Source organism: Bifidobacterium apis (assembly GCF_036986835.1).
Lineage (GTDB): Bacteria > Actinomycetota > Actinomycetes > Actinomycetales > Bifidobacteriaceae > Bombiscardovia > Bombiscardovia apis_A.
Map to the genome: position 1 here is coordinate 1 of NZ_BTXD01000001.1, position 57,671 is coordinate 57,671.

The 57,671-nt window shown below is 58.7% G+C and carries 40 protein-coding genes, 1 tRNA gene and 1 pseudogene (1 of these 42 running past the window's edge); 16 read left to right on the top strand and 26 right to left on the bottom strand.

Translation table 11 applies throughout. The features are described from left to right. Window positions 1–448: 448 nt before the first annotated feature. Together AACP62_RS00005 and AACP62_RS00010 are read right to left on the bottom strand one after the other, a co-directional pair. Window positions 449–1,351, bottom strand: a complete 903-nt coding sequence (locus tag AACP62_RS00005; protein WP_339345514.1) for an alpha/beta fold hydrolase — start codon at window positions 1,349–1,351, stop codon at window positions 449–451. 219 nt (window positions 1,352–1,570) lie between these two features. Then, complete coding sequence (locus tag AACP62_RS00010; protein ID WP_339345515.1) at window positions 1,571–4,648, bottom strand: glycoside hydrolase family 3 N-terminal domain-containing protein; 3,078 nt, start codon at window positions 4,646–4,648, stop codon at window positions 1,571–1,573. A 422-nt stretch (window positions 4,649–5,070) separates the two neighbouring features. Between AACP62_RS00010 and AACP62_RS00015 the strand changes: the two genes are divergently transcribed. The 3 genes from AACP62_RS00015 to AACP62_RS00025 all read left to right on the top strand — a co-directional run bounded on the left by AACP62_RS00015 (window position 5,071) and on the right by AACP62_RS00025 (window position 9,385). Then, window positions 5,071–7,500, top strand: a complete 2,430-nt coding sequence (locus tag AACP62_RS00015; protein ID WP_339345516.1) for a glycoside hydrolase family 3 C-terminal domain-containing protein — start codon at window positions 5,071–5,073, stop codon at window positions 7,498–7,500. Beyond that, window positions 7,493–8,164: a hypothetical protein gene (locus tag AACP62_RS00020; RefSeq protein WP_339345517.1), complete on the top strand. Its 672-nt coding sequence runs from the start codon at window positions 7,493–7,495 to the stop codon at window positions 8,162–8,164. Before AACP62_RS00015 ends, AACP62_RS00020 begins: the two co-directional genes overlap by 8 nt. A 171-nt stretch (window positions 8,165–8,335) precedes the next feature. Further along, window positions 8,336–9,385, top strand: a complete 1,050-nt coding sequence (locus AACP62_RS00025) for a glycosyltransferase family 2 protein (protein WP_339345518.1) — start codon at window positions 8,336–8,338, stop codon at window positions 9,383–9,385. On the opposite strand, the gene AACP62_RS00030 is transcribed toward AACP62_RS00025, so the two are convergent. From AACP62_RS00030 to AACP62_RS00040, 3 genes are all read right to left on the bottom strand, one after another. Further along, window positions 9,349–10,716 carry a GHKL domain-containing protein gene (locus tag AACP62_RS00030; protein WP_339345519.1) on the bottom strand — a complete coding sequence of 456 codons (1,368 nt, stop codon included), beginning with the start codon at window positions 10,714–10,716 and terminating at the stop codon, window positions 9,349–9,351. The genes AACP62_RS00025 and AACP62_RS00030 overlap by 37 nt on opposite strands. Next, window positions 10,713–11,423 carry a LytR/AlgR family response regulator transcription factor gene (locus tag AACP62_RS00035; protein WP_029678392.1) on the bottom strand — a complete coding sequence of 237 codons (711 nt, stop codon included), beginning with the start codon at window positions 11,421–11,423 and terminating at the stop codon, window positions 10,713–10,715. The genes AACP62_RS00030 and AACP62_RS00035 overlap by 4 nt, the downstream gene beginning before the upstream one ends. Before the next feature lie 119 nt (window positions 11,424–11,542). Further along, window positions 11,543–12,811, bottom strand: coding sequence for an MFS transporter (locus AACP62_RS00040; RefSeq protein WP_339345520.1), 1,269 nt, complete (start codon window positions 12,809–12,811; stop codon window positions 11,543–11,545). A gap of 299 nt (window positions 12,812–13,110) precedes the next feature. Here AACP62_RS00040 and AACP62_RS00045 point away from each other — a divergent pair, with 299 nt between their 5' ends. Then, on the top strand, window positions 13,111–14,064 hold the full coding sequence (locus tag AACP62_RS00045) for a DMT family transporter (protein ID WP_339345521.1): 954 nt from the start codon (window positions 13,111–13,113) through the stop codon (window positions 14,062–14,064). Here AACP62_RS00045 and AACP62_RS00050 read toward each other — a convergent pair. From AACP62_RS00050 to dnaA, 8 genes are all read right to left on the bottom strand, one after another. After that, the gene (locus tag AACP62_RS00050) at window positions 14,010–15,125 is read right to left on the bottom strand and encodes a VanZ family protein (RefSeq protein ID WP_339345522.1); all 1,116 of its coding nucleotides are present in this window, start codon (window positions 15,123–15,125) and stop codon (window positions 14,010–14,012) included. The two genes, AACP62_RS00045 and AACP62_RS00050, sit on opposite strands and share 55 nt — an antisense overlap. 58 nt (window positions 15,126–15,183) lie before the next feature. Then, window positions 15,184–15,804 carry a DUF3566 domain-containing protein gene (locus tag AACP62_RS00055; protein ID WP_339345523.1) on the bottom strand — a complete coding sequence of 207 codons (621 nt, stop codon included), beginning with the start codon at window positions 15,802–15,804 and terminating at the stop codon, window positions 15,184–15,186. A gap of 104 nt (window positions 15,805–15,908) precedes the next feature. Further along, on the bottom strand, window positions 15,909–18,536 hold the full coding sequence (gene gyrA / locus AACP62_RS00060) for a DNA gyrase subunit A (protein ID WP_425332900.1): 2,628 nt from the start codon (window positions 18,534–18,536) through the stop codon (window positions 15,909–15,911). 134 nt (window positions 18,537–18,670) lie between these two features. After that, complete coding sequence (gene gyrB / locus AACP62_RS00065; RefSeq protein ID WP_339346482.1) at window positions 18,671–20,719, bottom strand: DNA topoisomerase (ATP-hydrolyzing) subunit B; 2,049 nt, start codon at window positions 20,717–20,719, stop codon at window positions 18,671–18,673. A gap of 292 nt (window positions 20,720–21,011) precedes the next feature. Beyond that, a complete protein-coding gene (locus AACP62_RS00070; RefSeq protein WP_425332889.1) occupies window positions 21,012–21,497 on the bottom strand; it encodes a DciA family protein in 486 nt (161 codons plus the stop codon). An 8-nt stretch (window positions 21,498–21,505) separates the two neighbouring features. Continuing rightward, window positions 21,506–22,747 carry a DNA replication/repair protein RecF gene (recF, locus tag AACP62_RS00075; RefSeq protein WP_339345525.1) on the bottom strand — a complete coding sequence of 414 codons (1,242 nt, stop codon included), beginning with the start codon at window positions 22,745–22,747 and terminating at the stop codon, window positions 21,506–21,508. A gap of 29 nt (window positions 22,748–22,776) precedes the next feature. After that, window positions 22,777–23,901: a DNA polymerase III subunit beta gene (dnaN, locus tag AACP62_RS00080; protein WP_045934804.1), complete on the bottom strand. Its 1,125-nt coding sequence runs from the start codon at window positions 23,899–23,901 to the stop codon at window positions 22,777–22,779. A gap of 414 nt (window positions 23,902–24,315) precedes the next feature. Beyond that, on the bottom strand, window positions 24,316–26,058 hold the full coding sequence (gene dnaA / locus AACP62_RS00085) for a chromosomal replication initiator protein DnaA (protein ID WP_339345526.1): 1,743 nt from the start codon (window positions 26,056–26,058) through the stop codon (window positions 24,316–24,318). Between the two features lie 331 nt (window positions 26,059–26,389). Here dnaA and rpmH point away from each other — a divergent pair, with 331 nt between their 5' ends. The 8 genes and pseudogenes from rpmH to AACP62_RS00125 all read left to right on the top strand — a co-directional run bounded on the left by rpmH (window position 26,390) and on the right by AACP62_RS00125 (window position 35,144). After that, window positions 26,390–26,524, top strand: a complete 135-nt coding sequence (rpmH, locus tag AACP62_RS00090) for a 50S ribosomal protein L34 (protein ID WP_015022700.1) — start codon at window positions 26,390–26,392, stop codon at window positions 26,522–26,524. Window positions 26,525–26,550: 26 nt separating this feature from the next. Then, a pseudogene (rnpA, locus tag AACP62_RS00095) lies at window positions 26,551–26,943 on the top strand (ribonuclease P protein component); the annotation flags it as partial. 110 nt (window positions 26,944–27,053) lie between these two features. Continuing rightward, entirely contained in the window at window positions 27,054–27,365 is a 312-nt protein-coding gene (gene yidD / locus AACP62_RS00100; RefSeq protein WP_198177083.1) for a membrane protein insertion efficiency factor YidD, read from the top strand. 2 nt (window positions 27,366–27,367) lie between these two features. After that, window positions 27,368–28,390 carry a membrane protein insertase YidC gene (gene yidC, locus AACP62_RS00105; protein WP_029678379.1) on the top strand — a complete coding sequence of 341 codons (1,023 nt, stop codon included), beginning with the start codon at window positions 27,368–27,370 and terminating at the stop codon, window positions 28,388–28,390. Window positions 28,391–28,567: 177 nt separating this feature from the next. Continuing rightward, window positions 28,568–29,170 carry a Jag family protein gene (locus tag AACP62_RS00110; RefSeq protein WP_029678378.1) on the top strand — a complete coding sequence of 201 codons (603 nt, stop codon included), beginning with the start codon at window positions 28,568–28,570 and terminating at the stop codon, window positions 29,168–29,170. A gap of 498 nt (window positions 29,171–29,668) precedes the next feature. After that, window positions 29,669–30,553: a 16S rRNA (guanine(527)-N(7))-methyltransferase RsmG gene (locus tag AACP62_RS00115; RefSeq protein ID WP_339345535.1), complete on the top strand. Its 885-nt coding sequence runs from the start codon at window positions 29,669–29,671 to the stop codon at window positions 30,551–30,553. Between the two features lie 2,046 nt (window positions 30,554–32,599). Then, window positions 32,600–33,547, top strand: coding sequence for a ParA family protein (locus tag AACP62_RS00120; protein ID WP_029678374.1), 948 nt, complete (start codon window positions 32,600–32,602; stop codon window positions 33,545–33,547). A 4-nt stretch (window positions 33,548–33,551) separates the two neighbouring features. Next, window positions 33,552–35,144, top strand: coding sequence for a ParB/RepB/Spo0J family partition protein (locus tag AACP62_RS00125; protein ID WP_339345536.1), 1,593 nt, complete (start codon window positions 33,552–33,554; stop codon window positions 35,142–35,144). Between the two features lie 161 nt (window positions 35,145–35,305). Here AACP62_RS00125 and trxB read toward each other — a convergent pair whose 3' ends face one another. Further along, window positions 35,306–36,250 (bottom strand): thioredoxin-disulfide reductase, encoded by a 945-nt coding sequence (trxB, locus tag AACP62_RS00130; RefSeq protein ID WP_339345537.1) that lies wholly within the window; start codon window positions 36,248–36,250, stop codon window positions 35,306–35,308. A gap of 109 nt (window positions 36,251–36,359) precedes the next feature. Between trxB and AACP62_RS00135 the strand changes: the two genes are divergently transcribed. Next, complete coding sequence (locus AACP62_RS00135) at window positions 36,360–36,671, top strand: hypothetical protein (protein ID WP_339345538.1); 312 nt, start codon at window positions 36,360–36,362, stop codon at window positions 36,669–36,671. A gap of 1,314 nt (window positions 36,672–37,985) precedes the next feature. Here AACP62_RS00135 and AACP62_RS00140 read toward each other — a convergent pair. From AACP62_RS00140 to AACP62_RS00160, 5 genes are all read right to left on the bottom strand, one after another. Beyond that, on the bottom strand, window positions 37,986–39,188 hold the full coding sequence (locus tag AACP62_RS00140) for a D-alanine--D-alanine ligase family protein (RefSeq protein ID WP_339345540.1): 1,203 nt from the start codon (window positions 39,186–39,188) through the stop codon (window positions 37,986–37,988). A gap of 3 nt (window positions 39,189–39,191) precedes the next feature. Next, a complete protein-coding gene (locus tag AACP62_RS00145; RefSeq protein ID WP_339345542.1) occupies window positions 39,192–40,475 on the bottom strand; it encodes an aminotransferase-like domain-containing protein in 1,284 nt (427 codons plus the stop codon). Window positions 40,476–40,718: 243 nt separating this feature from the next. Beyond that, a complete protein-coding gene (locus tag AACP62_RS00150; RefSeq protein ID WP_339345543.1) occupies window positions 40,719–44,924 on the bottom strand; it encodes a lipid II flippase MurJ in 4,206 nt (1,401 codons plus the stop codon). Next, window positions 44,921–47,125: a DUF6049 family protein gene (locus AACP62_RS00155; RefSeq protein ID WP_339345546.1), complete on the bottom strand. Its 2,205-nt coding sequence runs from the start codon at window positions 47,123–47,125 to the stop codon at window positions 44,921–44,923. The genes AACP62_RS00150 and AACP62_RS00155 overlap by 4 nt, the downstream gene beginning before the upstream one ends. After that, window positions 47,122–47,790, bottom strand: a complete 669-nt coding sequence (locus tag AACP62_RS00160; protein ID WP_339345547.1) for an NUDIX hydrolase — start codon at window positions 47,788–47,790, stop codon at window positions 47,122–47,124. Before AACP62_RS00160 ends, AACP62_RS00155 begins: the two co-directional genes overlap by 4 nt. 81 nt (window positions 47,791–47,871) lie before the next feature. Here AACP62_RS00160 and AACP62_RS00165 point away from each other — a divergent pair, with 81 nt between their 5' ends. Further along, complete coding sequence (locus AACP62_RS00165) at window positions 47,872–49,296, top strand: CCA tRNA nucleotidyltransferase (RefSeq protein ID WP_339345550.1); 1,425 nt, start codon at window positions 47,872–47,874, stop codon at window positions 49,294–49,296. Between the two features lie 95 nt (window positions 49,297–49,391). Here AACP62_RS00165 and AACP62_RS00170 read toward each other — a convergent pair whose 3' ends face one another. The 7 genes from AACP62_RS00170 to AACP62_RS00200 form a co-directional block, all read right to left on the bottom strand. Next, entirely contained in the window at window positions 49,392–50,003 is a 612-nt protein-coding gene (locus AACP62_RS00170; RefSeq protein ID WP_339345553.1) for a LytR C-terminal domain-containing protein, read from the bottom strand. A 10-nt stretch (window positions 50,004–50,013) separates the two neighbouring features. Then, window positions 50,014–50,934 (bottom strand): 4-(cytidine 5'-diphospho)-2-C-methyl-D-erythritol kinase, encoded by a 921-nt coding sequence (locus tag AACP62_RS00175; RefSeq protein ID WP_339345554.1) that lies wholly within the window; start codon window positions 50,932–50,934, stop codon window positions 50,014–50,016. Next, entirely contained in the window at window positions 50,931–51,812 is an 882-nt protein-coding gene (gene rsmA, locus AACP62_RS00180; RefSeq protein WP_339345555.1) for a 16S rRNA (adenine(1518)-N(6)/adenine(1519)-N(6))-dimethyltransferase RsmA, read from the bottom strand. Before rsmA ends, AACP62_RS00175 begins: the two co-directional genes overlap by 4 nt. Before the next feature lie 33 nt (window positions 51,813–51,845). Continuing rightward, entirely contained in the window at window positions 51,846–53,264 is a 1,419-nt protein-coding gene (locus tag AACP62_RS00185; RefSeq protein WP_339345556.1) for an aggregation-promoting factor C-terminal-like domain-containing protein, read from the bottom strand. Window positions 53,265–53,667: 403 nt separating this feature from the next. Next, window positions 53,668–53,741 (bottom strand) — tRNA-Thr (locus AACP62_RS00190). A gap of 109 nt (window positions 53,742–53,850) precedes the next feature. Next, window positions 53,851–54,774, bottom strand: coding sequence for a DsbA family protein (locus AACP62_RS00195; RefSeq protein ID WP_339345558.1), 924 nt, complete (start codon window positions 54,772–54,774; stop codon window positions 53,851–53,853). A gap of 61 nt (window positions 54,775–54,835) precedes the next feature. Continuing rightward, window positions 54,836–56,824: a serine/threonine-protein kinase gene (locus tag AACP62_RS00200; protein WP_339345561.1), complete on the bottom strand. Its 1,989-nt coding sequence runs from the start codon at window positions 56,822–56,824 to the stop codon at window positions 54,836–54,838. Window positions 56,825–56,996: 172 nt separating this feature from the next. Here AACP62_RS00200 and AACP62_RS00205 point away from each other — a divergent pair, with 172 nt between their 5' ends. Next, on the top strand, window positions 56,997–57,395 hold the full coding sequence (locus tag AACP62_RS00205; protein WP_339345562.1) for a carboxymuconolactone decarboxylase family protein: 399 nt from the start codon (window positions 56,997–56,999) through the stop codon (window positions 57,393–57,395). Window positions 57,396–57,597: 202 nt separating this feature from the next. Next, a protein-coding gene (locus AACP62_RS00210; RefSeq protein ID WP_339345563.1) for an ABC transporter ATP-binding protein crosses the window boundary here: on the top strand, window positions 57,598–57,671 show its beginning. It continues 1,054 nt past the right edge of the window; only the first 74 of its 1,128 coding nucleotides appear in the window; the start codon lies at window positions 57,598–57,600; the stop codon falls past the right edge of the window.

A 57,671-nucleotide genomic window follows, 5' to 3' on the forward strand; every position in this document is an offset into this window, starting at 1 on the left:
AACCCCGACACCCCTCACAACGCTCCCACGTACCCGACAACAGCCGGGCGGGCATCGGACTGGCAATCAAAAAGCTATAAGTAGCACAAACACGCTCTTGAGTTCTCAAACCACCACCACACCAACAGCTCCAAGCCCTCCGAAGAGTTCTCATCACTGCCGGGCAGCAAGATGTAAACCTACACGAAGTTGGGTTGTCCCGCAAATTGGCATAGAAGAATATCGAAGGAACCCAATGATTCCGGGGATTCTACGGCGTGTCGATTTTCATCGACATAGTCCCCGTTTCATCGACCTTCGTTAATCCAGGAACCCCGCACACTCTTCAGCGAGGCTCAAACCAATATCTTCAATGACTCATATTAGTAGATTTCGTCGTGTGCAGCATGTATTTACACCATGCGAATGGGTACGATCGGCAAAGCAGCCTTGGCTTATCAATAGAGCGCTACAGGCAGAGGGCTTTAACCGTCGCCGCGAACCGTTCTGGCTCATCCCACTGTGGGCAGTGTCCAGAACGATCAAAGCGGATGAACCGATGTGGGCTCTTCATCTTCAGCCCATCTGCAAACCGCTCAACCAGGATACCTGGCAGATGACGGTCGTACCTGCCGCTGATGAAATATACCGGCGCCCCGAAAGAAGTCTGCCCGCTGAAATCGACCTGCTCCAGCTCTGCATTCAAGCGAGCGCGGGATTGAGCCACCCCCTTGGCATGGTTGAGCAGACGCGACCAGTTGTAGTAGGGCGAGCGTAGATAGGTCATGATCCGTTTCCAGGATCTGAACAGCATGGCAACCCCGCCACGAGACAGCAGCTCATTGATCAGCAGCACCATATCAGCAGCGCCACTCTCCCTGCTGACGATCGAAGCAAGCCGAGGACCCAGATTCTGTTGCCCCCAATGCCGTCTTAGCTGAAGGGCGGCGCGCATGCTGACAACCTGTCCAAGGCCGATGTAGCAGCGGACAAGCGACGGATAGCGCTTCACCATCTCCAGCCCTAGGACGCTGCCCCAGGAATGACCGATAAGAATCAGGGAATCCTGTCCGTAGGCTCGAAGCAGCTTCAGCACGAACTGGTGAACATCTTCGACCATCGAATCGATGGTCACCACCTCGCCAGGGGCAAAGGGATGGTAGGACAGCCCGCTGCCCCGCTGGTCCAGGTTGATGAAGCGGAAATCGCGCTCCAAGGCCGCGTTGTAGCGCATGGTCAGGGGAATGCAAGCGTCGCCCGGGCCCCCATGCAGATAGAGCACTATGGGGGCACCCGGCGATGCTGGGTTCATGGAGAAGACCATGCGGGCACCGTTGATATGCACGGCGTAGAGCCGAGAAAGTGTGGACACCTTTGATGACCCTTCTGAACGGGATGACATCTGATTATTCTCATCCCCACTGCTCATAGCCTACCGACGCCATGGCCGCTTGTCATGCACAGCGCATGAAATTCGATGCGAGGGCAGATAACCGGGGAACAGAGCGGCGATGACACTCCGCGCGATATAGCCGTTTAAGGAAACGGCTAGGCATTAGCGCCGAGACTCTGAATGCCCAGCCGTACCCGGTCAGATGGCTTTGTCTGACTTCTGTGCCTGGCGCTTCTGCATCCTGGCAGCCCGTTTGGCCTCTTTGCGGGCAATCACTGTTTTGCTGTGCCTGCGGAAAGTGAACCAGGCCAACAGCAGGATAATGACAGCGACAGCTACATTAAGGCTGTACCGGACCACATTCATGACGTTGAAGTAGCGGAATCGGCTGCCTGGCATAGCCCCATTCATGGCTTTGGAGTTGGCCACGGCATAGAGCATGTGGTGAGCTGCCTGGCGCGCGTACTGGTAGGTGGCAGGATCCTTGAAGTCCAACTTCTCACCAGTCGGATCCTTATCCACATTCAGTAGCTTTGCATCCGCACCAGCCTCAATCATCTGATAGGGACTCATAAACACACCGGTGTTGGCATTGTCAGTGATAACTAATCCGTTGAAGCCCCACTCTTGCCTCAGGAGCTTCGTCATCAACTGGTAGGATCCACCGGTCCAGGTTGCTCCGATGCGGTTAAAGGAACTCATGACCCCCATAGCTGCGGGAACTTTGGCAATAGCCTGTTTATATGAACCATCGGGCAGCTTTTTCACGTACTTCATGGGGAGTTCCGGTGCCTTGATGCAGGCCTCGAAGGGCGACAGGTAAATCTGCCGGATGGCTTGCTCGTTGGCCCAAGTGGCCACACTGAAGTTGCCCGGTCGATCCCCGCGATGATCCTCCTGATCATTGAGCGCAAAGTGCTTGATATAGGAGTAGACACCCTTGGATGCGGCTCCGCTAACTTCCGCTGAAGCGGTACTACCTGACAGGAATGGATCCTCTGAATAGTACTCGCCGTTACGGCCGCTGAAAGGTGTACGGTGGATGTCCATTGATGGGGCATACCATCCACTGGCACCACCCAGCAGGGCCTCGTTGCCGATCATTTTGCCGAACTGCTCAGCCAAATCATGATTGAAGGACTGGGCAAGCATCATTACGTTGGGGAATGTCTTGCCGGTCCCGCCATAGACTAGACCAGTTGCTGCATCGGCATCCATGTTGTAAGGCTTTCCGACTGACTTGATGAAGTCCAAACCGTAGCCAGCGTCAATAGTGACTTTCCAGTAGTCATCCTCGGTCATCTGATCAAGCAAGGCATCCCACTCCTTGCTCTCATATGGAAGGCCGCGCATCTCAATCAGACTGCGTTTGTTGTCCTTGCCGAAAACCGGACGGGTATGTATGGACCGTCGTGCAACCGGTGTGCCTGAGTCATGACCATCTAGCTTGGCGATCAAACTATCATCAGCGGTCTTCTTCCACGTGTAAGCCTTGGGATGACCGTCTTTCTCGCCATTAATCTCACCGCCCCAAGTGCTGATCTGGTCGGATGGAACGCCATCATGCTTGGGGAAAGTTCCTGTCCAATCGGCACGGCTCAGATAAGTGGTGTCAGCCCGGGCAAAATCGAATAGATTCGTGATTTTTTTACCCGTCTTTGCATCTTTGGAGAAGGTCGCGACATCCACCTGAGCGTTGGTCGGAGTATACGAGGCAACTAGCGAAGGATTGCCGGGATCTGTCATGCCATTATTAATGGTGCGGCCTTTCTGGGCCAGGATGTTGTTAACTGCATCATGAGCATCATGGGCCGCAGTGAAGCGGTATTCGCCTGCGTCAAATATAAAAGTCTTCGCCGTTTTAGCATCATAGGCCTTAAGCTGGCTTCGGTCGAAAGTGATCTTAACGCTTGTATGGGCTCCAGGCTGCAGCTGCGGGGTCTTTGCGTATCCGACAAGGTCGACTGCAGACTTTTCCACGCCGTTGGCTTTGTCATATTCGGTATAGGGACTCTGTGCGTAAAGTTCAACCACGTCACGACCGGGGCGATTACCGGTGTTCTCGACCACCAGAGAAGCCACGAACCGATCACCCTCCTGGTTGATGTGAAAGTCTCGCCAGTCAAAGGTGGTATAGCTCAGACCGTAACCAAAGGGATAGATGACTTCGCGAGCATGGTCGAAGTCACCTGCATTCCCTTGACCGAGGACCTTGTCCTCATAACGTGTTTCATAGTAGCGGTAGCCAACGTAAATGCCTTCCGCATAGGTCAAATAGTTGTACTTCGTAGGTTTGCCCTGCTTGTTGTAATACTGGTAATCTCCGAAATTGTGCGCAGCAGGGGAGTCGAGCGCATGCCGTGCGAAAGTGTCGACCGTTCTGCCTGATGGATTCAGTCGGCCAGAAAGAACGCCTGCCAGTTGGCGGGTGATGTTCTCTGAGTAGACTACCGATCTGATGTGAGGGAACTGATCCAGCCAGCCCAGGTCTAGGGCTGCATTGGACTTGATGACTAGGACGACATTGTCAAAATTCTGGTTCAGATAGTTTAGAACAGAAAGCTCGTTGGAATCTGGCTCTAGATACGTCTTTCGCTTGTCCTGGTCCGAGCTTGCATGGTTATACATTGAGCGAGGCATATCACGGCCTTCGCCGGCTACACGGCTCAGTAAATAGACCGGAACTGTGCCCTTAACCGAATCCAACAATCCAGGCTCACGCTTGAGGACATCAATAGAAGCCTCGTTGATGCGGAAGTCTTCACCATCGCCAAAGTTGACGGATCCCGCAGCCAATCCGTATTTCTTGCCTGCACCTTTGCTATAGAACTGCCAGAGTTTGTCATTGACCTTGAACCCTTCCTGCTCAAGTACATCTTTGGCAGTAACACCCTTAGACTTAGTCAGCATGTTGGCACCGTCTGCCTTCACGCTATTGGCGCTGAAAAGGCTCAAATGGGCACCTGACTTGAGGGGCAGGGCCTCGTCCTGATTTTTCAGCAGAACTGTACCTTGTTCAGCGATATTCGAAGCCAGCCTGTTTTCGGCAGCTTTGATGGTATCGACATTGTAATCGGCTTTGTAATAATTCAGGTCGAGATTTTTATCCTTGATTTGGGAATTATCGATACTCTGCCTGTTGTAGTTCATAATGTTTGACAGAATCTTGTTGGTTTTTAGCTGGGGGTTTGCAAGCATTAAACCAACAATGAGTGCCACAGCGAATATAATGGAGACAATCGTTTTGATTATCCTCACTATTCTTGCCTTCTTCATTGAATTCCTTTCTCTGGCATTGACGCGGTAATCCCTGCATCACCTCCGAGAACCGGGTATTCCGATCGCCAATTCAAATGAATGATAAAAAACTACAGAATCCGCTGGTCCATAAAATGACTGAATTGTTCTTTCTTCCACTTAAATTGTCGGAATTGCTTTGTCTACGCCGCAAAAAGCACAGCGAATATTCATGATTGCCGCTCAGCTTTTCAACCATTTATGCCAGGAAAATGACAATTTATGGAGTTCTTCCTTGGCGCCACTGGTTTTCGCTGAATAATGAACAGCGAAATGTGGCAAAACAATTGATGCGAAATCATCGTTGCCGCAACCGGAATACGTCTGACGATATTCATATCCAAACAGAGCAAGATTGAAATTGCGGCGTACCGGCGGAAGTTGTTTGGAGAAGGAACACTATGGAAGTCAAGGATCTGACAGTTCTGGAACGGGCATCGCTGCTCTCCGGAAAATCCACCTGGGCAACCCGTGCCTTGAAGAGGGCGGGCATCCCGAGCATGGTCCTAAGCGACGGCCCACACGGCCTGCGCCGCCAGACCGGATCAGGGGACAACCTGGGCATGGGCAAGTCCAAGCCCGCCACCTGCTTCCCCACAGCGGGCACCGTGGCCTGCTCATGGGACCCGGGGTTGGCCAAGACCATGGGCCAAGCGCTGGGCAGCGAGGCCAGAAGCCTGGGCGTCAACATGGTTCTGGGTCCAGGCATGAACATCAAGCGCAACCCCCTGTGCGGCAGAAACTTTGAATACTATTCCGAAGACCCCCAGGTGGCCGGTCATATGGCTGCAGGCCTGATCGAAGGCATCCAGTCCCAGGGCGTGGCCGCCACCCCCAAGCACTTCGCCATGAACAGCCAGGAACTGCGCCGCCAGGCATCCGATTCCGTGGTGGACGAGCGCACCATGCGTGAGCTCTATCTGACCGGATTTGAAATCGCAGTGCGTCAGGCCCACCCCTGGGCCATCATGACCTCATACAACATGGTCAACGGCACCTATGCCAACGAGAATGCCCACCTGCTCAAGGACATCTTGCGCAAGGAGTGGGGCTTCGACGGAATGGTGGTCTCGGATTGGGGTGGCTCCAACAGTGCAGTCGCCGCAGCCGCCAATGGCTCCTCCCTGGAGATGCCCCAGGCCGGATATGACTCCGTGCGCCAGGTTGCCAAGGCAGTGCAGGAGGGCCGCTTGGACGAAGCCGACCTGAATGCCCGGGCCGAAGAGGTGGCGCGGCTGGCCAAGCTGACCTACCACTCTGAGATGGATCCTGATGGGAACCTGACCGCAGAACAGATACGGGATCACCATCAGGTTGCACAAAGCATTGCCGAGGGATCCGCTGTCCTCCTGGTCAATCGGGAGGGACGTCTGCCACTGGCCGCCGGCACCCGGGTCGCCCTGGTCGGGGATATGGCCGAAACCCCACGGTTCCAGGGGTCCGGGTCCTCAAAGGTCAACGCAGCCAAGCAGGAGAGCATGCTGGGCCTGCTCAGGCAGGGCAACGGCGACGGCCTGGAGCTGGCCTCCTACAGCCAGGGTTACGAACGCCATGGCGAGAAGAACCAGTCTTTAATCGACCAGGCCGTGGCTGCGGCTGGGCAGGCTGACGTGATTGTCGCCTGCGTGGGCCTGGATGAACGCAGCGAATCCGAGGGCTTGGACCGCTCCCACATGGACATTCCCAGCAACCAGGTCGACCTGATCAAGGCTCTTGGCGCGACAGACAAGCCCCTGGTGGTCGTCCTGGTGGCGGGCTCCCCCGTCACCACCGATTGGATCGACCAGTGCGATGCCGTCCTCTATATAGGGCTGTCCGGGCAGGCTGGAGCCTCAGCCACCTTGAACATCCTGACCGGCCGGGTCAACCCCTCCGGCCACTTGGCGGAAACCTGGCCCAAGTCCTATGCCGACTGCCCCAGCGCCGATTGGTACCCCGACCCAGCGCACGAATCCATCTACCGGGAGGGCCCCTTCGTCGGCTACCGCTACTACCTGACTGCCGACGTGGAGGAACGCTTCCCCTTCGGCTACGGCCTGTCTTATGCACACTTCACCTACGCCAATCTGTCCGTGGACGACAAGGGAGCCACCTTCACCCTGACCAACGATTCGGACAGGCAGGGGGCCACTGTTCCCCAGCTCTACGTCCAGGCGCCCACGGGTGGCGTGCTCAGGCCGCTCCGCGAACTGAAGGGCTTCAAGAAGGTCAGCCTGGAGGCCGGCCAGTCAACTCAGGTCCGTATCGACTTCGACCAGATGACCTTCCGACACTTCGATACGGCCAGCAATTCCTGGCAGGTTGAATCCGGTGACTGGACCATCATGATCGGGTCCGACGCCCGCAAGATGGAGCTGAGTGGACGTCTGTCCGTCCAGGGAACCGTCGACCCGCAGAGTCCCGACCCTGCCCTGGGTGCCTACCTGACCGGCCGGGTAAAGGAGGTCGACGATTCCGCTGTGACAGCGCTCTTCGGCCACCCGGTGGTCCGACAGGGCGCCCTCAGCACCTTCGGTGTCAACGATCCGCTCTCATCCTGGAAGGACTCCAGAAGCGCCCTGGCCAGGTTCGTGGCTAACTTCCTGGCCAAGAGCGAGAGCCGCCACGAGGCCAAGAACGGCAACCCCGACCTGAACACCCTCTTCCTGCTCAACATGCCTCCCAGGGCCATGGCCAAGATGACCAATGGGCTGATTGACACGGCCATGGTCGAGGCTATCGTGCGCATCCCCAACGGCCACCTATGGCGGGGACTGGGCGGATTCATCGCCGGATTCTTCAGAAACATGTCCGCCAACCGCAGGACCGGAAAGGAGCTCAATCATGAGTGATCAGCACAGCCAGCAGGCTGGACAGCCGACCCAGGGGAAGGCGACGACGGCCTCACAGTGGGCGATTGTCCGCTGGTGGCAGCGGTTCAGCGACCGGCACACCACCCTGGCCCAGTTCATCGTCTTCTTCATACTGTCCAACGGGGTCACCGTCCTGCAGCTGGTGCTCATGCCCGTGCTCAAGGCCATCTTCAACGGCACCTCCCTGGTGGGCACCAACTTCCAGATCTGGCGCATGGGAACCGTCGGCGGCAAGCCCTACTACCTGTTCGACTACGCAGCCGGATCCATCGGCCACGGCGGCGGGGGCGGCCTGGCCTACTTCCTCGCTGTGGAGATCACCCTGCTGATCGCCCAGGTCATCAACTTCTTCCTCCAGCGCAACATCACCTTCAAATCCAACTCCTCGGTCTGGAAGGCAGCCTTCTGGTATCTGGTGGCCTATGTAATCATCACCATCATCGCCGCGGCGCTGCAGGGCTGGTACAAGGACCCCATCTACGGCTTCTTCCAGCACACCCTGAACTGGGGTGGCCTGGGGACCACCGTTGCTGATCTGGTCACCATGATCATCAACTCGGCCATCTCCTTCTGGGTCTTCTTCCCCATCTTCAAGGTCATCTTCCGTCAGGAGCCCACCGAGTCCGAGGCGAGCGCCCAGTAAAATTCCGGCCCCACTTCCCCGGCTGTCAATGAACCGGCATGCATCGGCGGCCAGAGGGGTGGGGCCTTTCCCTCAAACCCATCATGTACAGTGGTCGCAACGGCCGCCGGCGGGATTACGGCAACCCCACCGACATACCCGCCGACCCATTCTTTTGCGAAGTGATCGTTCATGACAGCTGACCGCCCGGCCTCCACGAGCCCGCCCGTTCTCACCTTCATCGTCCCCGCCTATAACATGGCCCAGCACCTGCCGACCTGCCTGGATTCGCTCCTGAGCCGGGAAGGGGACGATCTGGAGGTCATCGTGGTCGATGACGGGTCCTCTGATGCCACGGCACAGGTAGTGCGATCATACCGGGAACGCCACCCGCACACTGTCCGTCTGATCAGGCAGACCAACAAGGGCCACGGCGGTGCGGTCAACACCGGTCTGGCAGCCGCCCGGGGTCGCTACGTCAAGGTGGTCGACGCCGACGACTGGGTGGATCCGACCTCCCTGAGTCTGGTCCTGAACCAGCTGCGTGACCAGTCACGACGTATGAATCCAGTGGACATGGTGGTCACCAACTACGTCTACGAGAAGGAAGGCCGCAAACATAAGCGGGTCATCAATTTCCGCAGCGTCATGGATCCGGGGCGGGTGCTGGATTGGAACCACCTACGGCGGTTCGGGCTGGCACAGTACATGATCATGCACGCCCTGATCCTGCGCACCGAGGTGCTTCGCCAGGCCCACACCCGCCTGCCCGAGCACACCTACTATGTGGACTTCATCTACTCTTATCAACCCCTGCCCTGGGTGCATACCCTGCTCTACCTGGATACGAATTTCTACCGCTATCACACCGGTCGCCAAGGCCAGTCGGTACAGACCTCGATCATGATCGCCCGGGTTTCACAACTGCTGTTGGTCAATGGGCTCATGGCGGATTCGACGCCTGACCCGGGGACGGTTCCCCGTGGACTCTATCGTTATATGATCCACTATCTGTCCATCAATTGCGTGGTGACCTCGGTTTTCCTGATACTCTCTCGCAAGCCCAGCAACTACAGGAACAAAGACATGCTCTGGAGCAGGCTGGAGCACCGCTCCCCCGCCATCGCCTCCGACGTTCGCTCCACCCTGCTATGCCGGATGATCAACATGCCGGGCAGGCCGGGCCGCCTGGCCATCCGCCTGGGTTACAAGGCCGCCGAAGCCGCCATGGGCTTCAACTGATCGCCTTCCCTCGGCAGAAGCACACAGAGGCTGAACCAATGATGCTCGGTGCGCAGGGTTATCTCCCCCTGGTAGCGGTGGGCTATGTGCCGGATGGACTTGACACCGTACCCATGCAGGCCATCGTCGGTCCTGGTCTTGGTAGTGGCCAGCTCGCCGTTGCCCTTCCAATTCAGAGGAGAGGTGAAGTAGTTTTCAATGCGAATCACCACGAATTGTCCTCGAGCGTACAGGGCCACCTTGATTAGGCGGTGGTCGGGTTCCTTGACTTTTCTCAAGGCCTCAATGGCGTTGTCCAAGGCGTTGCCGAAGAGGGTGGAGACATCCATGGGCGCCATCCCCTCCAAGAGCGAGCCGTCGGCCACCATGGTCAGGGTGATCCCTTCTTCAGAACAAATGCGCTCCTTGGTCGACATGACCACGTCAAGGATGGGGTTGCCGGTGTGCTGCTGCGACCCGTACCGCCCGACCGCAGCCTCCAGCTCCTCGAAGTCCTGGGACTTACGCTCAGGGTCCATCTGCGAGCGCAGGGCCGCAATCTGATGCTTGAGGTCGTGGGCAAGCCTACCCATGGCCTCCAGATTTTCCTTGGATCGTATATACTCCCGGTGCTGGCTGTATTCCCGGGCGTTGATGGAGGCCAGCTCGGCGCTGGTATGGCTCTCCCGCAGCTGTTCCTGCTGGGCGTAGAGCATGGCGAACCCGCACAGGTCCACCAGGGTGCGGATGTAGAAGACCTCCAGGCCGACCCGACCCGAGAAGGGGGTGTTGGTGGAGACGAAGCTCAGGTTGGACATGGCGAAGGTAACCACCGCGATGACCGCGGCTATGAAGACGCTGCGTCCAGGCACAGAAGACTGGGCATCGGCGAAGTTGCGCCGCTCCGCCACCCAGGCCAGCAGCCCAACACCGCCATAAATCAGGACCAGCAGAATCAGGGAGGCCGGGTCATACAGGCTGTGGCTGGATGGCCGCATGAAGGAGTCCAGCTGCCAGTGCAGGGAAGCAATCAGCTCAGCCAGCACAAAGGCACGGGCCAGCAGATAGGCCCCGTCCAGCGCCCCCAACCCTGAAGCCAGCATGATGATGGCATACATGCAGGCCACGGCCAGGCACATGCTGATGATCCAGAAGGCTATAGGCAGGGTACCAGCCCAGTACTGGACCACAATCAGCACAGCCAGGCCAGGCAGGAGGACCGCCGCCATCCGCAGGCGAGAGATTCTCGGACCGATGGCCAACAGGTAGACCAGGCAACCCAGCCATTCGCTGATGGCCGTATAGAGCCTAGGGATATCGGGCAGGGCGTTGAGAATGTGGGTGGCGGTCATGACCGACCTGCCACGTAAGCGGTAAGAGCCGTCATAAAGGACTTCTTGCGGGGTCGGCTGACCCGCAACCGCTGGCCGGTGGACATGATGCAGTCCTGGTCCTCCATGCCCGTCACGTGGGCCAGGTTGACCAGGTAGCAGGAGTTGGAGCGGAAGAATCCCCGCTGGTCCAGCTGGCCCTCCAGACTCTTCAAGGTGCTGTTCGTGGTCAGCGAGGAGTCCAAGGTGTGGATGACGCTGCTGTGGCGGACGGATTCGATGAAAACAATGTCCTTGAGGGGAATCCGGGTGGATCGGGCACCCTCGGTGATCAGGATGGACAGATCCACGCGGCCGCGCACCTGGGCGATGGACCGGTCCAGCTCCTGGGAGAAGGCAAACCAGGGCAGCGGCTTGAGCAGGTAGGAGAGAGCGCCCACCTCATAGCCGTTGATGGCGTACTGGGGGGCGGAAGTGATGAAGACGATGACCACAGATTCGTCACGAGCGCGTACTCTGCGGGCCACCTCGATCCCGTCCATGGGCGTCATCTGAATGTCCAGGAGAAGGATGTCATACACGGGTCGATAACCGTCTGCAAAGGCCTTGCCGTCGGTGAAGACGCTGACCGTCAGCTCTTCATGGCGTTCCTTGCGGTAGCGGCTCAGGTAATTGACCATAGTTCGGCAGCTGATGGAATCGTCATCCACCACCGCGATTCTGATCATCCTGGCGCACACTCCTTATCCCGTCGACCAAGGACCCATGGCCGCCGTTATCACCGTTCTTCCATGATATCGGAGATGTCCGCATGGCAGACCTCGCTTGCCCGAAGCCGAACTCGGGCTCAGTGAGTCTCAACCACTCGTGCGGTCTTGTAGCGCTCGGCCCGGGTCAGAATCAGGAAGCAGATGATTCCCAGTAGGGCAGATACGGCAATAATGCCAAAGCCCACGTTCCAACCCGATTTGCCTACGAGCGCACCGATCCCGTAGGAGGCAGTGGCTTCGCCGAATATGTAGCCAAACAGGCCTACAAACCCGGTAGTACTGCCAATGGCAAAACGTGGCGCCAGATCGATGGTCAGAGCGGCAATCAACATCTGCGGTCCGTAGACGAAGATGCCCATCAGGGCTATCTCCAGGTCAATAGCCCAAAGGTCGCTGGAAGCCCAGTAGCCCAGGAAGACAACCCCCAGCAGGGCCATCAGACCCGCAGCCATGCCGGCGCGCTTGCCATGGAAAAAGTGGTCGCTCATCCAGCCGATCAGGATGGTCCCCGGGATGGCCGCATACTCGAAGAGCGCGAAGCTGGAGCGCGCCTGAGCAAGGGAGAACCCTTTGGCTTCGTTCAGGTAGATGGGGATCCAGTTGAGCACGCCGTAGCGCAGAATGTAGACGAAGGCATTGGACAAGGCCAGGACCCAAATGTAGGGATTGGAGGCCACATACCGTAGGAAAATCTGCACAATGGACAGGTCGGAATGGGTCTGGAGCTTGGCGGCATCAATGTTCTCGTCCTCATATTCCTCGGCCTTGTACTCCTGGATGGGCGGCAGGCCTACAGACTCGGGGGTATCGGCTCCCAGCAGCACAACCAGCAGGGCCATAATCAGCGAGATGATCGAGGGGACGAAGAAGATGCTCTTCCACATGTGAGGTCCGAAGGCGGCCAGGGCTACGCCCACAATAGGCGCCACAGTGCCCGAGCCCAGATTGTGGGAAGTGTTCCACATGGACACGAAGGAACCGCGCTCTTTCTCAGCCCACCAGTTGGACAGCGACTTGTGCGCGGCAGGTGCCCCCATGCCCTGGAAAATACCCAGCAGGACCATGAGCACCATCATGACCCCCTTGCTGGCCGTGGCCCCAAAAATCAGGTTGAGCAGGGCAGACAGGACCAGTCCGGTGGCAATGTAGTAGCGAGGGTTGGATTTGTCGGAGAGCATGCCCATGACGAACTTGCTGATGCCGTAGGAGACGGCCAGGCAGAGCGTAATCAATCCGATGTCCGCCGTAGTGAAGCCATAGTTGCGCTTGAGGTAGGGAGAGGCCACAGAGAAGTTGGAGCGGATGATGTAGTACCCTGCATATCCTAGGTAGATGCTGAAGAACACCCGTATGCGATAGGAACGATAAGTCGCAGGAATCTTCTTTTCGGGAACCTTTACCTTGGCAGGAGGGGCTGGTTTGAGAAAAGCAAACATAGTTTGAACTACTCTCTCTTTCCTTTTGCAATCAGTCGGTCTGCACGCCTATGTGCACAGACTGGACACTGGAACTACTCAGTCCAGACGCCACATTCGCAGTATAGGACGCCTTGGTGGAGCAAGTCGGCATTGGACTCAATAGTCGGATGTATACATGTCTTGCGAATCAATTCTCACTTGTGGGCGGGCACGGTTAGAGTCGAAACATGTCTACCTCCGCACCCTCTTCGTCCTGGAAACCCTCCACCTGGCTGGCCCGCCTGATGCTGCTGATGGCCGCGGCCGCCTGGGGGGCCGGATACACCTTCGAAAAGGTTGCCATGGAGACCCTGACCGTGCGCTGGTTGATGGGCATTCGGATCCTGTGCGCCATCGTCATCATGACGCCCTTTTTGCTTCCACGGTTGCGCAGGACCGGGGCCATACACACCCTGGTGCCGGGGCTGATTCTGGGAGTCAGCTACTGGGCGGCCTTCAGCCTGCAGATGATGGGGCTGACCACCATCGCTCCGGGCCGCAACTCCTTCCTGACGGCCACCTACTGCATCTTTGTGCCCTTCCTGGTCTGGATCATGGCCCGTCGACGGCCGGCCCTGCGCCACTTTGTCGCTGCTGCCATCTGCATCCTGGGCGTGGCTCTGATCTCGCTGCCGGCCCATGGCGGGGGACAGGGGCTGTCTTTGAGCACGGGTGACCTGCTGACCTTGGCCGGCGCCCTGCTCTATGGGGTCAACCTGGTAATCACCGGTTTCCTGACCAAGAAGTTCGATGCGCCCACGCTGACCTACCTGGAGCTGCTCTTCGGAGACATTCTCTTCCTGATCTGCGCGTTGATCTTCGATCCTCTGCCCACTGCGGCCGACTTCACGCCTTCGACCCTTGGCTCCATGATTTATCTGACGCTGATCTCGACCCTGATGGCCCAGAACTTCCAGAACATCGCCTTTTCCAGGGTTCCAGCCGCCCAGGGTTCGCTGATCCTGTGCTCGGAGAGCCTGTTCGGCATGCTGGTCTCGGTCCTGGTCCTGCACGAGGAGCTGACGGCCACCCATCTGTTGGGCTTCGCCATCATCTTCGCCGCCATCATCCTGTCCGAGGTCAGGCTTCATCCCCGCCGGTCGTCGGCGGATTTCTCTGCACCTGTGTCCTCCGCCCGGTAGGCTGTCCCGGGCAAGAGGTCGTAGGGCATCTGCCGCTTGATCAGATAGAAGACCAACAAAAGCAGGGCCAAGATGCGCGTTGCAATCTGAACGTTGCCGGTCCAGGGGCCGAAGACGGCCAGGATGACTGCAGTCCTCAACAGATAGAAGAGGAAGCGGGACCAGCCATGCCGCTGCTTGGTCTCGACGGTCATATGGGTGAAGGTGGCGCCCAACGTCCGTCCCCGGCGGGGCAGGGGGATGAGCAGTTCGAAGATCAGTAGCATAGCCAGATCCACCACAGTCCCGAACACGTCCAGAGCGGATGGGGCGATCAGCAGCCCGCCAAAGCGGTAGTGACCATCCAGCTGATAGGTGCCCAGACGATGGACCGCGTAGGTCACGCCCATCCCCAGGGACATGGACAGGATGGTGGCCAGGAGCAGATCCAAGGCCAGGGAGACGGCACGGTGTATGAACCCGGGGTTGGTGACCAGCTGGGCGGCGTCAGCCTGACGGGTGGGAACGAGTTTGTTGGCCGCCATGGCCACCAGGTAGCCGATTATGGCGCCTGAGGTATTCCAGATCAGGTCGTCTACGTCGAAGAGACGGTAGGCACAGCCCACGATGCCGAAAACACCGGTCAGCTGGGCCGTCTCGATGAAGAGGGAGACCAGGAGGGCGACCGGCAGGGCCAGGATGAAGCGCCAGCGGAAGACCCGCCCCATGATGAATCCCAGGGGCAGGAAGAAAGCCACATTGAGCAGAATCTGCAGCATGGCCATCCGCCCGCCTGTGCTCAGGTCGGTCAGGAACTGCAGGGGGTTGAGCTGGGGGCTCAGATGATGGGTGGCACAGAAGGCGGCACGGTCGTCGGGCATGGGCCAGAGGGTGAAGAAGACCAAGGCCAGCAGGTACAGGACGGTCAGGTAGGCCGCCATGGCTGCTGTCAGCCGCAGCCGGTGGTAGCGGTTGTAGATCAGGGCAAGAATGGGCAGGGTCAGAATCAGCGAGGCCAAGGGCCAAAAGACCAGAGATATGCCAAAGGAGCCGCTGAAGTAGTCCAAGTATGTCGAGAGCACAATTCCAGTCTAAATCGCTCTCGGCCCTATCGGCCGATTGACTGCGCCGACCAGGAGCTCAGTCGTCGCCCAAGGTCACGTGGATGCCGCCCACCAGGGAGCTGACCAGGTTGTAGAGGAAGGCGAAAATGGTGACCAGAACCACTACGATGACAATCTCGAAAATGGAGAAAATGGTCACCGAACTCAGGACCGTCCCCAGGCTCAGCACCTGGCCCAGATCGAAGCCGCCCGCGTCCAGGCCCGTCTTGGAGATGACCTGGGTCAGGTTGTCGAAGAGCCCCATGGCGTTGAGCAGGAACCAAAGCAGGGCAGCGGCCACCACTTGAATGATGCCCCCGGCAATGGCCAGCAGGAAGGTGACCTTGGCCACCGACCAGGGCTCCAGCCGGGTCAGGGACAGCTGCATACGCCGGGCCCGAGGCACATGAGGGCGCGCCGCCGAAGCCGCAGGACGAACAGGACGGGATGAGGATACCTTGACCGGATCGGCAGCCGAGGCTGTGGTTCTTGCGGAACGTCCCGATGCCGTCCTGCCGGCTGCAGGAGCCGGGGGAGTGACCGATGATGATCGACGGGACTCATCCTGTGCGGATTCATCAGCCTTGGTCTTCCCCTTTTGGGACTTACCAGCGCCCAGCTTGCCGGCCTTGACCTGCTTCTGATCATCCTGGCTCATCGGCACTCCTTGATCCTTGCGTTCAATGGCCCGCGCATACCGCCGCTGGGCCTGCATGACTTCTTATGAGGCTACCAGTCTTGTCAGACTGGTAGCGGACCAACTCAGTCCTCCTGGGTCAGGCTCTGGCCGTCGCCGGTTCCGGTGGTTGCAATGGGCTGATCCTTGGCTGCCAGGGGAGCTGCGGGAGCCAGGTCACTCTGACCGGCGTCCTCTTCCTGATCATCACGCTCGGCATTGCGGGCAATGGAGAGAATCTCATCACCCTTGTCGGGCTTGGCCAGGGTGACCCCCTGGGTGTTGCGACCGGTCCGCTTGACCTCAGCCACATCGGAGCGGATGACCTTGCCGGACTTCATGATGGCCATGATCTGGTCGTCCTCGTTCACCACCAGGGCGCCGACCAGGGATCCCCGGCCCTCCACCATGGCGATGGCCTTGACGCCGTATCCGTTACGGCCCTGCAGGCGGTACTCGTTCAACGCGGTTCGCTTGGCAAAGCCCTCGTCGGTGACCACCAGCAGGTCATCGCTGGACTCACTGGCGATCACGTCCATGCTCAGCAATTCGTCGCCGGGGCGGAACCGCATGCCCTGGACGCCGGCGGTCTGCCGACCCATGGGCCGCAGGGTGGAGTCGTCGGCCGGGAAGCGCACGCTCATGCCTTTGCGGGAGACCAGGATGATTTCGTCATCGGCATTGCAGAGGGCGGCACCCACCAGCTCATCGCTCTGGGGTACCTCCTGTCCCTCCTCGTCGGTAACGGTGCCCAGCTCCATCAGCCGCACGGCGATCAGACCGCCCTGGCGGGGCGAATCATACTCAGCCAGGCGGGTCTTCTTGACCCGTCCGGTCCGGGTGGCCAGAACCAGGTAGTCGGCATCGTCGTAGCCGTGTAGGGAAAGGACCTGTTCAATCCGCTCACCTGGGCCCAGCTGGAGCAGGTTGGCTACATGCTGCCCCTTGGAGTCGCGGGACCCCTCGGGCAACTCATAGGCCTTGAGCCGGTACACCCTGCCCTTGTTGGTGAAGAAGAGCAGCCAATTGTGGGTGCTGGTCAGGAAGAAGTGGTCCACCACATCGTCCTCGCGCAACCTGGCCCCGCGGATGCCCTTGCCGCCGCGGTGCTGGGCCCGGTACTCGTCGGCCTTGGTCCGCTTGACGAAGCCGGAGTGAGTGACGGTAACCACCACCTGCTCATCGGCAATCAAATCCTCCACGTTCATCTCGCCCGAGTAAGGGACGATTCGGGTACGCCGCTCGTCGCCATACTTGTCAACGATCTCGTCCAACTCATCGCCCACGATGGTGCGCTGACGTTCCGGATGGGCCAGGATGTCGTTGTAATCGGCGATCTTGCGCATGAGCTCCTCATGCTCGTCCAGGATCTTCTGCCGTTCCAGGGCTGCCAGACGGCGCAGCTGCATAGCCAGGATGGCATCGGCCTGGACCTCGTCCACATCCAGCAGCTCCATCAGGCCTGTGCGTGCCGTCTCCACATCCTTGGAGGCGCGAATCAGGGCGATGACCTGGTCGATCATGTCCAGAGCCTTCAGATACCCCTGCAGGATGTGGTCGCGATCCTCGGCCTCACGCTTCAGGTAGCGGGTGCGTCGCTCGACCACATCCAGCTGATGATCCACCCAGTGGCGGATGAAGGCGTCCAGGCTCAGAGTCCTGGGGACACCATCCACCAGGGCCAGCATGTTGGCTCCGAAGGTCTGCTGAAGCTGGGTGTGCTTGTAAAGGTTGTTGAGAACCACCTTGGGCACAGCATCGCGTTTGAGCACCAGGACCAGGCGCTGGCCGGTGCGGCCCGAGGTCTCGTCGCGCATGTCGGCGATGCCCTGGATCTTGCCGTCGCGCACGGCCTCGCGGATGGAGGAGGCCAGCCGGTCGGGGTTGACCTGGTAGGGCAGCTCGGTGACCACCAGGCACATCCTTCCGCGAATTTCCTCGGTGTTGACCACCGCTCGCATGGTAATCAGGCCGCGCCCGGTCCGGTAGGCCTGCTCGATGCCCTTGTGACCCAGAATGGTGGCACCGGTGGGGAAGTCGGGTCCCTTGATGATGGCGATCAGGGCGTTGAGCAGCTCCTCCTTGGAAGCCTCGGGATGCTCCAGGGCCCAGTGCACACCCTTGGCCACCTCACGCAGGTTGTGCGGAGGAATGTTGGTGGCCATGCCCACGGCGATGCCGGCTGATCCGTTGACCAGCAGGTTGGGGAAGCGGGAGGGCAGAACCGTGGGCTCCTGGGTCTTGCCGTCGTAGTTGGGGATGAAGTCGACCGTGTCCTTGTCGATGTCGCGCACCATCTCCATGGCCAGGGGGGCCATGCGGCACTCGGTGTACCTCATGGCGGCAGCCGGGTCGTCGCCGGGAGAGCCGAAGTTGCCCTGGCCGTCCACCAGCGGATAGCGCATGGACCAGGACTGGGCCAGACGCACAATGGTGTCGTAGATGGCCGAATCGCCGTGGGGGTGGTACTTGCCCATGACGTCGCCCACCACGCGCGAGCACTTGTTGTAGCCACGGTCGGGCCGGTATCCGCCGTCGTACATGGCGTAGATGACCCTGCGGTGGACCGGCTTCATACCGTCGCGGACATCGGGCAGGGCCCGCTCCACGATCACGGACAGGGCATAGGACAGATAGGATTCCCGCATCTCCTGCTGGAGGTCAATGGGCTGAATCCGCTCACCCTTAAGGAGGCCGTAATCGGTGTTGTCCATCTCCTGGGGGCTGAGCGGCTCTCGAGACCCGTCGGGCAGATTGAGGCCGTCCTGATCCGGGCTGTTGTCGTTGTTGTTATCGTCTGCCAAAATCGATCCTTAGCTCAAATGGTGAAAAGGGAAGTGCGTCCGTCTCAGGCGTCGATGAAGCGGGCGTCGTGGGCGTTGCGCTGGATGAACAGACGCCGGGGTTCGACCTCGTCGCCCATGAGCATGGTGAAGGTCTCGTCGGCCTGCTCGGCGTCATCGATGCGGATCTTCTTGAGGATGCGGTGTTCCGGGTCCATGGTGGTCTCCCAGAGCTCCTGGTAGCTCATCTCGCCCAGACCCTTGTAGCGCTGGATGCCTTCGCCCTTGGGCAGCTGCCGGCCAGCGGCCTTGCCCTCGGCCAGGACCCTGTCGCGCTCGGCATCGGTGTAGACGAAGCTGTGGGGCCCCTTGGTCCACTTGAGCCGGTAGAGCGGAGGCATGGCCACGTAGACGTAGCCCGCCTCGATCATGGGCCGCATGTAGCGGAAGAAGAGGGTCAGGTTCAGGGTGGCGATGTGGGCGCCGTCCACATCAGCGTCGGCCATGATGATGACCTTGTGGTAGCGCACCTTGTCGATGTTGAAGTCCTCGCCGTACCCGCCGCCCACGGCCGTGATCAGGGATTCGATGGTGTCGGACTTCATCATGCGGTCCAGGCTGGCTCGCTCCGTGTTGAGGATCTTGCCGCGCAGGGGCAGGATGGCCTGGGTCATGGGGTTGCGCCCCTGAATGGCCGAACCTCCTGCGGAGTCACCCTCCACGATGAACAGCTCACACTCTTCGGGGTCGCTGGACTGGCAGTCCTTGAGCTTGTCGGGCATTCCAGCCGTCTCGAAGATGGACTTGCGACGGGTGTTCTCACGGGCCTTCTTGGCCGCAATCCGGGCCCGGGAGGCCTCCATGGCCTTCTGGATGATGGCCTTGGCCTCGCCTGGGTGGGCATCGAACCAGTCGCTCAGTCTCTCGGTCATGACCCGCTGGACGAAGGTCTTGGCCTCGGAGTTGCCCAACTTGGTCTTGGTCTGGCCCTCGAACTGGGGGTTGGTCAGCTTGACGGAGACCACAGCGGTCAGCCCCTCGCGCACGTCGTCGCCCGAGAGGTTGTCATCCTTGTCCTTGAGGATGTTCTTGTCCCGGGCATAGCGGTTGATCATGCTTGTCAGAGCCGCGCGGAACCCCTCTTCATGGGTGCCGCCCTCGGTGGTCGCGATGGTGTTGGCGAAGGTGTGGACCGACTCCGAGTAGGCGGTGGTCCACTGCATGGCCACCTCGGCGGAGATGCCCAGCTTCAGGTCCTCGGCCTCGAAGTCGATGACCTCGGCCTCCACAGGCGTGGCCTTCCTGACCTTGACCAGGTAGTCCACATAGTCCTTGATGCCGTTGGCGTATTGGTAGCTGACGGACTGGCCCTTCTGCTCCGGGGTCTGCTCCTCGCCCGCCACCTCGTCGCCAGTTTGGTCATTGGGGCGCAGGTCGGTCAGGGTGATCCGCAGGCCCTTGTTGAGGAAGGCCATCTGCTGGAAGCGGCTGCGCAGGGTCTCGAAGTCGTAGACCGTGGTCTCGAAGATTTTGGGATCGGCCCAGAAGGTCACCGAGGTTCCGGTGCTCTCGTCCGGCCCCATGGCCTGGTCCTTGGACAGGGGAGCGGTGGGCTTCTGGTTACGGAAGTTCTGATGCCAGTGATAGCCCTGCCGGCGCACCTGGACGTCAATCCGGGTGGACAGGGCGTTGACCACGGAGATGCCAACGCCGTGCAGGCCGCCCGAGACCGCGTAGCCGCCGCCACCGAACTTGCCGCCGGCATGCAGCTTGGTCATGACCACCTCGACGCCGCTCTTGCCCTCGCCTGGCACCTCGTCCACAGGGATGCCACGGCCGTTGTCATCCACCCGGATGCCGTTGTCGGGCAGGATGGTGACTTCAATATGGTCGGCGTACCCGGCCAGGGCCTCATCGACCGAGTTGTCGACGATCTCGTAGACCAGGTGATGCAGGCCCCTGGGGCCCGTCGAGCCGATGTACATGCCGGGACGGACGCGGACCGCCTCTAACCCTTCCAGCACCTTCAAATCGCTGGCGTCATAATGCTCGGGGGAGAGCGAGTCATCCAGCTGCGCGTCGTCCAGCTGGTCCAGCTGATCCTGGCCCGTCATGCCATCATCCTGAGGCTTGTCCTCCTCATGCTCCCGGCCCTCTTGCGGGGTCCGGGACGGGTCAGTGTTGAGATCTGCCACGGATAGTCCTTTCTGCACCCCCATCGTCGACCACTGACGACAAAGCAGCTTCCGTTCGTGGTCGAGCGGGGGATCGAGTCATGGTCACCAGGTTCCAAATCGTCCATAAAGGGGCCTTGGAAGCGTTTGACCCTATAACCTATAGATTACCAGCGCTAGGGGACTTTAGGCTTACAGAAAGCTGGGAAGACGGTATTCGCAGATTACGGGTTCATCCATAAGTGTCGCGCACACCTCGGCCCGGCGGATCGAACCGCGAACGGCGGAAGCTGTAGTTGTGGGGGCCGGTCACCCTGATCTGCTTGACCGGCATGCCCAACCGCTTGACAATTGTCGCCTTGAGCTGGGGGACCAGATAGGTCAGCTGGGTGGCCCAGACCGTGGTCTGCGCCTGAATAATCAGTACACCTTCCCGGTAGGAGACCACTCTTGAATGGGCGGCGATGCCGGGTCCCACCACACTGTCCCACTGGTTGCGCAGCCGCGCCACCTTCAGATGGCTGGTCCATCCGCTTCCGGCGGCCAGGCTGGTCACCACGCCTCCCAGCCTTGCCGGGTCGCGGCCTGGCTTGCCGAATGCATACCAGGCCTTACGGGAGTTGTCCTCCCGTTGCCGACGTGTGGCCGCCCGTCGGGTACAGCCTTCGAAGACCAGGGCCGGCAGGCGACGCTGATCCAGGTGCAAGGTCTCAACCATGGGCGCCTTCATGACACCGACCTATCCGAGTCGTCATGGGCCGTCCCTCTGGTTCGCCGCAGGTCCTGCATGGCACTGGCGATGGCCGGATCCTGGGCAGCCGGATCGGATGGCTGCACAAACCTCAGTCCGGACACATCCACCAGCCGTGCACCCTGCAGAGAGGGAATATCGCTGTCGGCGGCCACGGTGATCAGCACCTGATCCTGCTGGCGGGCAAAGTCCAGAATCTGATCCCTGCGGCCCCGATCCAATTGGGCGAAGACATCATCCAGAATGACGATGGGCTCCAGGGAGCGACGATCCTTGACCACCTGCAGCAGAGCCAGCCTCAGAGCCAGGGCCAGTGTCCACATCTCACCGTTGGAGGCGAACTCCCTGGCAGGCATGCCATTAAGGGTGAAGGCCAGATCGTCGCGCTGGGGACCAATCAGATTGGTGCCTCGGGCCACTTCTCCCGGGTATATCCGCTGAAAGTGACGACTGACGGCCTCCGCGACCTCGGGACCGGTCTGCCTATCGGGCCCGATCTCCTCCAGAGAGGGGCGGTAGATCAATCGAGCATCCTGACCAGGGCCTGCCAGCCGACCATATAAATCACTAAAGGGCTGGTCCAAGGCCTCTACCAGAGCCGCTCGTCGTCGGCTCAGATCCAACCCGGTGCGAATAAACTGTCCGGTCCAGACCTCAAGGCCGGACAGGGCGGCGTCACGCCCATCACCGGAGATGTCATGGCCCGCCTGGGAGAGCTGCTTAAGTAGGGCGGCGCGCTGCCTGGCCACATGGCGAAAATCCTGCCGGACCTGGAAGTAGTCGTCATCGAGCTGGCTGCCGGCCTGGTCCAGCACGGCCCGCCTGGCTGCCGGCTCTCCGGAGACCATCAGCTGATCCTCGGGGCTGAAGGTCACGCTGGGCACCCGGCCTACCAGGTCACGCTGATAGAGGGAAGGCCCGCCGTTGATTCTTCCCCGGTTGGCTCCCTTGGCGGCAATGGTCAGCTCATAGTCGGTGGCGGTCCCGTCCTGCTCCAGCCTGGCCCTGATGGTGGCCTTGGACTGCCCACGCTCTACCAGGGGCAGTGAGGACGAGGTCCTATGGCTGCCGCCCGTGGACAGGACCTCGACGGCCTCGACCAGGTTGGTTTTGCCCAGGCCGTTGCGCCCCTCCAGAATGGTCACCCCAGGCTCCAGATCGAGGACGCAATGCTCCCAGGAACGGAAGTGATCCAGAACCAGACGGGAGATGTGCACGACGATTGTTCCTCGAACCTGCCCGGGTGTCAGTTGTTGAAGCGCATGGGCACCAGCAGGTAACGGTAGTCCATGGACTCTTCGGAATCCTGCTCCTGCTGACCGTTGAACTCCACGGCCTTGACCGCCGAGGTCATCTTGATGCGGACAAAGGGCTCCGCGATGGCGCCCAGTCCGTCGATCAGGTAGCTGGGATTGAAGGCCACCGTGATGTCCTCACCGTCCAGATCCGCCTGCAGAACCTCATGGGCCTGTGCCTCGTCAGCTGTGCCGGCGCTCAGGGTCACCTCGTTGCCGGAGAAAACCATACGAATGGGGGCATTGCGCTCGGCCACCAGGGCCACACGCTTGATGGCGTCGATCAGATCCTGCCGGGCGATGACCGCCTGGATGGGGTACTCGTCCGAAAAGAGACGATCTACTGCTGGAAATTCCCCGTCAATCAGCTGGGTGGTGGATATCTTGCCGGCGTTTTCCACGCCCATGATGGTGGGGTTGTCAGCTTCGTAATCCATGGTCACGTTCTGATGCTCGTCCAGTGAACGGGCGATGTCCCGCAGTAGGGATCCACGGATCAGCATGGAGGTGGAGAAGTCGGCATCGCGCGGGGTCCAGGTGAAGCTCGAACGGGACAGCCTGAAACGGTCGGTGGCGGTCATGACCACCTTGTCCCCGGTGATCTCGGTCTTGACGCTGGTCAGGACCGGACGGCTCTCTTCTCTGGAAACAGCGACGATGGACTGGGAGATGGACTGGATAAAAGTCTCAGCATCCACCTGGCCCATGGGTTCGGGGACGGCAGGGAGGTCAGGATATTCGCTGTCAGGCATCAGTTGCAGTGAAAAAGTGGATTTGCCCGAGGTGATGGTCATCTTGGACCCCTCGGTTGACAGATATGTTTTCTCCGATGGCAGGGATTTGGTGATGTCCGCCAGCAATTTGCCTAGCACCAAAGCCGTCCCGGATTCGTCGATACCGGCCTCGATGTGGTTTCTTGCTGAAACCTCGTAGTCGAAAGCAGATAGCTTCAATGTTCCATCAGAGGCTTCCATCCTGATGCCCGCCAGAATCGGCGAAGCCGGTCGGGAGGGGATGATGCGGGTGGTCCAGGCCACTGCATCCGAGAGTGCGGATGAATTCACTTCTACTTTCATGGGAGCCTTCTTGTCGATGAATGAACTGGATTCATTCTATCGAATAGGTCAGGTGATCTGGTCGGAGTGAGCAGATGTGCTTGAATGTGAAGGTGACTACTGCATAAATATACATAGAGTCATCGTAATAAGTCCGGTGGATGGTGTGGATAAGTTTTAGAATCCTTGCAACGCGGTGGATAGACCTCATTCAGGTGTTGTGGATAAGTAGTGAAGTCGATGTGACTAAAAAGCCAAATTATCCACAAGAGCGGATTTTCGCTGAGTTATCCACAAAAGTCTGGTGGTTATTCGCTATAAATTCACCACTTATCCCCGAAGAATCGGTGGGTTATTCCCAGGGTTTGCCCACATCCGGGGATAAGTAAGTGGATATCTTTTTCTGTCGGTCCACACCTGTATCTGCGTGTCGTATCAATTCTGAGGTTGCTTAAGGCGGACGGTCAGCTCCATGACGTAGTTATAAATCTCCCGCTTCTCCTGCATCTCATTGGAGATACGCGTGTAGGCGTGCATGACTGTGGTGTGATCACGGCCGCCAAAGACCTCGCCGATGTCCACCAAGGACATGCTGGTCATTTCCCGGGCCAGGTACATGGCGATCTGCCGGGCTAGGGCGATGTTCTTGGTGCGTGTGCGACCGACGATATCATCGAAGGTCAGATGGAAGTACTTGGCCACCTGGGAGATGATGTCAGTGGGCTTGATCTCCACATCCGTAGAGAAGAAGTCCTGCAGTGTCTGTTCGGCCAGAGCCGTGGTGACCGGCTGATTATTAAGGCTGGCCACGGCGGTGACACGGGTCAGGGCCCCCTCAAGCTCTCGGATGTTCTCGGTGAAGCGTTCCGCAATCAGATCCAGAACCTCGTTGGGAATGCTGACCCCGTTCATGGAGGCCATCATTCTAAGGATGGCCACCCGAGTTTCCCGGTCAGGTGGCTTGACATCCACAGTCAGACCTGAATCGAAGCGGGAGATCAGTCGGGATTCGAAGCCCTTCAGATTCTTGGGGGCCACGTCCGAGGCAATGACGATGCGCTTGTTGGCATCATGCAGGGCATTAAAGGTGTGGAAGAACTGGTCCAGGGTGGCTTCCTTGCCCCCCAGAAACTGGATGTCATCGATAAGGAGCACATCCACCTGCCGGTAGCGGCGATTGAATTCCGCGATCTGGCCCGACCCTTGGGTGGAGTTCTGTAGGGCATCAATGAATTCGTTGGTGAATTCCTCCGAATTGACGTATCGAACCTTGAGCGAGGGATCCTTGACCAGGGCATAGTTGCCGATGGCGTTGAGCAGGTGGGTCTTGCCCAGGCCCGAGCTGCCATAGATACATAAGGGGTTGAAGTCCTGGCCTGATCCTTCGGCCACAGCCAAGGCCACGGTCCGTGCAAAGCGGTTGGAGTCGCCCGGGACGAAAGTATCGAAGGTGGCGTTCTTGTTCAGGTGAGTCTGCGGGTCGCGCTCCACCCGGTTCTGGCTCATGGGGAAGCGGGGCACGGTGAAGGCGGGCCGGGATGCGGTCCTCTCTGTCTCACTCTGTTGGTCGGCATCAGCGCCTGCCCTTGGCCCCATAACGGGGGAGGGCTCGGACAGCTCGGCCTGCATATCCAGGGTCATGGGCACATAGGTGCCTTCGTGGAAGTCATTGACGGAAACAATCGGGGACTTGGAAGTTCCAGCATTCTCGGTCCGCCAGTTTGAGCGGACCTCTGAACTGGGTGATCGATCGGCGCCGACCCGGCGCTGGTAGTCGCCATAGGAATCCTGAGCAGGACCGGGAACCTGACGGAACTCCCCGCTGCCCGGGGTGGAGCCAGTCATGGCGGATGCGCGTTGGTCACTCTGCTGATCGGCAGCCTTCTGCTTGGCCATCTGTTCTGGGTAGACGATTTTGATGGCCGGGAACATTTCCTGGTTGGTGACCAGCTGCAGTGCATTGAGGAGGGGTTGGCTGAGCGGTCCCTGTACAGCCTCCTGGGTGGCCTTGGAAGAGACCCGAAGAACGATGGTGGTTCCGAAAACCGCCTCGGGGGTGATGTCCTCCAGCCAGCCCTTATCTCTGGAGGTCAGTGAGCTGCTGTAGCGGAGCACCTGCAGGACCGAATCCCAGATTCTCTTGGCCTGGGCAGCGGCATCCAGCGGATCCTGCGCCATCAGTGTGCTCCTCTCTTCTCGACGACGGATTTCCCGGTCTTCCTGCTTCTCTCAAAGTCGACAGTAGCCCATTGTTACACCGACTTTGCGCGGTTATCCACAGGATAGCGTGTTGTATCTGCGATGAATGTGAATAACAGTGATGTAATTTGTGGATAAGTAAGGAGGCCCGTTCTCCCGCTATGACAGGGTTTGCACAGGGTATGGAGTAGACCTCACCAACTGGATGGCGGAAGCCTGTTTGACTCCGTCCCGGCTCATGTGTACCGTGATATAGCTTGACTCATAACGAGCCGTACTCGAGTATGTCTACACACGGGAGCAACGAATTATGAAGAGGACATTCCAGCCCAACAATCGCCGTCGTCACATGAAGCACGGATTCCGCGCTCGCATGCGCACCCGCTCCGGTCGCGCCCTGATCAACCGCCGCCGGGCCAAGGGCCGTCGGACCCTTTCTGCCTGAGTCGGATTCCAATCCCTTTTCAGAAGGTGGAACGGCTGAGGAGCCACCGGGAGTTCACGGCGGTGCTCAGGCGACGCCATCGGGTCAGCAGCAGGGATCTGGTCATACATTATTCGATACCCGGATCTGACCGGACGGCGACCCCGCTGCTGGTGACATCGGCTGTGCGCGAAGGGCGGCATGACATCCTGCCTGCAGGCAGACGCCGCATGGGGCTCGCTGTATCCAAAAATGTGGGCAAGGCCGTGACCAGGAACAAGGTCAAGCGCAGATTCAGGCAACTTGCCGGATTCAAAGAGGACCTGCTGCCATCCTCCTGTGATTTGGTCATGCGCGCCAAACCCAGCGCCGCCACAGCCACCTACAAGCAGTTGGAGGAGCAAGTGGACAGGCTCTTCCGTGACCTCATGCGCAAGACCGGGAAGACTACCGGCGGTCTCGATGCACAGGGACAGTCAGGGTTACAGCTTGCCGCCGGGTCCAAACGTCAACCCGTTCAACGGTTGGAAGCCAGTGAAGGATGCAGGGCATGAGCGGCCTGGCCTCCCGGGCTCTGCAGGGTGCAGTCCGCTGGTATCAGCGCCACATCTCACCCCTTTCGCCGCCTAGGTGCCGTTACTATCCGACCTGTTCCCAGTATGCTTTGACCGCTCTGAGGCGGTTCGGGGCCTTGCGTGGAACCATCCTGGCCGTTCTTCGGCTACTGCGTTGCACGCCCTTCAACAACGGCGGAATCGATGACGTGCCCCAAAGATTTTCCATCTTCTATCGATTCTCGTGGTCCAAGGCCCATGAGGAGGCCCGGCTGACCCCCATGGCCCCAGACAAGGAGACGGCCTGACAATGTTCCAGAATAACGACACTTTTACCTTCGATACGGGCATATACGGCTTCTTCTACAAGATCCTGTACCCCATCGAGTGGCTCATGACCTACATCATGACCTACTGCCACAAGTTCCTGACTCTGATCGGGTTCCACAAGGGTCCCGGGGTGGCCTGGGCGCTCTCGGTAGTGATGCTGGTGTTGGTCGTCAACCTGTGTGTGCTGCCGCTCTTCATCAAGCAGTTGCGTTCCATGCAAAAGATGCAGGCCCTGCAGCCCAAGCTGATGAAGATCCAGAACAAGTACCGCAACAAGAAGGATCCGGCCAGCCGTGAGGCCATGAGCCGGGAGACCATGAAGGTCTATCAGGACAACCATGCCAACCCCATGGGATCCTGTCTGCCCGCGCTGGTCCAGGGCCCGGTCTTCATGACCATGTTCTACGTGCTTTCGGCTGTGCCCTTCATTGCCCGGGGCAAGCGGGCACCCCTGGGAGCCTTCAATCGACAGGTGGCGCGAGAATTCGAGGAGACCACCTTCTTCGGGCTGCGGATTTCTGACAACTTCATGTCCGCCCAGGGTGCGGGCCGCATAGTCATTGTGGTCTTCATCGTGCTCATGTGCCTGGCCATGTTCTACTCACAGTTCCACAACGTCCGGCGGAACATGCCCAGGTCGGCCATGCAGGGACAGCAGTACAAGATGCAGCAGATGATGGCTTTCATCTTCCCGGTCATGTACATCTTCTCAGGTATCTACTTCCCCTTCGCCGTGCTGATTTACTGGCTGACCAATAACCTTTGGAATCTGGGCCGAACCCTCTTCCAGGTCCGCCATATGCCCACTCCCGGCTCGCCGGCTGCAGAGAGCAAGGAGGAGCGGGATCACCGCCGCGAGAATGCCCGCCGCAAGCGCCAGGGACTGCCCTCTCTGGAGGAGGAGCAGTTGATGGAGGCCAAGCGGCTGGAGGAGGAAGCCCGCAACAATAAGAACGTCTCCCATCAGCGTTCTCAGCCTCACCGCAAGCGTCGGGGTCGTTGATGCGGCTACGGACAGTGGTGACCGGCGCGGTGGCCCAGCTTTCGGTCGGACGAATACTGGAGTAGTCTGCAATCATCACGTCCGTGTATCCTCAATACTGGACACTCGATTGGTGACCAGGAATCCAGTGGACCTGAGGTTATGAATCGGATGTAAATGCGTGTAAGGAGAGCATAGATGTCTCAGTCTCTGGACCAGGGAAAGACCATCGAGCAACTCAATGAGGAGGCGGATGTCGCCGCCGATTATCTGGAGGGGTTGCTGGACATCGTCGATTACGAGGGCGATATCGAGATGGGGGTGCGCAACCACCGTCCGACCGTGCAGATTGTGGCTGACGACGATACTGATATCAAGCATCTGATCGGCAAGGATGGCGAGGTGGTCGATGCTCTTCAACAGCTGACTCGGCTGGCCGTGCAACAGAAGATAGGGGAGCGCTCCCATCTGATCGTGGATGTGGACGGTTTCCTGCGGCGTAAGCGCGAACATCTTCGTGAGCAGGCCCTGGACGTGATTGACGAGGTCCGTGAGACTGGCGACCCCGTCAATATGAAGCCTATGAACTCTTTCGAGCGCAAGATTGTCCATGACATGGTCCGTGAGGAGGGGCTGAAGTCACGCTCCCACGGCGAGGAACCCCACCGTTACGTCACCGTCTACCTGAAGGCCAAGAGCGAAGACGAGGACCTGCCTGACGATGTTGAGGATGAGCCAATCGGGTATGATGCCCCGCTGGATGCGGATGAGACCGATCAGGTCGATGATTCGGCTGACTAGGCGGCTGATGACCACCCTGAGGATGTCAGCAGGGAGTGACTGCAGAGCGATGTAGGGCTATGGGCTGATGATGTACTTCATGACGTCGGCCTTTTCCGCCTTTTAGATTCGTCCACTGTTTGGCGCGGTCGTACTGCCCTAAGTCTGTTGTGCTATCTGCCAATGCTGTGCTACTTGCCAGCTGTGTAGTGCTGTCTTGCTCATGATGGCAGTTAGTTCGCCATGATGCTTAATCCGTGATGCTTAATTAGAACCGTTCTTGGTTGATGGTCATCTGGTCATCTATCAGAGACTGTACCTATGCTGTTTCCGATAGGATACTGATATGTGATTCTCGATGCTCTTTTGCGGTTGAAGACCATACGTTGGTAGCGGTCTTAGGAATCCTACGGTTTCGGTTCTGACAGTGAATTCCTGCAGGATACGAAGCAGTAGGACACTGTCGCAATCTGCGGCTGTGATCAGCTGGGCGCCGAATGTAAATGTAAGGAGTTTGAAATGGCTGTTGTGGATGATGAGCTGAACGATAGCCCCCTCTTGAGGCAGGTCCTCGGCGAGGCTCTGATGCCCATGCAGCGTTTTCATGACAAGCTCTTGCGCGAGGGTGTAGAGAGGGGCATCATCGGTCCACGCGATGAAGACATTATTTGGGAGCGGCACATACTCAATTCAGCAGCCATTGTCCCTTTCGTGCGAAGACGATTGACCACTGATAGTCCCACGGCAATGGTGGCGGATATAGGTTCCGGTGGAGGTTTCCCTGGTATTGTACTGGCAGCTTGCCTTCCGCAGTGCAAGGTTGTCCTAGTCGAGCCAATGGAGCGGCGGGTAATCTGGCTGCAGGAGGTCGTTGATGAATTGCACCTGGCTAATGCGGTTGTGCTGCGCAAACGCGCAGAGGAGCTTGTTCCGCAATCCTCTAAGGCTTCGATGCGGCACAACAAAAAAGGTTCACAGAGCCGCCGCCATGGTCGTCGTCGAAGCAAGGAACAGTCTGTTTCGGCATACGGCCGTGGTAATTCTTCAACCTTGGCTGCAGTCAGCAATGATGACAGTCAACCAGATGTAAATGGCCTTGACACCTTGGGGGAAACGGGGAGAGCAGGTCTAGCAAACGTTGACTCCAATCCCTCAGTTCCTCAGACTTTCGATGTTGTGACATGCAGAGCTGTAGCACCCATGACTAAGCTCGCCGGATGGACTCTACCTCTTTTGAGATCGGGAGGTGAGCTTGTTGCTCTTAAGGGTCGTTCGGCTCAGGCTGAGCTTGATAAGGCTGCTAAAGAGATAAAAAAATGCCATGGAGAGAATCCACGGGTTTCCCATGCTCCAGTTGCTCCTGGTCTTGAGGATACCCATGTGGTTCTCGTGGACAAACGCTAAAGCACGATACTGATAAGACATTATTGAATGATTTCGTGTATGAAACCTGGCCTAGAAGCGAGTTAAGAATTGGCTGGATCCGATAATGGATTATCAATCTTTAATATTGGGCCTTATAAAGTGGCTGATCGGCGATTGACTAACTATGTCATATTACGGTTAGTTGGTTTTTCCTAGACAGCGGCATAACTGATGCTCGAACGAGATGAACGGAAGTATTCAGTTAAAAAAAGTTAGCACGCTTATATATCTATATTGTCTGCCTCGAATCTGCTTTCTGTCAGAATAGTCCTAATCGTTTGATAATTTATTTTAAAAATGGTGAAATGGACAGTAGAACATCTATTAACCGTATATTGATAGTATTTGAAATAGATATATTCTGTTTCTTGAATGCTCTGTGCATCGCAGTCGTTCTTTTAGTTTAGTAGGATAATCATTTTATTCTAATCTTATCTTTTGAATATTACTGATTCGTTTGCACAAAGATCTATCTCGGATTTCAATTTAATACTATCTTGTGATTCGGCATTAAGAGTTTTAAAGAAGTAGTTTTTTCGTTCCTTAGTGCCTTATGAATTCATCTGTTTCATGAACTAGACAGCTTTAGTTATACTTATCTTTCTATACTCTACAGATTTTCATGATTCCTTTACGTCAGGCGGGGGGTCTATTGTAACTAATATTTGTTGATTTTTAGGGCCCATCATTGATCTTTATAGAGTTGCGTTTGCTCTTATATATGTATGGGGATTGCGTGAGTTATCGACTAACTTGCTTAGAAGCGGTCTCAGAATTATTTCATGATGTCGAAAATTCCTACGATGTCCGCTATAGCGGAACAACTGGATTGAACAATACGCGGCCTATCCAGTGGTATTAGATTGGTTCACGCAGCAATGTTTCACGTGAAACATTATAGAATCAACACAGATTTTGACCTGTTCCAGTTAACGATGCTCTGTTGATTCCGAGGTTTGTTGATTTAAAAGACCTAGCTGGCTGTTGATGTTAGATATATGTGTGTGACTATGTTGCACGAGAAGGTGTATTTGTACGTGCTAGATCTTGTTGCATCTATGCGCTTAACTTTATACAGTCGGTGCCACCGCTGGTAGATGAATTATAGGTAAAGATTGGCTGTAATGTTTCACGTGAAACAATCAAGCCAAATCACAACAATCGCGATCAGGGTTATTGGCGCCCGGGCGAAAGGAAATCGTGGTCCCTTTTATATTCAAATAGGAGAAGTAGTTCGTAGCCCTTTTCTTCGAGGTCTGTTTTCAACAGTAAGCGAGCTATTTCGAATGAAATGCTGATCGTTATATTGGTGTCAGTTGCTTGACTATACGAAATTCACACTTTGACTTACATGGTTATTGCTGTTTGCCAATCCAGTATGGTTAATTTTCGTATGCGATAGGCTTTGAAATTGAAACAGGCAAAGCTTGGCTACTCGACTGTGTAAAACCGATAATTAGCGGGGCAGCTATATTTCCCGGACAGAAAAGAGCTGTTTCACGTGAAACACCGTTCTGTTGTTTTGTATTGGATTTACCGCCCAAATTCAATCTGATAGTCTAATCTGAGAGTCGCGCCGGCATTTATAACAGCCGTCCAACAGGTGGATGTAATCATTGATTATAACCATGAATGTTGCTGTTTAAATAAAAGGGGTAGCAAATTTATCTATTCGCTGTCATTAAGTTATGCACAATTTAGACCTCGCGATTGAATTATCCACATTATTGTCTGCGAACTATAACCGGAGACTTCAAGTGGCAGAATTGTCAATAATTGCAAGGCGAGATTAAGGATCTAGTAGAGGTGTAGTTCACATAGGAGTGGATGAAGCTATCCACACTTGTCCACAGTTATGAACAGTGATGGTGTATAACTTGCGGCCGCTCTTACATGTCCAACGAGGACGGGAAAATTGAATGGTTATCAAAAGGAGGAAGGTTCGTGACCGCATCGAAGAAGGTGAAACCCGTTTCGAGAAATACCCCGGAAGTCGGTGAGCAGTCCACGCCGAACACATCAGGTATGGAGACGGCAACGGATATTCTGAATCGAATATTCGCTGACGGGACCGGTTCGGTGTCCGGAGCGGAGATGGCAGATCTATCTGCACGTTATCAGGCCTTACGTCAGGCTCATTTCCCTAACCCGTCCAAAACTCGCTTCATCGCCGTTGCGAATCAAAAAGGCGGGGTAGGGAAAACCACGACCACTGTTAATCTGGCATGCGCGTTTGCAGAATTTGACCAACGTGTGCTGGTCATCGATATGGATCCACAAGGCAATGCTTCCACTGCACTGGGTGTGGCTCACGAGTCCGGGACACCATCAACATATGATGTACTTGAGGGTCGTCTTGGGATCGACGACGTTAAGGTGGTTTCTCCTGAATTCCCCAACCTTGAGGTTGTCCCATCGTCTATTGATCTGAGTGGCGCTGAGCTCGAAGTTGCGGATATGCCCAACCGCAATCAACTTATGAAAAAAGCTGTCGCCGACTATCTAAAAGTCTGCCGCCAGCATTATGACTATGTTCTCGTCGATTGCCCACCTAGTCTTGGACTGTTGGTTCTGAATGCCATGTGTTCCGTCAATGAGGTATTGATTCCGGTGCAAGCTGAATACTATGCGCTTGAGGGACTGCAACAATTGCTGCATACCATAGGACTTGTTCAGCAGAGCTATAATCCCTATCTGGTAATCTCGACTATGTTGTTAACTATGTACGACAGGCGGACACTGCTCAGCAAAGAAGTGTTTGATCAGGTCAAGGAACATTATCCAGAGATAGTACTGAATACAACTATCCCACGTTCGGTCAAAATCTCTGAAGCTCCCAGCTTCCGACAAAGCGTTGTCACCTACGACCCCAAAGGAGCCGGCGCTATCGCTTATGAAGAGGCAGCGTTGGAAATCGCCCAGAGATCCGAGCAAGTACTGGAACATATTGCCAATAGAAGACAGGGGGAGTGAGGACATGACAAGCCGTTCACGGTTGGGCAAGGGCTTGGGGGCTCTGTTCCCCGCCCTGCCAGGTGAAGATGACGAAACCAATGCTGATAAGAGTCGGCAACAAGATAACGAAGTATCGAATTCAGGCAACAGACAGCCTACTCTTCAAGGCTTGCCTGCGGAATCGGATGGACAACAGCGCCCAGTAACGGATGCCTCAGAAAAAGTCGGAGCCGAAAGAGAACGGAGTACTAAGCATTCAGGTCGTGCAAGCTCTCAACTAATGGCTACGACAACTTCTTCTAAGAACAGTCGTAAACGTACCAACACGAGGCAAAGGCGTGTCAGCATTTCTGATTCTCTCGACAAGGATGTTTCACGTGAAACATCCACTTCAAAGAGGACTAGCAAGCGTCGGTCTGTCCCGTCCATCAGCAGCCTTGAACACCCAAGTGATCTATTCTTTGGACCTACAACGACAAATGTTTCACGTGAAACATCGTCCATGATGGAATCGAGCGAGGGTGTCGACCGTCAGGTAAATGAGACTCGGCAAAGCTCTACCCGCACAGGCGCTGTTCGCAGTGATAGCGAGCCAAATAAGGCGGAGGACAACGGCCAAGAGGAGTTGAAACCCGTCCAAGGTGGGTACTTGGCCGAGGTGCGTGTCGACGATATTAGGCCCAACGCTCAGCAACCGCGGCAAATCTTCGATGAAGACGAACTGTTGGAGCTGTCCCGCTCCATTAAGGAAGTTGGTGTATTACAGCCCATAGTGGTGCGTAGATCAACTCTTGCAGACCATCCAAGAACAACCGAGGGTAAAACCACCTCAGTTGACAGCCCTGAAAACAGAACCAAGGCAATTGGCACCACGCCCGGAGAAAAACAATCAGGTCAGCTTGTAAACCAGGGAGTGGCTAATCTGCGTCAGACAACACATTATGAAATCATAATGGGTGAGCGTCGTTGGCGAGCTACTCGATTGGCTGGACTGGACACAATACCGGCAATTGTGAAAACAACGAGCGATGACACCATGCTACGGGATGCCCTGCTCGAGAATCTACATAGAGTGGCTCTTAATCCGTTGGAAGAAGCAGCCGCTTATCAGCAGATGATTGATGAGTTCGGCTTGACTCAGGACGGTTTGTCCAAGTCGATTTCTAAGTCCAGACCTCAGATAACCAACACACTTCGACTGTTAAAGTTGCCCCCAAGTGTGCAGAAAAAAGTAAGCTCAGGCGTGTTGTCAGCTGGACATGCTCGCGCCCTGCTTACTTTGCCGGATGAAAAGTCCATGGCTGCTCTGGCAGACAAGATTATTGCTGAAGGTTTGTCGGTACGATCTACCGAGGAACTCGTCGCATTACAGACTGGGCAGACGAAGAAGAAAGCAAAAAAGCCTAGGGTTAATGCTTGGGCGGATAGTCCTGTACGCCAGGATTTGGAAAGTCGCTTTGATACCAAGGTGGCTATCAAGGGCTCTAAAAAGCACGGGAAAATAGAAATCGTATTTTCTTCGCCTGAAGACATGGACCGCATCGTCGCCATTCTCTTGGAGAAGAATCAATCCGCAAATAATGACAGTCGTTCGGGCGATAAAGGCTGGGTTTGATCACATGATTTGTCGTTTTCCTGTTAAGTAGAGTGTCCGGTCGCGGTCGATGGATAACTAAAGGAAATTTGATAGGCAGCTGTGCATAATCGATAAACAAGGTGCCTGGCAGTTTACGACTGCCAGGCACCTAAACTCTTGCTGGCGGGGCGTGTCAGGCCTTATCTGTTATCCAAATCCGTAAGATATTCCTGAGCATCTAGGGCAGCACGGCAACCCATACCAGCAGCGGAAATGGCCTGACGATAAATCTTGTCTGTGACATCACCAGCGGCAAAGACTCCAGGTACTGAGGTCTTCGTCGACCCACCTTCGACCAGAATATAGCCGTCCTGATCCAGATCGACTTGGCCATTAAGGAACGCAGTCTGAGGAGTGAATCCGATGGCGACGAAAACTCCATTAGCTGGAATGGTGGACTGCTGGCCTGTGGCTGTATTGCGGACGTCTAAAGAGGTCACGCCGCTATCGTCGCCGTTGATTTGCGTGACGACCGAATCGAGCAGAAAGTCGATTTTGTCGTTGGCCTTGGCGCGGTCCACCATGATTTTTGATGCGCGGAAGCCTTGGCGACGATGGACCAGTGTGACAGAAGAGCCGAAACGGGTCAGAAAGTCCGCGTCACCCATGGCAGAGTCACCGCCGCCAACGACTACAATCGGCTTATCTTTGAAGAAGAAGCCGTCGCATGTGGCGCAGTAGGATACCCCTCGCCCTGAGAACTCGCGCTCGCCTGGAATGTCCAATTTACGATATTGCGAACCAGTGGTGATGACGACGGATCGAGCTTGGTATTCTTGGCCTCCATCGGTGGTAATCCGCTTGACGTCTCCGCTCAAGTCAATTGAGACGACATCGTCGTATTCAATCTGAGCGCCAAAATGTTCGGCCTGGTCGCGCATCTGATCCATCAGATCGGGACCGAGCACTGCTTTAGGGAATCCTGGGAAGTTCTCTACTTCCGTCGTGTTCATAAGCTGACCGCCGGGCGTTAGGGCTCCAGCAATAACGAGTGGAGCATATCCAGCTCTGCCAAGATAAATGGCGGCGGTGTATCCTGCGGGCCCGGACCCTATAACAATGGCATCATGAACAGTTTGCTTCATAACGCTACTGTATCCATTTAGGATGACTGGGTCACACGCGGTGGGCGAAAAGTGCGCTTGTTATCTCATGATCAGTTGGGTTCTGACAGGAGCAGGCTATCCTTGAACCATGAAGAAAACCGTGATAGTAGCCATCGTAACCAATATTGGGACGATTCTGGTGTTGATCTGGTTTATGCTCCGAGTTGATCGATTGCTGCGGGAGCACCCCAGCCACCAAACAGAGGATAAGAGCGGGGATGACAGCTGGCATAGCTGGCGTTTTTGGAATCCTCCCAGCTCTGACGACAATGAAGACGAGTTGGACGCAGATTACCAGGTGATAGACAACAGTTCTGGGGCTGATGAAGATGTGACTTCTGGGACTGTCGACCGGTATACATCCTCAACTCAGGAAGGACCTGGTAAAAGTTCTTCGTAGGCATCAGAAATGGGCGAGGAAAGCAGCAGGGACGAGTAAAGCAAATTGAGCCAAGCAGTAGACAGTTCAGGCACGTTGGGGCGCAGTTTCAATCGTAAGTTCGACATTACGGAAGCATTGTCCTTAAAGTATGGTCTTTCAACAAGGACGGATGAGCTTGGATCTGTGCTTATGCCTACACTCTAATTTGCAGGGTATCTATGGGCGTTTATCTATGAGCTTTGCAGCGGGCACGGGGAGTAAACCCCGTGGAGTAAACGCCGTAAGCAATAGGACCTGTTAAATTAATCCTGATAGGAAGATTGTGCTCTCAACGATGAGCATGAAAGAATCAGGGCCAACGAATTGGTTCAGCATTGCCGGTGGCAGATGACAATTGACTGGTGCGGACTCAGCTCCCGCTCGAAGTTCTTGATGGCTAAGTAGAAGATGGTTCGATTCTCGAAGACACAAAAGCAGTGCTGTCTATACATTTATATATGTAGTCACGTCCGCTTGGCAAACGTCTAGGTAAAACATCCTGTGCTGATTGATGCAGGAACTCCGGATGGTGGCGAACCTATGAAAGCTGTATTCATTTTCGTGCGACCCATGTCTTTATTTGACTTGCACTTTTAACGGGCAGGATTCGCTGTCAGTCATAGGGGCCGTACGGTGTGGGACCCCGCTGGAGTCGACCAAACACGTTGTGCAACCCAGAATGTTTCACGTGAAACATTCGATACCAGTCAAGAGAGCATGCATAGGTATGGAGCGAGACAGCTGTCTATTGTGAGTTGAGTTCTGGAGAGTGGCCAGCCATTCCGGCATTGCAATTTATTAAACTGCATTGCTTCTGCATGTTAGCCTTGTCGACAATACAAAACCGGGACTTGACTGAACTTAACCGTGGCTCGATGTTGGCATTGGCTGAGCAGTAAAGGGAAGGCGGGGAGTGGAGGTGAAGTGGAGCGTAAAGGGGGAGTGGAGAGTCGATCTTAACGCTTAGAGGGAGGGGAAATAACCAACGTTGGGGGTGGTGAATGGGGAACAATTGACATTTGGTATCAAAGAAGCGTTCTGATGAGAATAATGAACGCACAATAGAGTGCCGGGTTTGATGATTACAAACGGTTAGTCCATACTGTTCGAAACTGTTAATCCGTACTGTGTGCAGGGCGCCCAGCCTTGCGTACTATCTGCTCTGCCTGTATTTGCAAGCTACGTATATTGCGGGTCCGCCTGATGCATATCGCGCAGATTGCACACCATGCATCAGGCGGACCCCACTCATGAAAACCGAACGATAGACAGAACCAGGAGGGCTTTTAAGTCTCAGTCGGTGCGCTTTTGATTCAAAACGGATTGAACCAATGCAGTGTATAGCTCTGGCAGGTTGTAGCCGGCAGCCAAGGCTGATTGCGGCAGAAGCGAGGTGTCCGTCATGCCGGGCGCTACGTTGGACTCCAGGAATTGCGGCTGTCCTTGGGCATCAACGATGAAGTCGGTGCGTGAGATGTCGCGGAGCCCCAAAGCCCGGTGGGCGGTCAGCGCGGCATCGCTCACAGCCTGTGTGGTCTTGGCATCCAGTCGGGCTGGAACATAGAACTCCGTCGGGCCGGGTGTGGAACGAGCCTCAAAATCGTAGGTGCCTGAGGGGGTCCAGATTTCAAGCGGAGGCAGAACCAGGGGGTGCCCGTCAAACTCGAGGATGGACACGGAGACCTCGGTGCCCGTGACGGCCTGTTCGATCAGGGCCACATCACCGTAGGCGAAGCAGTTGATCAACGCCTGAGTGAGCTGGCTCTGTTCAGTCACCATAGTGCACCCCATGGCTGAGCCGCCCATAGTGGGCTTGATGAAGAGAGGAAGCCCCAGCGAACCTAGGAGCATATCGATAACGGGTTCGACTCCCAGCTCTCGGAACATGGACTCGGGTAAGGTCACAGAATGCGGAGTGTGTAATCCAGCCATGCGGACAACGTTCTTGGCGATGGGCTTGCTCCAGGCGGTACGAGAGGCCTTGGCCCGAGATCCGATGTAAGGCAGTTCCGCCATCTCCAAGACATCGCGGATGGAGCCGTCTTCGCCATTGGCACCGTGCAATAGAGGCCAGACCAGATCAGGGCGGGTCTTCTCATCTGTCAGGTAGGGCAGGAGTGAGCTATCCATGTCGTGGACATGGACCGTCCATCCGGCCTCCTCCAGGAATCCCTGGACTCGATGCCCTGAGCTGATGGAGACATCGCGCTCATGGCTGAGGCCGCCACAAATAACCAGGAGGGACTTGTCAGCACGCTTGGTAGCCTTGCTCGCCAGGGAGAGGACATCGTCCTTAGTGAACGGCGTGGCCTCACGGGTGGAGCGATGCGAGGTCCGCCTGGCTCTTTTGGCCACTTCGCCAGCAGCCGTGGCCGCGGTGGCATCCGGGCTGGCGACTGTGGTCGTCGTTACGCTCGCGGTTGTCTTGGCCTTGCCGGTTGCCGGGGTTTTCCCGCCGGTCTGCTGCCGTGGTGTCTTGCTGTGCTTGGCCGCCATGATTCAGCCCCTTTCCTTGCCACTGTCGGGCTCGAACAGCCGGACGGTGGCGAGTTCATTCTCGATGACTGTGGACAGTCTGCGTATTCCCTCTCGAATCCGATCGGGAGTGGGGTAGCAGAAGGACAGGCGCATATGGTCTGCACCCTCCCCGTTATCGTAGAAGGCTGTGCCTGACACGTAAGCCACCTTGGCGGTGATTGCCCTGGGCAGCATGTCCTTGGCGTTGAGCCCCTTGGGTATCTGCAGCCAGATATAAAAACCGCCCTTGGGCTTGAGCCATGAACAGTAGGGCAGATATTCCTTCAAAGCCTCGTCCATGGCATCGCAGCGTTCCTTGTACATTCCCCGGTAATCGTTGATCCGCGATTTCCAGTCGAAGTTGTCCAGATAGGTGGTGATGGTCATCTGGCTCATGTTGGAAGGACAAAGGATGGCTGACTCGTTGGCCAGAACCAGCTTCTGTCGTATGCCGGGAGGTGCAACCATCCAGGCCACACGCATGCCCGGTGCGATGATCTTGGAGAAGCTGCTCAGGTAGACAACGCCTTCGGAGTCATAAGAGCGGAGGGCCGGATAGGTCTGGCCATCGAAGGCCAGTAGCCCATAAGGATTGTCTTCGACGATAAGCACGTGGTACTTCCTGGCGATTTCGATGACTCGCGGCCGACGTTCCACGCTCATGGTGGCACCGGCGGGATTGTGGAAGTTGGGCACGGTGTAGAGGAACTTGACCGCCTTGCCCTGGCGGCGCTGCTCCAGAATGGTCTCCTCCAGAGCCTCGGGGATCAGCCCGTCGCCGTCCATGGCCACGTTGACCACATCGACCTGGAAGGATTGGAAGACGCCCAAGGCACCTACATAGTTGGGCGCCTCAGCCAGCACTACATCGCCGGGGTCGCACATGATTCTGGTGATTAGGTCCAGTCCCGACTGAGAACCGTTGACGATGACCACATCATCAGGCTGGACGTCTTTGATGCCTTCCAGCTCCATAATGGGCAGCACGTCTTCGCGCAGGTGGGGATCGCCCTGTGCTGACCCATACTGCCAGGCCACCTGGCCCTTGCTCCGTAGCATGTCGCCAAGCTGGTCGGCCAACTTATCGAAAGGCATCCGGCCTAGATAGGGCATGCCGCCGGCCAGGGAGACCACCTCAGGCCGATTGGCCACGGCGAAGAGAGCGCGAATCTCAGAGGCGCGCATCTGCTCGGCTCGTGTTGCATAGGAGCTGTACCAAGGATCGTTCTTGATGACCTTGGACGCGATATTGGGATCATCCGCCATAACTGACTTCCGCCTTCCTGCCGCCGTTGTCTAAGGAAACTGTATTACCTGCGGGCGCTATGTAGGAGGAAAAATCCAACACATTACCATTTCGGTACACCCATAGTATCGGCGTGCTGATGGGAGGGCAGTCATGTCTGGCTGATGGGGCCCATGGGGCTTGCATGCAATTGCGGCCGCCGGATGGTCTGTGGGTCGACGTCAGGATGATCCGCCTTTGTTGCCGTCGACCCACAGTCATGTTCAGAAGGCCTGGACGGAAGTAAAGCGCAGGCTGTTTCCCGGCATGCCGTCCATGGGCACCCAGATGACCAGGTCCTGAGTCGTCACCGGCTCGCGCAGGGTGACCTGGGTGGTGCCCGAGGCATCGAAGCTGAAGTCCGCCAGCGGCTGTCCTTGGTTGGGTTGAGCCGCCGTGGAATTCGCATAGACCTGGGCATGGCCGCCGCTCTGAGGCGCGACGATGGTCAGGCGGGAGACCTCTTGCGGTTGGGTCAGGTGCATATACCACCCATAGCCCTGCAGGCCGGCAGGCTTGTTGAGGAAGCGCTGGCGACTCGTCTGATAGGCCGTGGTGTTCTTGGGCTTGGGCGGATCGGGAACCTTACCGGCCTCCTTGTCAGCGTGGCTGACCTTGTCTGCATCAGCATCGGCGCCAGCCTGAGCCTGATCATTGCCATCGCTGGAGGGAGATGCTTCCTCGTTCTCATTGGTCTTGCCGGGGAAGGGCACGTTAGACATGACCGGCCAGCCGCCCTCACTTTTACCGACCTTGGATCGGGATCCGGTAATGGTCGAGAGGGCCCAGACCAGCGCCACCACAACGATTACGGCCGCTATGGCGATGACCACCGAGCGAGTTGTGAAGCGGCCGAACAGACGGGTGTCAGCCATATCGGCCTCATCGTCCAGATCCTTATCCTGCTCATCGTCGGGAAGAACCGAGTAAGTCACCGGAACGGGCATGGAGTGGATTTCAGGCGTGAAGCTGGGGGGCAGCGGCTCCATGACCGTGGTCTCCTGTTCCTCCTCATCGAAATCATGGTTCTTGGAGATTCGGGCTGCCTGGGCAGGGGCCTTGGCAGGTGCTTTGGTCTTGTCAGAAGCAGTGGCGGAAGAGAGGCGTCCACTCCGGGCTGCAGGTTCTCCACTGCCTCCGACAAGAGGTTCGGCGGCCGCAGCGCCTGTTTGACGCGTATGTGAACCTCTGCCGTCTTGTGAGGTGCTCAGGCCGGAGGTTGCCTTGGCCTGGCCGCTGTTGGTTTTGTGGAAGTCCCACTGGGAGAAGCCTCGCTCCACAGGATTGTTGGCAGTAACACCGTTGCCGCTGAGAGCCTCGGACGGTTTACGCTGATCGTCTTTGACGGTCGGCATCCGTCCGGTCACAGCCTTGGACTCTTCCTCGTTCACGGCTACGGGTCTGATCGCTGTAGCCCTGAGTGCGCTCACATCCATGGCTGCGGTCTTGCGGGAGGAGCTGTTCAGCGAGCGTAGCCGCTGGCGCTCGTCGAAGAGCGAGAAGAGGTCGGTATCCGTATCCTCTGGATTGAGCATTTCGATTTCGCTGCGGCCAGGGAAGAGCAATTGGTTGGTCTTCCAGTGCGGCTCATGGTGGGATACGGTCTGCGCGGCAGGCAGGGCCGAGGAGGTCAGTCCCGCGGGAAGCGGGAGTACGTTCTTGGGGTCCACTGGACGCAGGGCCACGGACTCGATGGAGGCGCGGCCGTCCAGCTCGGGCCAGATCAGATCGCTGTCGGTCAGTTCCTCGGGCGGGACCCAGGGGCTGAGCAGGGCCGAGAGCTCCGCCAAAGTGACCAGTGGAACCGGCACGGCTCCCTGCTCATTCGCCAGGCCCAGCCCACGCATGCAGATGATTTTGAACTCTTCCGGGGTCTGCTTGGGCAGTGCCTGCAGACTGGGCTGCCGTCCGTCCTGGTCGGGTCGGCGCGTCAGCATGGCATAGAGCACGCCTGCCAGCTCGCGTATGGCATACTCCTCGTCCGTCAGTCCCGTCTCAGTTGAGGCCGATGGGTGCTCAAGCATGGGCGATATGGGTGCATCGGCCAGGGTGATCGAGGCCGGGGCCAGCCTGATGGTGCTCGTGGAGACCGCATAGTCGACCATGCCTGCGGCATGCAGGGTGCGCATGGCTTCGGTGACCTCGCCCATGATGGTGCCGATGGCCCGTTCGCTGAGCGTTCCCCCGGCGGGTCCGTGCATGTAGTCCCTTAGGGACATGCCGGCATCGGGGGCGGTGACGATCAGAGAGACCTTGTCACGAGTGTGCAGCTGGTAGACCGGGGTGAAGCGGCGATCCTTGCTCAGCGCCAGGCTGGAGGCATTGACGTTGATCCGGTCCATACAAGTTGAATCCCCGGCGATGAAGAGCTGGCAGTCCCTGTCCAGGACCTTGTCCTTGGCCCGCCAGGCGCTCAGACCGTTCGCACGGCGGAGCAGGGTGACCAGGGTGTATCTGCCGAGGATGGTGTCTCCGATATGCGCGTTCATGGTTGCCGAGCTCTCATCAGAAGTGGGGCGTCGCCTGTAGTCGGCGACACCGTGGTGGACCTTGCTGTTCCTAGGTACAATCCTAACGGGTTGCGGGGTCGGAGGGGCCGGCGGGGGTCCAGCTATCGCGGATTCTCCATCAGCGTCGGAATCGCGGGCCTCCTCGAAGTTCTCCAGTGCTGCGTCCATGCCGGGCAGAGCTGAGTCGGGGGAGGAGGAGTGCACCACCCTGACCGAGCGGTCGGCCAGCCGGGAGGGTCGCTCCTGCAGTGCGTCCAGGCTGCGGACAGGGTGCCGGGCTGTCCTGCCCAACCGACGGGCCAGATTGATCAGCAGCTGGATGAATTCCTCAGTGCGCAGGGCTACCAGGGTCACGATATAGATGACCGCCGTCAGCAGGGTGATGACCACGCAGATAAAGAGCGCCTGCACCCAGCTCATGTGACCCTGCCTGCCCTGAATCCAGGCGCCGACCAGGTGGGTCACCGGGGTTTTGACCGTCAGGGCGGCTGCCAGGGCCAATCCCGCAGCCAGGAAAGCCTTGGCGTAGGTGATAAGAATCCGCCGCTCGTCCAGATTCCCCTGGAAGGGGCTGCGCAGCATGTGAGCCAGGACAGGGAAGCTGAGGAGGCTGCTCAGAGACAGGCTCAGCCCTACCATGGCCGCCCAGTAACGGGGAGGCAACAGGCGTATGGATACCAGAACCAAGGCTACCTGAATGGTGTTGGAGACGGCAGCGAAGATGAAAGGATGCCGGCCATCCTCAAAGGCGTAGAAGGTGCGCTGAATGAGCAGGAAGGCGCTCGTGGGAACCAGCCCAAGGGACAGGGTTATCAGCGGTCCTGAGATAAGGACAGACTCATGGACGCTTACCGAGGGCAGCAGGGCTCGGGTGATGGGCACTGGAATCGCCAGCAGGACTGCGGCGAAGAAGAACATGACCAGTCCCACATTGCGCAGGGCCTGGCTCAGATCATTGCGGGCATCCCCGATGCGGCCGTCCGAAACCGCCTTGGACAACTTGGGGAAGAGGGCCGTGCTGACCGAGACGGCCACCAGCGAGTAGGGCAGGATGAAGATGGTGTAGGCGTTCTGATAGGAGCCGTTGCCGGCGATGTCAAACGGGTTGCCCTCCAGGGGGGCGCCGTTGTTGATGCGGGCATTGACCACGTTGGCCAGCTGGTTGATGATGACCACGCACATGCTCCAGGCCGCCACCGAGCCCATGGATCGCAGGCCGATTCCGCGCAGGCCCCAGCGAGGACGATAGCGGAAGCCGCTCATGATCAGGGGAATGAAGAGGACGAGCGCTTGGAAGGCCACTCCCAGGGTCCAGGCCCCGGCGGTCAGGGCCACCTTGCCGTTGTCCCAGAAGCCGACCGGTTGATTGCGTGCGTTGCCGAACAGGAAGATGAAGGCCAGGAAGCCCAGACAGCTGATGACGTTGGCGCCCACCGAACTCCAGGCGTATGCGGTGAACCGGCCCTTGGCGGCCAGGATCTGCCCTAGGACTGTGTAGAGCCCATAGAAGAAGACCTGGGGCATGCACCAGAGGGTAAAGGAATTGGCCAGGGCCCGCTGTGCCGGGTTCCACTTGGAGTTCAGATAGATGGTGGTCAGCACCGGGGTGCCCAGCATCAGCAGCAGGGTCAGCAGGGCCAGAAGGACCATGGCGACCGTGATCAGCTTGTTCAGCCGGTCTGCTGCGTCCCGTTCCTTGAGGGTGCGCACGATCTGCGGGACCAGGACGGCGTTGAAGATGCCGCCCGAGATCAGGGTGAACATGACCTGAGGGATCATGGCGCCGGTCTGGTAGGCGTCGGCCGCGATACCGGTGGTGCCTATGGCGGCTGCCAGCAGGATGGTGCGGATCTGCCCGGTCACGCGTGAGGCCGCGGTGCCCGTGGCCATGATGGCGGAATTGCGCCCTACGGAACTCATTCGTCCGGGTCCTTCGTACGGTGGAACTGCCGCCAGAGCCCCAGAAGTCCCAGGAGCACGGCGATGACAATGATGAGCATGCCACTCATGTCGCTCAGTCGCAGATTGCTGGTGATCTGGGCCCGACGTACTTGGCCGAATGGACGGCCCTGGCTGTCCAGCAGGCCGATGTCCACATTGGCTCTACCGGCTGCCGCCACCCTGACCTTGAAGGTCACCTGGGCCTCGGAGCGGGCGGGAATGACCGCCTCCGCCATACGCGAGGTGACGATCTCCATGGAATCGGTTCGGGCGCTGATGCGGGCGTGGACAGGGTAGGGGTGGCTGTTGCTGACGGTGACGGGCATGGAGGCCGTCTCACTGACGACGTTCAGAGACTCGCTGGGCGTGATGCTGATGCCGTCCAGGAGCCGGTGGGATATGGCCTCGGCCTGATCGGCCAGACCAGAGGCAGCTGCGGTTCCGCCTAAGGACTTCAGAGCCAGGTCGTCGTGGGCGGAGGTCAGCTGGTTCAGCCACTGATGCGGATCCTTGGGCTGGCGGGCGGTGGTGTCGGCATCCTGGCGGGCCAGGGCCTGGCTGTCTGTCTTGCCCGCCGTGGCACTGGCAGTGGGTTGGGAATTCTGCTTGTCGTCAGCCAGGATGGAGGTGGCGAACCGGTCGATGTCAGCCCGGCTGGCGATCAGGGAATCCAGGGTGCCCGTCGAACCGTTGCCATGTTTGGCGGTGCTCTTGGCGCTGCCCAGCTCCAGGGCCTTGAGCAGACCCGACGAACCGCCGGTGAAGTCAGGCGCCTGCATCAGGTCGTCCATGGACTTAAGGCTGATCCATGGGGCACGCTCCAGCTCAGTCATGATCCGGTCCGCTTGTTGGGTGTCCTGATCGGCGTCGAAGCAGACCAGGAGGGAGCGTTCAGCGTAGGGCTGCTCCATCTGGTAGAAGGCGCTCTGGGCTATGAAGCGGGCCGTCTGCCCGGCCTGAGTCTGCTCACCGGTGGCACGTGTGGAGCTGGGGTGGCCCCTGGCCAGGTTGCTGAGCTCGCGCTGGGCCGACAGGACGGTCACCTTTCCGGCCTTGGTTTCGATGGTGTACTTGCCGGTGTGGGCGGAGGTGCCGGCGCCGACCTCGAAGCCCTGGGGGGCAATGACCGTCTGATAGCCGGCACGGCGGGCCGCAGCGATGGATTCCATGGTCCACTCCTGTTTGCCCTGCCAGGCGTACGCGCCAGGCGCTGCGTCCCCATAGAGCTTGGCCGCGGTCTGGGCACTCCAGGCCTCCGGGGTGACACCAGCCTGGGTATAGCGGTCCTGACTCTGGGGCGCATACCCGGTGATGTCAAAGTCCGCTGGCTGAATCAGCCCTTGTATCTGGGGACGGTTGGCGAAAGCGGACAGGTAGACCGGGTCGCCCATGGCTTGCAGGGACCCATGTTTGGACAGCAGCTGGCTCTGGTCCTCCTGGCGGCGGGTCCCCTGGCGGGTCAGTGTCACACTCCGGTTTTTATCGTTGCCCGAGCCTGACTCGGATTCGGCACTGGACTGGGTCATCAGCGCTGTCATGGCCTTGTCGTCAATGTTCCAGTCCGAGGAGGTCAGTGGCAGGACCATGGTCAGGGACAGGGCGGGGGTGCCTGCGGTGGGCAGGCCATCCCAGGTCCGCGTAAGAAAGGTGAACACATCGCCTAGGATCCGACCCTGATCGTCGCTCAAGGAGAGTCGGACGGGTTTGGGCCCCCAGCTGGTCATCTTCTTGATTGCGTCTTGATCAGCCGGCACGTTGACCGCGACCTCGGTGCTCTGCCCGGCCGGGATCGTCGGTACGGTCTGCGTACCCAGCACGTCCGGGGTGGGGATGCGGGCGTGGCCTTCGGACCAGGTCTGCATGTCGGCCCGGGAGCTGAAGGAGTAAAGGGCGCTGGTGGATACGCTCAGATGGGCATTCTGCATGGGTTGGTTCGCTGTGTTGGTCACCGCAGCACGCAGGGCGTAGCCGGACTGGTCGGTCACCACTGGCGTCGACCAGCGCAGGGCCACCTCGGCTGAGCTCTGATGATTGGTGGCAGCCAGGGCTGGTGCCGGATGCCAGGGAGTCATCGCCAGCGCGGCCAGAAGGACGATCGCCAGCAGGATTCGGGTCCACCGGTTGAAGGCATGAGTGCGCTGGCTGGTGCGCCCGCTCGGGCGCAGGGGGGTCTGGATCATAGCTGTTTTTTGTACTTCCTCGCGTAGAGCCAGGCTATTTTACGCTCATTGGGGTAACTGAGCACCGAGGTCAGATCGGAGAAGTCCACCCAGATGGCATCTTCGGCCTCATGGTCGGGGTCGCCTTCCACGCTCAGGGATCCTCCGATCATACGCAGGACGAAGTGGTGGACCAGCTTGTGGACCCGTTGGTTGGTCCCGGTGAACCAGTAGTCGATGGTGGCGATGGAGTCGGTCACCCTACCCAGTATCCCCGTCTCTTCGTGGACTTCGCGCACCGCCGTTTGCTCGGGTGTTTCCCCCTTCTCGATATGTCCCTTGGGCAGGCACCATTCCAGGTGACCCGAGCGGGAGTGCCGGGCTATGATGGCCACCCGGTCATGCCGGTCGAAAATCAGCCCACCTGCCGAATATTCGCGCACCACTGGCAGCTCCTGGGCATCCAGGGAGGCAAAGGTTGAAGGCCCTGAGGCGTGCTTGTGCCGGGGCATGAGGGCAGGTGTGGGAGCGTCATCCTCGGTCTGAATGCGCTCGCGGATCTGCGGATCCAGACGTTCGCTTACAGTCTCCACCAGGTGGCCGCGCCCCTTCTGGCCACGGGCATGAGTGTCCGCAGAGTCGGCGCTATGCGCAAGCATGCGCGCCATGTCCGCGGGCGTAATCATACTCCAACTCTACGTAAGGTAATGTGCAGGTGGGGTAACGGTATGCTAGTAGGCGCATCAACTCCGTAGGAAAGGGTGAGCGTGGATTTCCAAGTCTGGCCGGAGGCCATCGAGCTCGGGCGCCTCTTCGCCGAGCATGGATATGAACTGGCGTTGGTAGGGGGTCCTGTACGCGATCTGCTCCTGCACCGGCCCTCTCACGACCTGGACTTCTGCACCTCGGCCAGACCTGAGCAGTTCGAGCCCATCCTGCGTCACTGGGGGTCGGGCTTCTGGGACATGGGGCGCAAATTCGGCACCCTGGGTGCGCTTCGGCGGCATCCTGACGGAACCGAGGTCAAGGTGGAGGTGACCACCTACCGGCGAGACACTTATGATCCCGACTCCCGCAAGCCCGAGGTGGACTATGGGGACAGCCTTGAGGGCGATCTTTCTCGGCGCGACTTCACCGTCAATGCCATGGCCTTGCGGGTGCCCGACCTGGTCTTCGTGGACCCTTACCGGGGGGCCAACGACCTGGCCAAGCGGGTGCTGCGGACCCCGGTGGATCCCCGCCAGTCCTTCGACGACGATCCCCTGCGGATGATGCGGGCTGTGCGGTTCGTGGCCCAGCTGGGATTCACCATTGCCCCGGAGACCGCAGAGGCCATCACCCGCATGACCGATCGAATCAGCATCGTCTCGGCTGAGCGGATTCGCGACGAGCTGACCAAGCTCATGCTGGCTGACCACCCCGTCCAGGGCATCGAGGCCCTGGTGCAGTCCGGCCTGGCTGACATCGTTTTGCCCGAGGTGCCGGCTCTGCAGCTGGAGATAGACGAGCATCACCGGCACAAGGACGTTTTCGAGCACACCCTTATGGTGGTGGACCGGGCCATCGCCCTGGAGACCGGACCTGACGGACCTGTGCCCGCCCCGGACCTGACCCTGCGCCTGGCCGCCCTGCTGCACGACATCGGCAAGCCCGCCACCAGACGCTTTGAGCCCGGCGGCAAGGTCAGCTTCCATCATCACGATGTGGTTGGAGCCCGGTTGGCCCGCAAGCGCCTCAAGGCCCTGCGCTTCGACCACCACCTGATCGCCGACGTCTGCGATCTGATTTCCATGCACCTGCGTTTCCACGGCTATGTGGACGAGCGGTGGACCGATGCGGCTGTCCGCCGTTATGCCCGAGAGACCGGTCCGCTTTATGAGCGGCTCAATCGTCTGACTCGTGCCGATGCGACCACCCGCAACAAGCGAAAGGCTCAGGTTTTCTCTTCCGCCATGGACGAGCTGGAGGACAGGGTGGCTCAACTGCGTCAGCAGGAGGATCTGAATGCCATCCGACCTGACCTGGACGGACGACAGATCATGCAGATTCTGGGCCTCAAACCCGGGCCGCAGGTGGGACGCGCCTATCGGCACATGCTGGACTATCGCCTGGATCAGGGCCCGGTCGACCAGCAGACAGCAGAGCAGGAGCTGAGGGACTGGTGGCAAAGAGAGGGCGCCGACCAAGCCTGACCCTAAGTAAAACCTTTCCGGGCCCCCTTGGTCAGGAGACTGCGGATATTGTGGTGACGTGATGTTGAGTCCGGCAGTACGCCGGACCGGCAGCATCAGGCCTTGGGAGCCTTGGGCAGGTTCTTCATGGAGGAGGGGTCGGTCTGGCAGCCCTTGATGGCTTCGATCTTGCGGCCTACGACGGAGTTGCTGTCCTCGTCGTCCAGATCAGTAAAGGTGGCCCCTATGACCACGTCGATCAGATCGTCGTTGCGATCGTCCATGATCAGAACCGCATCGTTGAATTGGGACCCCACTGTGTAGCCACGGTCAATGGCCGAAGCCCCGAAACGTACCTCGGTGCGGGCTGTCTCGGTCTTGCCCGGATAGTCCGCCACATCCTGCATGTTGAATCCTCGATTGCGCAGGGCCGAGGCCAGGGCAGTGGCCAGACCGGACTTATTGGTTCCGTTGAGCACCCGCACGCGGATATCTGGGTGGTTGACCAGCTTGGCATTCTCAGGCGGGCAGGGCACGGCGACCCCGTAGTTGGGTTTGGCGATGCTGGCGTGTTTGGCGGTATGCCCGATGGACCCGAAGATGATCAGTCCGCAGATGATCAGGATGGCAACCAGGGCGCTGACGACTATGGTGAAGACCATTTTCTGGCGCCGTCGCACGAACTGCCTGCGGGCCTCGCGTTCGTCGAGTGGTTCGGGATTCGTCATGTTGCCTACTCTACTGTTCATGGGTGACTCGCAGTGGGACCATCCTGGGCAGGACTGGCGAGTCAGCCTCGATGATCCTGTCCACTGCATTCTGCTCCCGCCAAAGCCTTTTCAGTGCGATTGCCTGCTCGGGTCGAGGGGTCATGACCACCACCGAGGGGCCCGACCCAGAGACGAAGGCCGGTCCGATGCCTGCCCGCCGGGCAAGGTCCAGGGCCTTGCGCGAGCGCGGGTGCAGGGTGCAGGCGGTCTCCTGCAGGTCGTTCAGGTCGTGGGGATCGGGTCCGATCAGGTCGAAGGCCTTGTAGACCTGGGCTGTGCTCAGCTGGTCATCGTAGGCCCCGATAAGGAGGTGCCCGGTCAGCCCAGCTCGTGATAGCCGCTGGGCCTGTGGGCCATCCGGATCCAGGGGTTCCAGAATCTGGCCGAAACCTGTCCCTCTGCTGAGCCCTCCATGCAGGCAGAAGGGCAGGTCCGCGCCCAGACCGGCAGCGATGCGATCCAGTTCGGCGGCAGGCATCCCTAGATTCCAAAGCCGGTTCAGGCCCAGCATGGTTCCGGCGGCATCCGCGGATCCGCCGGCCAGTCCGGCGCCCACCGGTATCCGCTTGACGATGTGGATGGACACATCAGGCTGATGTCCGGCGGCCTGGGCCATGGCCAGGAGGGCCTTGACGGCCAGGTTGGCGCATGGATCGGCATCCCGGCGGTTCAGGTCGCCCAGGTGCTCGCCCTCCAGGGTCAAGCGGAAGCCACTGCCAGGTTCTCTCTGGCGCAGTTCCACCCGATCCCAGATTCCCACGGCGCTGTAAATGGTGTCCAGGCGGTGTTGACCTCCAAGGTCGGCTCGGGTCGGGCCGACGCGGAGTCTCAGATTGATCTTGGCGGGACAGTAGAGAGCAATGCCACCCCTCCCGGTTGCCGGACTCACGCGGTCACCTCGCGGCGGGCTTGCTCCAGGTCGACGAACTCCTCGATGGTCATGGTTTCCCCCCGGCGTACAGGGTCAATGCCTGCAGCCTGGAAGGCTTCGGCGTTCACCAGACCCTTCAGGGCGGCATGCAGGGTCTTGCGGCGCTGTCCGAAGGCGGCATCGATCAGGGAGAAGACCTCGGTTCTCGTCCCTTCATCCCCGCGTCCGCGTCCATCCTTGTCCCGGGTGAAGGAGACCAGGGCCGAGTCCACGTTGGGGGCTGGCCAGAAGACATGGCGCCCGATTCTGCCAGCCTGGGCGGCATGGCCGTACCAGGCAAGCTTCAGACTGGGGGCGCCGTAGACCTTGGATCCGGGGGCGGCCGTCAGCCGGTCCGCCACCTCCTTCTGGACCATGACCAGAAATCGGCTCAGATTGGCGAATCGAGCCAGGAGGGTCAGAATGATCGGAGTGGCTACGTTGTAGGGCAGGTTGGCCACCATGACCAGGTCGGTGGTCTTGCTCGCGTCGCCTGCCAGCTGAGGGGTCAGGGTCAGGGCATCCCGGTTGATCACGGTCAGCCGTTCCAGGCTCTCCGGCATGCGCTCACGGACGGTTTGCGGCAGCTGCTGGGCCAGGACGGGATCGATCTCGTCGGCGGTCACCAGGCAGCCCGCCTCCAACAAACCGAGAGTCAGGGATCCCAGACCAGGACCCACTTCCAGAACGGTCTGTCCAGATTCCACCCCGGCCAGACGGACGATTCTGCGGACAGTCCCTGGATCGATGACGAAGTTCTGCCCCAGTCGTTTGGTGGGGTGGATGCCGATTTGGTCGGCGATGCGCCGGATGTCGGTTGCTCCCAGGAGGCGGTCGCTCTCGGTTTTAGTGTTCATGTCGGTTTGCTGCTCGGCGGGTGTGGTTGGGGATTAGTAGTTATGATGTACGTTCCAGTAGCTCATGGCCGCACTAGGACTGCCGTACCGCTGTGCGATGTAGTAGAGGCCCCAATCAATCTGGACAGCAGCATCGTCACGCCAATTGGCTCCGAATAGCGCCATCTTGGAGCCAGGGTTAGACTGGGGAATGCCGTAAGCAGGTGAACTGGGGTTCTGAGCATACCAGAGCCAGCTTGACTCCTTGTTCCAGAGCGTCACTAGGTCATTGAATTGCGAACCCGTCCATCCGCGCTGGGCGGCGGCGCCCCCGGCGTAGACCTGGGCTACACCAGGTTCCGCATGCCAAAGACCGTCACGAGATGGGCTCGGCGCTGGCGACGGGGCTGGTTTGTTCTCGGGCTGAGTTGGAGCCGGTGTGCTTGGTTGTTCCGGCTTGGTTGTCTGCGGAGGCTTGGTCTGTGTTGGCGTAGGGGCCGGTGTCGTTGCCGACTGCGAATCCTTGCTGGGCGAGGGGCTCGGAGATGGCGTCTTCTGGGCCTGTTGGGAATCCTTGTCTGTGTCCTTGGACTGCTGCCCGCTGTTCTGTTCCTCCTTCGGCTTGTCGGGACCGACGGCCACCACCTGATCCACTGGCATGGCTACGGTCTCTTCCTTGATCACCTGCTCCGATTCGGCCTGTCCGTCCACGTAGGTGACCTGTATGGTCTGCAGTCGTTGACCGGCTACGCCCGCCTGTCGCACCTGGGTCTGACCGGGCGCCAGGCTCGGATCGACCACGGTCCTCGTGGCGAAGGGTATGGGGATTGTTTTTTGAGTGTTTCCGTGGGTGACCCGTTGGACCCGCAGCACGGTGGTGCCCTGGTCATGCTCCACGCTGACCCGGTCCTCCTTGCCCAGCACGATGCCCTTGGAGTCCAGTATGGATGCGGCTGGGAGCTTGCCGTCAGGGGCCACCGAGGTCTTCCCGTCAGCTATGACAGTGACCGGTCCTGCCTGGTTGATGACCAGGCCGCCGGTCAGCTGGTTATAGACATTGCCCACATCCACGGTGACCTTCATGGCCTGCTTGCGGTTCTCCTCGAAGAATCCCAGCAGCTGGTCCATGCTGGTGGCTGTGGTCCAGAAGGGCACCCGCTGGCCCTGGATGACGATGGTGGTCTGATAGGCGGAGCGCACAGTGACAGCCGCATGGTTGCGCAGCTGGCCTCCGGAGGTGGAATCGACCAGGTCGTGGGTCTTGACCTTGATTCCCTGCTCGCGCAGCAGACCGTCCACGCTATAGGCATAGGTGGTCACCATTTTGGTCTGCCCGTTGACGCTCAATGCCACGCTTTTGCGTGCGGAAATGAAGAAAGTCAGGACCATGGCCAGAACGACCAGGAGGGCGCAAGAGACCACGCGAATCCTTCTGAGCACGACGAAACGCCGCGGTGTCCAGCGTCTGGCCATGTGCTCGCCTCCCCGTTCCTGCCTTGTCTGTACCCGGCAATTCTAGCGGTGAGGGCATGGACTGAGGCCGCACAATCCGCAAGGTCGGGCAAATATCCACATTTGTCGCAGAGGGATGGCAATAAAAAAGCCGACTTAACCGTCATCGGTCAGTCGGCTTTTCAAGACCCGGGCCCTGGGCCGGCGGATCAACGTCAAGAGGACGGGAATGAAGGGGAATGATCCCGTCCTCGAATACGAACGGAGATGGTTGGGGAAAAGCTCCGTTCGTACTTCGGAGAACGAGCCTCCGAAATGACTTACTCGAGGGAAGTATTTGTAATTATCCAGGTAATGTCCATTATTATAGCCTGCCCGGAGACAAAGCTGAATAGTCGAATTTAATAGTTCGTTCCTGGCGTAGAGCCTCCTGTCAGAGTCGAACTGACGACCTGCCGCTTACAAGGCGGCTGCTCTGGCCAACTGAGCTAAGGAGGCGGTCCCGGTGGTCCATTACAGCATTCCGGGCCGCGGTACGGAATGATATCGTACCATCACCGTCCCCCAAGGGGACGCTGGACGCGAAATTTCTCTCGACCTGCCTGGTTCAGTTCAGTGAGCGCGGTTGGCCGGATGCACCGATGGCCGGCATGGCGCCCTTGACGCCCACCTTGGACTGGTCCAGGCCCAGAGCCTTGAGCAGGCCCGTGCGGTAGTCCAAGCCCGCCTGGGACAGGTTGCCCAGCTCCCAGTAATTGCCATTGATGCGGACCGTGGGCGTGGTCATCTGCCCCTTGTTGGACCCGGAGGGATTCCAGAGCTCCTTGCGCAGAGGGGTGTAGGTGTCCATGGCCTTGATCCAGTCCCGGTAGTGGCCCTTGACCGCCTGCTCGGCAACCTTGGGATCAACCCCGGCCTTGATGGCCTGCTGGCGGATCTTGTCGTTGCTGATGGGGTGGTAGTCGGACTCGTCCGGTTGGAAGTCCTTGGCGTAGAGATTGGCGATGAAGGGCAGCAGGTGGTCGGGATCGTGCTGGGCCACGTAAATGGCGGCCGTGCCCGTCCTGCTCGAGTAGTTGTCGGTGGAGAGCCGGTCCATGAAGCTCATGGGGTAGATGACCAGGTTGATCTGCCCGGCATCCACCAGACCGGTCAGGGTGGAGTCCAGCCCCCGATGCAGGGCGCCACAGCCTGGGCACATGAAGTCCATATAGATCTCCACGGTCGGAGCCTTGGCCACCGGCTTGTTAAGCCCCTGGGAGCTGATCAGGAAGCCGCCCTGGTCATTGGCGGCTGAGGGCTTTTCCTTGACCTTTGCGACGGCCTGGCGGGCTTGCTCCAGGTCCTGGGTCTTGACCGGGCGATGGCTGCGCCAGTAGAGGAATCCGCCCAGAGCGATCAGAGCGATGAGCACCACGGTGACGATAACGCCGATCATGGTCTGCTGGCGGCGCTCCTTGGCCTCCTGGAGCCGCCGGGCCTCTTCCTGGGCCTTGAGCGCGGCCTTGCGGTTCTGCTTGCCCTTGGACATGACCTGGATCCTTTCCTTGGCGTACTGAGCATAGTGTAGCCGCCAGGGGTGGAGCGCGGCCTCAGGCGCGCAGGAGGTGGATGGGGGCCCAGTCCATGGAGGGCTGGGCAATCAGCCCAGCCAGGAGGACCGCCACAATCAGTAGCCAGATCAGGAGCAGGATCCACCTGCGGTGGGGGCTGCTCGCCGCCTCGGGAACCTGACGGCCCATGAGGATGCGACCCGCCGCCAGACGCAGGACCATGTTGCCGCTGTTGGCCTTGGGGGCTGAGCGGTCCTGCATGGGCAGTGTTGTCAACAGCCAGCCCGCCAGCGTCGCCAGGGCCATGGCCAGTCCGCCGGCGGACAGGGGTCTGGCCGCTGGCAGGGGGACGGTCAGCAGGTGCTCGCCCAAGGTCAGGCCTGCGCGAACGGTGGTGAGGGCGCCCGCCCAGGTCAGTGGCAGAGCAACCAAGGCTTGGACGAGGATCATGCCCGGCAGGCGGAGTAGGGCGGCTGCCAGGCCCTTAAGCAGGTGCCAGGGGAAGGCAGCTGCGTTCAACAGACGGTCGGTGCTCCGTCGAGGGCCTTCGCGGCGCAGCTCCCGTTCGATCTGGGCTTTTATGCTCCATCCTGCGGTGCTCAGGGCCCAGAGGAGGATTCCGGCGGAGACCAGTGCCGAGACCGGGGCCAGAGCTGTCAGCAGGGCGGGAAGGATTCCCAACATGACCAGGCAGGGGGTTCCGGCCTTGAGGTAGCGCAGACGTCGCATCTGGGCGGGGGGCTGGTCTCCCAGCCAGTGGGCGTTCGCCTCGTTGCGGTATCCGCTGGGCAGAGGTTGTGCCGGGGGCAGCGGATCCTGAACGGTGGTGGCTTGAAGATCTTGGCGATCTGCTAAGGGTTGTTGGTCCTGCCAGGCCTGTGTCTGCTCCTGCTGCTCCTGGTCTGCAGGCAGGGGATTCAAGAGGCTGGTGGGCTGTTCCGAGTCGGGCAGGAGGGTCGTCTGCTCATCGGCTCCGTTATCTGTCGGAGGTTGTGACCAGGCCGTCCGCGGACTATTCGGATCAGCCTGCGTAATAGGCGGCATGGGCATGGTGGCCGGCTCAACGACCATGGTGGGCGAGTCGGCCTGCCCCTCAGCCTCCGAAGAGCCGCCGCCAAAAGGGCGCATCGTCTCCTGACTGCCCTTGTCGTCTTGCTCCCCTTGCCAGGCCTGCGGATCCATGGCATCCCGGCTGATGGCCTCCAGGAGCTCCTGGGGTGTGCAACGCGCGCCTCGGTCGGGGGAGAGGGCCGAGCGCAGGGCTCTCATGGTGCCGACGGGCAGCCCGGACAGGTCGGCATTGCCTGAGGCCTCCCGCTCCAGGACCGCCATCATGGGTTTGTCGCCGAAGACCGCCCGCCCGGTGGCAGCATAGGCCAGAACGGCGGCAGTGCTCCACCAGTCGGTTTTCTGGTCGGCCTCGGCTCCGTCGATGATCTCCGGGGCGATGAAGCCGGGGGTCCCCATGACCAGCCCGGTCCTGGTCACGTGGCTCTGCCCCTGGCCCATGGCGATGCCAAAGTCCACCAGTACCGGCCCCGAGACCGAGATCATGACATTGGTGGGCTTGATGTCTCGGTGGACGATGCCCGCCTGGTGGACGGCTGCGACGGCATCGGTCAGTTTGCGTGCCAGCCGCTCCAGGTCGTCGCCACGATAGGGGCCGTTGACAGCCACGTCGTCGCGAAGGTTGCGCCCCTCAATCAGCTCGGTCACGATGAAGGCCAGGGCATCATCAAGTTCCATATCCACAATCCTGCAGACACCTGGATGGCGAATCCGTTGCAGGGCCAGAGCCTCGCGTCGCAGGCGCTCGCGGGCCGAGGCGCGTTCCTGTACATCGGGGCTGTCTGGCGAGACCTGGTCCTCCTCCAGGGATTCCCGCAGAATCTTCATGGCGTAGTCCTGGCCACCGCCATCCCGTGCGCGCCAAACGGACCCCATGGCGCCGCCGCCCAGGGGCTCGATCAGGGTGTAGCCCCCGACCAGCCGTCCCGGCCTCAGGTCCAAACCCTCAAGATCGCTCATATCTCCATTGTGCCCCGACTGGTTGAAAAGCACCTGATTGCGGTCCCTGCTGTTTCGCCGCGTCCGAGATTGCCGCGAATGGCTCGACTGCTGACGACATAATGCGTAAACAGGCGTTGATACAATATTCTCGGCGGGGAAACATACAAAACAACAGAAAGAAGGGGCTTCCATGGAAGCTTCGCGCTTTGAAAAGGGATCCGAGGCCTTGGCCGCCATCGATGGCAAGGGAGGCCAGGCTGTCATCGACTCCCTTCAGGACATAGCGCCGGACCTTGGCCGTTGGATTGTCGAATTCGCCTTTGGCGACATATACACCCGGAAAGGACTCGATCTTCAGCAGCGCGAGTTGGTCACCATAGGCAGTCTGGTGACGCAGGGAGACACGGCTCCACAGCTGGCCGTTCACATCCAGGGAGCCCTGAATGTGGGGCTGAGCAAGCAGGCCGTGGTCGAAGCCATACTCCAATGTGCTCCCTACGTGGGATTCCCCAGGGTCATCAACGCGATCAACGTGGCCAGGACGGTCTTTGAGCGCGATTCTGAAGATTCCGACAAGCACGAGGATTGAGTCGACGACGGTGAACACGTCGAATTCAGGCCTTGGTGTATAGTGGGCACTGGCTCAAGGGAGAGTTTCTCTTAACCACAAAACAGAAAACCGTCGCATGGCCATGCCGATGTCGGTGTTGACCCCGGGACGGAAACCACAGTGAAAATCAACCCTTCACTACGGATCGTTCGGCACGTACCTGCCGATGAAAGGATGAACAATGGCAGAAGTGGTATTCGACCACGTCACTCGTATCTACCCGGGCAACGATGAGCCCTCGGTCAGTGACCTCAG

Excerpts from the sequence above, each read along its gene's own strand:
- AACP62_RS00155 (WP_339345546.1), bottom strand. The coding sequence starts at position 47,125 with ATGATCCAGACCCCCCTGCGCCCGAGCGGGCGCACCAGCCAGCGCACT.
- AACP62_RS00015 (WP_339345516.1), top strand. The coding sequence starts at position 5,071 with ATGGAAGTCAAGGATCTGACAGTTCTGGAACGGGCATCGCTGCTCTCC.
- AACP62_RS00030 (WP_339345519.1), bottom strand. The coding sequence starts at position 10,716 with ATGACCGCCACCCACATTCTCAACGCCCTGCCCGATATCCCTAGGCTC.
- AACP62_RS00160 (WP_339345547.1), bottom strand. The coding sequence starts at position 47,790 with ATGATTACGCCCGCGGACATGGCGCGCATGCTTGCGCATAGCGCCGAC.
- AACP62_RS00145 (WP_339345542.1), bottom strand. The coding sequence starts at position 40,475 with ATGGCGGATGATCCCAATATCGCGTCCAAGGTCATCAAGAACGATCCT.
- AACP62_RS00150 (WP_339345543.1), bottom strand. The coding sequence starts at position 44,924 with ATGAGTTCCGTAGGGCGCAATTCCGCCATCATGGCCACGGGCACCGCG.
- AACP62_RS00170 (WP_339345553.1), bottom strand. The coding sequence starts at position 50,003 with ATGACGAATCCCGAACCACTCGACGAACGCGAGGCCCGCAGGCAGTTC.
- gyrB (WP_339346482.1), bottom strand. The coding sequence starts at position 20,719 with ATGACGGGCCAGGATCAGCTGGACCAGCTGGACGACGCGCAGCTGGAT.
- AACP62_RS00035 (WP_029678392.1), bottom strand. The coding sequence starts at position 11,423 with ATGATCAGAATCGCGGTGGTGGATGACGATTCCATCAGCTGCCGAACT.
- yidD (WP_198177083.1), top strand. The coding sequence starts at position 27,054 with ATGAGCGGCCTGGCCTCCCGGGCTCTGCAGGGTGCAGTCCGCTGGTAT.
- AACP62_RS00200 (WP_339345561.1), bottom strand. The coding sequence starts at position 56,824 with ATGAGCGATCTTGAGGGTTTGGACCTGAGGCCGGGACGGCTGGTCGGG.
- AACP62_RS00195 (WP_339345558.1), bottom strand. The coding sequence starts at position 54,774 with ATGTCCAAGGGCAAGCAGAACCGCAAGGCCGCGCTCAAGGCCCAGGAA.
- AACP62_RS00110 (WP_029678378.1), top strand. The coding sequence starts at position 28,568 with ATGTCTCAGTCTCTGGACCAGGGAAAGACCATCGAGCAACTCAATGAG.
- dnaN (WP_045934804.1), bottom strand. The coding sequence starts at position 23,901 with ATGAAAGTAGAAGTGAATTCATCCGCACTCTCGGATGCAGTGGCCTGG.
- AACP62_RS00055 (WP_339345523.1), bottom strand. The coding sequence starts at position 15,804 with ATGAGCCAGGATGATCAGAAGCAGGTCAAGGCCGGCAAGCTGGGCGCT.
- AACP62_RS00135 (WP_339345538.1), top strand. The coding sequence starts at position 36,360 with ATGAAGAAAACCGTGATAGTAGCCATCGTAACCAATATTGGGACGATT.
- rsmA (WP_339345555.1), bottom strand. The coding sequence starts at position 51,812 with ATGAACACTAAAACCGAGAGCGACCGCCTCCTGGGAGCAACCGACATC.
- AACP62_RS00125 (WP_339345536.1), top strand. The coding sequence starts at position 33,552 with ATGACAAGCCGTTCACGGTTGGGCAAGGGCTTGGGGGCTCTGTTCCCC.
- AACP62_RS00025 (WP_339345518.1), top strand. The coding sequence starts at position 8,336 with ATGACAGCTGACCGCCCGGCCTCCACGAGCCCGCCCGTTCTCACCTTC.
- AACP62_RS00115 (WP_339345535.1), top strand. The coding sequence starts at position 29,669 with ATGGCTGTTGTGGATGATGAGCTGAACGATAGCCCCCTCTTGAGGCAG.
- trxB (WP_339345537.1), bottom strand. The coding sequence starts at position 36,250 with ATGAAGCAAACTGTTCATGATGCCATTGTTATAGGGTCCGGGCCCGCA.
- AACP62_RS00045 (WP_339345521.1), top strand. The coding sequence starts at position 13,111 with ATGTCTACCTCCGCACCCTCTTCGTCCTGGAAACCCTCCACCTGGCTG.
- yidC (WP_029678379.1), top strand. The coding sequence starts at position 27,368 with ATGTTCCAGAATAACGACACTTTTACCTTCGATACGGGCATATACGGC.
- AACP62_RS00140 (WP_339345540.1), bottom strand. The coding sequence starts at position 39,188 with ATGGCGGCCAAGCACAGCAAGACACCACGGCAGCAGACCGGCGGGAAA.
- AACP62_RS00205 (WP_339345562.1), top strand. The coding sequence starts at position 56,997 with ATGGAAGCTTCGCGCTTTGAAAAGGGATCCGAGGCCTTGGCCGCCATC.
- AACP62_RS00120 (WP_029678374.1), top strand. The coding sequence starts at position 32,600 with ATGGAGACGGCAACGGATATTCTGAATCGAATATTCGCTGACGGGACC.
- gyrA (WP_425332900.1), bottom strand. The coding sequence starts at position 18,536 with ATGGACAACACCGATTACGGCCTCCTTAAGGGTGAGCGGATTCAGCCC.
- dnaA (WP_339345526.1), bottom strand. The coding sequence starts at position 26,058 with ATGGCGCAGGATCCGCTGGATGCCGCTGCCCAGGCCAAGAGAATCTGG.
- AACP62_RS00185 (WP_339345556.1), bottom strand. The coding sequence starts at position 53,264 with ATGGCCAGACGCTGGACACCGCGGCGTTTCGTCGTGCTCAGAAGGATT.
- AACP62_RS00070 (WP_425332889.1), bottom strand. The coding sequence starts at position 21,497 with ATGGTTGAGACCTTGCACCTGGATCAGCGTCGCCTGCCGGCCCTGGTC.
- rpmH (WP_015022700.1), top strand. The coding sequence starts at position 26,390 with ATGAAGAGGACATTCCAGCCCAACAATCGCCGTCGTCACATGAAGCAC.
- AACP62_RS00020 (WP_339345517.1), top strand. The coding sequence starts at position 7,493 with ATGAGTGATCAGCACAGCCAGCAGGCTGGACAGCCGACCCAGGGGAAG.
- AACP62_RS00010 (WP_339345515.1), bottom strand. The coding sequence starts at position 4,648 with ATGAAGAAGGCAAGAATAGTGAGGATAATCAAAACGATTGTCTCCATT.